55 protein-coding genes and 1 pseudogene (2 of these 56 running past the window's edge) are annotated in these 57671 nt (G+C 59.2%); 15 read left to right on the top strand and 41 right to left on the bottom strand.

The features are described 5' to 3' along the window. From guaA to ACIOTN_RS01875, 5 genes are all read right to left on the bottom strand, one after another. Positions 1 to 279, bottom strand: the beginning of a protein-coding gene (gene guaA / locus ACIOTN_RS01895; protein ID WP_105657599.1) for a glutamine-hydrolyzing GMP synthase. It extends 1308 nt beyond the left edge of the window; the window shows 279 of its 1587 coding nt (coding positions 1-279); the start codon lies at positions 277 to 279; its stop codon lies beyond the left edge, outside the window. 146 nt (positions 280 to 425) lie between these two features. Continuing rightward, entirely contained in the window at positions 426 to 890 is a 465-nt protein-coding gene (locus tag ACIOTN_RS01890; protein ID WP_105657600.1) for a DUF3817 domain-containing protein, read from the bottom strand. Positions 891 to 940: 50 nt separating this feature from the next. After that, positions 941 to 1750 (bottom strand): SURF1 family cytochrome oxidase biogenesis protein, encoded by an 810-nt coding sequence (locus ACIOTN_RS01885; protein WP_332594892.1) that lies wholly within the window; start codon positions 1748 to 1750, stop codon positions 941 to 943. Between the two features lie 174 nt (positions 1751 to 1924). Further along, positions 1925 to 3076 (bottom strand): GuaB3 family IMP dehydrogenase-related protein, encoded by a 1152-nt coding sequence (locus ACIOTN_RS01880; RefSeq protein WP_133833652.1) that lies wholly within the window; start codon positions 3074 to 3076, stop codon positions 1925 to 1927. A 174-nt stretch (positions 3077 to 3250) separates the two neighbouring features. Then, the gene (locus ACIOTN_RS01875) at positions 3251 to 4525 is read right to left on the bottom strand and encodes a BtrH N-terminal domain-containing protein (protein ID WP_402734732.1); all 1275 of its coding nucleotides are present in this window, start codon (positions 4523 to 4525) and stop codon (positions 3251 to 3253) included. 291 nt (positions 4526 to 4816) lie between these two features. On the opposite strand from ACIOTN_RS01875, the gene ACIOTN_RS01870 reads away from it, so the two are divergent. Beyond that, positions 4817 to 5371, top strand: a complete 555-nt coding sequence (locus tag ACIOTN_RS01870) for a hypothetical protein (RefSeq protein WP_402734731.1) — start codon at positions 4817 to 4819, stop codon at positions 5369 to 5371. A 134-nt stretch (positions 5372 to 5505) separates the two neighbouring features. Here the strand turns inward: ACIOTN_RS01870 and guaB are convergent, their stop codons facing one another. Together guaB and ACIOTN_RS01860 are read right to left on the bottom strand one after the other, a co-directional pair. Next, entirely contained in the window at positions 5506 to 7011 is a 1506-nt protein-coding gene (gene guaB / locus ACIOTN_RS01865; protein WP_105657608.1) for an IMP dehydrogenase, read from the bottom strand. Between the two features lie 121 nt (positions 7012 to 7132). Next, the gene (locus ACIOTN_RS01860) at positions 7133 to 9286 is read right to left on the bottom strand and encodes an acyltransferase family protein (protein ID WP_402734730.1); all 2154 of its coding nucleotides are present in this window, start codon (positions 9284 to 9286) and stop codon (positions 7133 to 7135) included. Positions 9287 to 9584: 298 nt separating this feature from the next. On the opposite strand from ACIOTN_RS01860, the gene ACIOTN_RS01855 reads away from it, so the two are divergent. Continuing rightward, on the top strand, positions 9585 to 10187 hold the full coding sequence (locus ACIOTN_RS01855; protein WP_286172141.1) for a TetR/AcrR family transcriptional regulator: 603 nt from the start codon (positions 9585 to 9587) through the stop codon (positions 10185 to 10187). A 40-nt stretch (positions 10188 to 10227) separates the two neighbouring features. Here the strand turns inward: ACIOTN_RS01855 and ACIOTN_RS01850 are convergent, their stop codons facing one another. The 4 genes from ACIOTN_RS01850 to ACIOTN_RS01835 form a co-directional block, all read right to left on the bottom strand. Then, the gene (locus ACIOTN_RS01850) at positions 10228 to 11229 is read right to left on the bottom strand and encodes an NADP-dependent oxidoreductase (protein WP_402734729.1); all 1002 of its coding nucleotides are present in this window, start codon (positions 11227 to 11229) and stop codon (positions 10228 to 10230) included. 207 nt (positions 11230 to 11436) lie between these two features. Further along, entirely contained in the window at positions 11437 to 13038 is a 1602-nt protein-coding gene (gene groL, locus ACIOTN_RS01845) for a chaperonin GroEL (protein ID WP_105657612.1), read from the bottom strand. Positions 13039 to 13071: 33 nt separating this feature from the next. After that, positions 13072 to 13368 carry a co-chaperone GroES gene (groES, locus tag ACIOTN_RS01840; RefSeq protein ID WP_133833647.1) on the bottom strand — a complete coding sequence of 99 codons (297 nt, stop codon included), beginning with the start codon at positions 13366 to 13368 and terminating at the stop codon, positions 13072 to 13074. Between the two features lie 204 nt (positions 13369 to 13572). Then, on the bottom strand, positions 13573 to 15114 hold the full coding sequence (locus ACIOTN_RS01835; RefSeq protein ID WP_402734980.1) for an amino acid permease: 1542 nt from the start codon (positions 15112 to 15114) through the stop codon (positions 13573 to 13575). Positions 15115 to 15569: 455 nt separating this feature from the next. Here ACIOTN_RS01835 and ACIOTN_RS01830 point away from each other — a divergent pair, with 455 nt between their 5' ends. Then, positions 15570 to 16811: a THUMP-like domain-containing protein gene (locus tag ACIOTN_RS01830; RefSeq protein ID WP_133833646.1), complete on the top strand. Its 1242-nt coding sequence runs from the start codon at positions 15570 to 15572 to the stop codon at positions 16809 to 16811. Positions 16812 to 16966: 155 nt separating this feature from the next. After that, positions 16967 to 18109, top strand: a complete 1143-nt coding sequence (locus ACIOTN_RS01825; RefSeq protein WP_105657616.1) for a glutamate--cysteine ligase — start codon at positions 16967 to 16969, stop codon at positions 18107 to 18109. A gap of 27 nt (positions 18110 to 18136) precedes the next feature. Here ACIOTN_RS01825 and ACIOTN_RS01820 read toward each other — a convergent pair whose 3' ends face one another. The 10 genes from ACIOTN_RS01820 to ACIOTN_RS01775 form a co-directional block, all read right to left on the bottom strand. Next, the gene (locus ACIOTN_RS01820) at positions 18137 to 18811 is read right to left on the bottom strand and encodes a FadR/GntR family transcriptional regulator (RefSeq protein ID WP_402734728.1); all 675 of its coding nucleotides are present in this window, start codon (positions 18809 to 18811) and stop codon (positions 18137 to 18139) included. Beyond that, positions 18808 to 20079, bottom strand: a complete 1272-nt coding sequence (locus tag ACIOTN_RS01815) for a CynX/NimT family MFS transporter (RefSeq protein ID WP_402734727.1) — start codon at positions 20077 to 20079, stop codon at positions 18808 to 18810. The genes ACIOTN_RS01820 and ACIOTN_RS01815 overlap by 4 nt, the downstream gene beginning before the upstream one ends. Positions 20080 to 20293: 214 nt before the next feature. Further along, positions 20294 to 21874, bottom strand: coding sequence for a glycoside hydrolase family 32 protein (locus ACIOTN_RS01810; protein ID WP_402734726.1), 1581 nt, complete (start codon positions 21872 to 21874; stop codon positions 20294 to 20296). A gap of 8 nt (positions 21875 to 21882) precedes the next feature. Then, the gene (locus ACIOTN_RS01805; protein WP_332487209.1) at positions 21883 to 22830 is read right to left on the bottom strand and encodes an ATP-binding cassette domain-containing protein; all 948 of its coding nucleotides are present in this window, start codon (positions 22828 to 22830) and stop codon (positions 21883 to 21885) included. Then, positions 22827 to 23744, bottom strand: coding sequence for an ABC transporter ATP-binding protein (locus tag ACIOTN_RS01800; protein WP_105657620.1), 918 nt, complete (start codon positions 23742 to 23744; stop codon positions 22827 to 22829). Before ACIOTN_RS01800 ends, ACIOTN_RS01805 begins: the two co-directional genes overlap by 4 nt. After that, positions 23741 to 24715: an ABC transporter permease gene (locus ACIOTN_RS01795; RefSeq protein ID WP_105657621.1), complete on the bottom strand. Its 975-nt coding sequence runs from the start codon at positions 24713 to 24715 to the stop codon at positions 23741 to 23743. Before ACIOTN_RS01795 ends, ACIOTN_RS01800 begins: the two co-directional genes overlap by 4 nt. Before the next feature lie 5 nt (positions 24716 to 24720). Then, complete coding sequence (locus tag ACIOTN_RS01790; RefSeq protein WP_402734725.1) at positions 24721 to 25698, bottom strand: ABC transporter permease; 978 nt, start codon at positions 25696 to 25698, stop codon at positions 24721 to 24723. Between the two features lie 73 nt (positions 25699 to 25771). Further along, complete coding sequence (locus ACIOTN_RS01785) at positions 25772 to 27448, bottom strand: ABC transporter substrate-binding protein (protein WP_105657623.1); 1677 nt, start codon at positions 27446 to 27448, stop codon at positions 25772 to 25774. Between the two features lie 44 nt (positions 27449 to 27492). Further along, on the bottom strand, positions 27493 to 28518 hold the full coding sequence (locus ACIOTN_RS01780) for a LacI family DNA-binding transcriptional regulator (protein ID WP_105657624.1): 1026 nt from the start codon (positions 28516 to 28518) through the stop codon (positions 27493 to 27495). Positions 28519 to 28888: 370 nt separating this feature from the next. Next, positions 28889 to 29917, bottom strand: a complete 1029-nt coding sequence (locus ACIOTN_RS01775; RefSeq protein WP_286134199.1) for a LacI family DNA-binding transcriptional regulator — start codon at positions 29915 to 29917, stop codon at positions 28889 to 28891. Positions 29918 to 30039: 122 nt separating this feature from the next. Here ACIOTN_RS01775 and ACIOTN_RS01770 point away from each other — a divergent pair, with 122 nt between their 5' ends. The 6 genes from ACIOTN_RS01770 to ACIOTN_RS01745 all read left to right on the top strand — a co-directional run bounded on the left by ACIOTN_RS01770 (position 30040) and on the right by ACIOTN_RS01745 (position 35988). Further along, entirely contained in the window at positions 30040 to 31512 is a 1473-nt protein-coding gene (locus ACIOTN_RS01770) for a glycoside hydrolase family 32 protein (RefSeq protein WP_286134200.1), read from the top strand. Beyond that, the gene (locus ACIOTN_RS01765; RefSeq protein ID WP_105657627.1) at positions 31509 to 32414 is read left to right on the top strand and encodes a carbohydrate kinase; all 906 of its coding nucleotides are present in this window, start codon (positions 31509 to 31511) and stop codon (positions 32412 to 32414) included. The genes ACIOTN_RS01770 and ACIOTN_RS01765 overlap by 4 nt, the downstream gene beginning before the upstream one ends. Positions 32415 to 32453: 39 nt before the next feature. After that, positions 32454 to 33752 (top strand): MFS transporter, encoded by a 1299-nt coding sequence (locus tag ACIOTN_RS01760; protein ID WP_133833644.1) that lies wholly within the window; start codon positions 32454 to 32456, stop codon positions 33750 to 33752. A gap of 234 nt (positions 33753 to 33986) precedes the next feature. Further along, positions 33987 to 35159 carry a metallophosphoesterase family protein gene (locus tag ACIOTN_RS01755; protein WP_105657629.1) on the top strand — a complete coding sequence of 391 codons (1173 nt, stop codon included), beginning with the start codon at positions 33987 to 33989 and terminating at the stop codon, positions 35157 to 35159. A 201-nt stretch (positions 35160 to 35360) separates the two neighbouring features. Further along, positions 35361 to 35765 (top strand): hypothetical protein, encoded by a 405-nt coding sequence (locus ACIOTN_RS01750; protein ID WP_105657630.1) that lies wholly within the window; start codon positions 35361 to 35363, stop codon positions 35763 to 35765. Positions 35766 to 35793: 28 nt separating this feature from the next. Beyond that, a complete protein-coding gene (locus tag ACIOTN_RS01745; RefSeq protein ID WP_105657631.1) occupies positions 35794 to 35988 on the top strand; it encodes a hypothetical protein in 195 nt (64 codons plus the stop codon). A gap of 397 nt (positions 35989 to 36385) precedes the next feature. Here ACIOTN_RS01745 and tsaD read toward each other — a convergent pair whose 3' ends face one another. From tsaD to coaA, 7 genes are all read right to left on the bottom strand, one after another. Then, positions 36386 to 37465 (bottom strand): tRNA (adenosine(37)-N6)-threonylcarbamoyltransferase complex transferase subunit TsaD, encoded by a 1080-nt coding sequence (tsaD, locus tag ACIOTN_RS01740; protein WP_105661537.1) that lies wholly within the window; start codon positions 37463 to 37465, stop codon positions 36386 to 36388. Next, complete coding sequence (rimI, locus tag ACIOTN_RS01735; protein WP_105657632.1) at positions 37462 to 37953, bottom strand: ribosomal protein S18-alanine N-acetyltransferase; 492 nt, start codon at positions 37951 to 37953, stop codon at positions 37462 to 37464. Before rimI ends, tsaD begins: the two co-directional genes overlap by 4 nt. Beyond that, complete coding sequence (gene tsaB / locus ACIOTN_RS01730) at positions 37953 to 38627, bottom strand: tRNA (adenosine(37)-N6)-threonylcarbamoyltransferase complex dimerization subunit type 1 TsaB (RefSeq protein ID WP_402734724.1); 675 nt, start codon at positions 38625 to 38627, stop codon at positions 37953 to 37955. Before tsaB ends, rimI begins: the two co-directional genes overlap by 1 nt. Next, entirely contained in the window at positions 38620 to 39198 is a 579-nt protein-coding gene (gene tsaE / locus ACIOTN_RS01725) for a tRNA (adenosine(37)-N6)-threonylcarbamoyltransferase complex ATPase subunit type 1 TsaE (RefSeq protein WP_105657687.1), read from the bottom strand. Before tsaE ends, tsaB begins: the two co-directional genes overlap by 8 nt. Continuing rightward, positions 39191 to 40390 carry an alanine racemase gene (alr, locus tag ACIOTN_RS01720; RefSeq protein WP_105657634.1) on the bottom strand — a complete coding sequence of 400 codons (1200 nt, stop codon included), beginning with the start codon at positions 40388 to 40390 and terminating at the stop codon, positions 39191 to 39193. Before alr ends, tsaE begins: the two co-directional genes overlap by 8 nt. Positions 40391 to 40534: 144 nt before the next feature. Next, the gene (gene mscL / locus ACIOTN_RS01715; RefSeq protein ID WP_105657635.1) at positions 40535 to 40933 is read right to left on the bottom strand and encodes a large conductance mechanosensitive channel protein MscL; all 399 of its coding nucleotides are present in this window, start codon (positions 40931 to 40933) and stop codon (positions 40535 to 40537) included. A gap of 110 nt (positions 40934 to 41043) precedes the next feature. Then, positions 41044 to 42003, bottom strand: a complete 960-nt coding sequence (gene coaA, locus ACIOTN_RS01710) for a type I pantothenate kinase (RefSeq protein ID WP_105657688.1) — start codon at positions 42001 to 42003, stop codon at positions 41044 to 41046. Between the two features lie 167 nt (positions 42004 to 42170). Here coaA and glmS point away from each other — a divergent pair, with 167 nt between their 5' ends. The 3 genes from glmS to ACIOTN_RS01695 all read left to right on the top strand — a co-directional run bounded on the left by glmS (position 42171) and on the right by ACIOTN_RS01695 (position 46090). Continuing rightward, on the top strand, positions 42171 to 44042 hold the full coding sequence (glmS, locus tag ACIOTN_RS01705; RefSeq protein ID WP_105657636.1) for a glutamine--fructose-6-phosphate transaminase (isomerizing): 1872 nt from the start codon (positions 42171 to 42173) through the stop codon (positions 44040 to 44042). Between the two features lie 87 nt (positions 44043 to 44129). Then, positions 44130 to 44480: a holo-ACP synthase gene (locus ACIOTN_RS01700; protein WP_105657637.1), complete on the top strand. Its 351-nt coding sequence runs from the start codon at positions 44130 to 44132 to the stop codon at positions 44478 to 44480. 161 nt (positions 44481 to 44641) lie between these two features. Beyond that, the gene (locus tag ACIOTN_RS01695) at positions 44642 to 46090 is read left to right on the top strand and encodes an NAD(P)H-hydrate dehydratase (protein ID WP_402734723.1); all 1449 of its coding nucleotides are present in this window, start codon (positions 44642 to 44644) and stop codon (positions 46088 to 46090) included. A gap of 13 nt (positions 46091 to 46103) precedes the next feature. Here the strand turns inward: ACIOTN_RS01695 and ACIOTN_RS01690 are convergent, their stop codons facing one another. The 6 genes from ACIOTN_RS01690 to truA all read right to left on the bottom strand — a co-directional run bounded on the left by ACIOTN_RS01690 (position 46104) and on the right by truA (position 52151). Then, complete coding sequence (locus ACIOTN_RS01690; RefSeq protein WP_219844124.1) at positions 46104 to 46811, bottom strand: SDR family NAD(P)-dependent oxidoreductase; 708 nt, start codon at positions 46809 to 46811, stop codon at positions 46104 to 46106. Positions 46812 to 46869: 58 nt separating this feature from the next. After that, positions 46870 to 48243, bottom strand: a complete 1374-nt coding sequence (locus ACIOTN_RS01685; RefSeq protein WP_105657640.1) for a UDP-glucose/GDP-mannose dehydrogenase family protein — start codon at positions 48241 to 48243, stop codon at positions 46870 to 46872. Between the two features lie 148 nt (positions 48244 to 48391). Then, positions 48392 to 49738, bottom strand: a complete 1347-nt coding sequence (gene glmM / locus ACIOTN_RS01680) for a phosphoglucosamine mutase (protein WP_402734722.1) — start codon at positions 49736 to 49738, stop codon at positions 48392 to 48394. 169 nt (positions 49739 to 49907) lie between these two features. Further along, complete coding sequence (gene rpsI, locus ACIOTN_RS01675; RefSeq protein ID WP_060702200.1) at positions 49908 to 50408, bottom strand: 30S ribosomal protein S9; 501 nt, start codon at positions 50406 to 50408, stop codon at positions 49908 to 49910. A 38-nt stretch (positions 50409 to 50446) separates the two neighbouring features. Next, positions 50447 to 50890, bottom strand: a complete 444-nt coding sequence (rplM, locus tag ACIOTN_RS01670; protein ID WP_105657642.1) for a 50S ribosomal protein L13 — start codon at positions 50888 to 50890, stop codon at positions 50447 to 50449. Between the two features lie 325 nt (positions 50891 to 51215). Then, positions 51216 to 52151: a tRNA pseudouridine(38-40) synthase TruA gene (truA, locus tag ACIOTN_RS01665; RefSeq protein WP_286134203.1), complete on the bottom strand. Its 936-nt coding sequence runs from the start codon at positions 52149 to 52151 to the stop codon at positions 51216 to 51218. 168 nt (positions 52152 to 52319) lie between these two features. Here truA and ACIOTN_RS01660 point away from each other — a divergent pair, with 168 nt between their 5' ends. Then, complete coding sequence (locus tag ACIOTN_RS01660) at positions 52320 to 52772, top strand: hypothetical protein (protein ID WP_146112909.1); 453 nt, start codon at positions 52320 to 52322, stop codon at positions 52770 to 52772. Positions 52773 to 52899: 127 nt separating this feature from the next. Next, complete coding sequence (locus ACIOTN_RS01655; protein WP_105657645.1) at positions 52900 to 53340, top strand: hypothetical protein; 441 nt, start codon at positions 52900 to 52902, stop codon at positions 53338 to 53340. A 164-nt stretch (positions 53341 to 53504) separates the two neighbouring features. On the opposite strand, the pseudogene rplQ reads toward ACIOTN_RS01655, so the two are convergent. The 7 genes and pseudogenes from rplQ to map form a co-directional block, all read right to left on the bottom strand. After that, positions 53505 to 53945, bottom strand: a pseudogene (gene rplQ / locus ACIOTN_RS01650) (50S ribosomal protein L17); the annotation flags it as partial. A gap of 82 nt (positions 53946 to 54027) precedes the next feature. Then, entirely contained in the window at positions 54028 to 55029 is a 1002-nt protein-coding gene (locus tag ACIOTN_RS01645) for a DNA-directed RNA polymerase subunit alpha (protein WP_105657647.1), read from the bottom strand. Between the two features lie 170 nt (positions 55030 to 55199). After that, positions 55200 to 55601: a 30S ribosomal protein S11 gene (rpsK, locus tag ACIOTN_RS01640; RefSeq protein WP_038992179.1), complete on the bottom strand. Its 402-nt coding sequence runs from the start codon at positions 55599 to 55601 to the stop codon at positions 55200 to 55202. Positions 55602 to 55644: 43 nt separating this feature from the next. Next, complete coding sequence (rpsM, locus tag ACIOTN_RS01635; protein ID WP_105657648.1) at positions 55645 to 56019, bottom strand: 30S ribosomal protein S13; 375 nt, start codon at positions 56017 to 56019, stop codon at positions 55645 to 55647. Positions 56020 to 56167: 148 nt separating this feature from the next. After that, a complete protein-coding gene (gene rpmJ, locus ACIOTN_RS01630) occupies positions 56168 to 56281 on the bottom strand; it encodes a 50S ribosomal protein L36 (protein ID WP_013349661.1) in 114 nt (37 codons plus the stop codon). Between the two features lie 125 nt (positions 56282 to 56406). After that, positions 56407 to 56628: a translation initiation factor IF-1 gene (infA, locus tag ACIOTN_RS01625; protein ID WP_013349662.1), complete on the bottom strand. Its 222-nt coding sequence runs from the start codon at positions 56626 to 56628 to the stop codon at positions 56407 to 56409. 230 nt (positions 56629 to 56858) lie between these two features. Beyond that, positions 56859 to 57671 carry the 3' portion of a type I methionyl aminopeptidase gene (map, locus tag ACIOTN_RS01620; protein ID WP_105657649.1) on the bottom strand. 21 nt of this gene lie beyond the right edge of the window, so the window shows 813 of its 834 coding nt (coding positions 22-834); the start codon falls outside the window, past its right edge — the gene reads right to left on this strand; its stop codon occupies positions 56859 to 56861.

Genomic DNA, 57671 nt, shown 5'->3' with positions numbered 1-57671 from the left:
CTGGAAGCCGTAGCAGATGCCCAAGACCGGCACGCCGGCTTCAAACAGGTCAGCCCCGACGGAAGGGGCGCCATCGGCGTAAACGCTGGAAGGACCACCGGAGAGGATGATCGCTGCAGGGTTCTTGGCCAGGATGGCTTCGGTGGACAGGGTGTGCGGAACGATCTCCGAGTACACACGGGCCTCACGTACGCGGCGAGCGATAAGCTGCGCGTATTGGGCCCCGTAGTCGACGACCAGAACCGGCTTATGTTCTGGATTGAGGGGAGCAGTAGTCACCGTTACAGTCTACGCGGTTCACTGCGCGCGAAACAGCCAAGGTGATGTCATCAGCGTCACCTAGTGGATTTTTGGCAAAGGCAAAGGGCAGATCTGTTCATTTTCGATGAACGGATCTGCCCTTTGGCAATGAATGCGGCCACGTGTCAGTAGCGCTTGGCGGCCTTTGGATGCGCGGCCAGCTCGCGGTCTACTTCTGCGTGCACCTTGGCTTCGGTCCAGAAGGAAAGGAACGGAACGACGCCGCCGAGCGCGATCGTAATGAAGCGCATGAATGGCCAGCGCATCAAGGTCCACAGGCGGAAGTCGGCAAAGAGGTACACCACGTATAGCCAGCCGTGGGCGATCAGGATGCCCAGCGAGAGGTTCAGTCCCCCGGCCACCTCGGCGCGGTTGTACATGCCGACGGCGTTGGAGGTGCCATCTACCAAAGTGCCACCCACGAAGAGTTCCAGGGACCAGAAGTACTTGAAAATCATTTCCAGCACGAGCAGCAGCAGCATCACGCCGGTGATGTAGGCGAAGACCTTGTAGAAGGTTGCGGCTGCACGGATCTGCTTAGGGGTGCCGCCGAATTTCCGGGGCTTCGGTGCCGGGGTGGTGCTGGACATCGTTAGTGATTCCTTCCGATTTCGGTAAGAAGTGCGGTGTGCGTGAAATGCTATTCGTTGCTGTTTCCAGCTTGGGTGGCGTTGCCGCCCTTGATATGTGTTTCGGCAGCGAGCTCAGCAATCTCGTCAAGATCCCGCTGGTAATCATCGCGCACCATGCGGTACCAGAGGAAGATGGCGAACCCTGCGAAGAGGACCCATTCCAGGCCGTAGAAAACGTTCAGCCAGTTGATCTGCGCTTCCTGGGGCTGCGGACCGACGTCGACGATATCCAGGCCCGGCTGCGCTACGGTTTCGCCCTTGGCCGTGGTGATTTCGTGGGCCGTGACGAATCCTTCAAAGAGGACCGAATCCCAGATGTTCGCCAGCTGTGCCGAGGCGAGAGTTGGCAGCGTTGAGCTGCGCAGGTCCTCGCGGAATTCCGGGCCTTCGCTAGGCAGCAGGCGCCCGGTGATCTCCAGTTCACCTTCAGGTGCCGGAGCTGGCTTGGTTGCTTCAGGCTGCCAGCCGCGTACCACCGCAATACCGGCGTCCTGGGTCGCACCCTCGACCTTGAATTGGGTGATGACCCAGACACCGCGCTGATCGCCATTCAGCCGAGGCGCAATCAGCTGATCGGTGCCGGGGACGAATTCGCCCTCCATGGTGACGATCTGGTCTGCCTTGATGCCCAGCAGTTCCTTGCCGACTTCCTGATGCTCGATCAGCGCGACCGGCTTCTCGGTCTTGTCGATCTTGACCGGCGGCTCGGTTTCGGAGGCGCCGAACTGCCATCCGGACAAGAGAACGAATCCGGTGGCGAGAGCTAGCGCGGCAAAGAGGGCGCCGATCCATTTGGGCTTCAGAGCGGTTTTAAGCACACTCTAACGGTACTTCTATTTGGCGTAGAACTCGAAATGCGATGGCGTGAGATTAGCCCTGTTGCCTTATTTTCCGCTGGTGGAACCAACTTGCTCATTCATTCGTTGAGACCAAGCGGTTAAACGACACTGGCCCCACCCTTCGAAAGAAGAGCAGGGCCAGATCAGGATCAGCTAGAAGCGATCGGATTCGTACGGGGACAGCACGACGTCGACGCGCTGGAATTCCTTGAGGGTCGAGTAGCCGGTGGTGGCCATCGAGCGGCGCAGTGCGCCAACCAGGTTCGAGGTGCCGTTGGTCTCGTGCGATGGGCCGTGCAGGACCTTCTCCAGCGAGCCGACGGTGCCGACCTTGGCGCGGTCGCCACGTGGGCTGGCCTCGTGAACTGCTTCCATGCCCCAGTGGTAGCCGGCGCCTGGTGCTTCATCGGCGCGGGCCAGTGCGGTACCGAGCATCACTGCGTCGGCGCCCATGGCGATGGCCTTGACGATGTCGCCGGAGTTCCCCATGCCGCCATCGGCGATGACGTGGACATAGCGTCCGCCGGACTCTTCGATGTAGTCGCGGCGTGCGGCTGCAACGTCGGCAATGGCGGTAGCCATCGGCGCGTGGATACCCAGAGTGCGGCGGGTGGTGGAGGATGCGCCGCCACCGAAGCCAACGAGCACGCCGGCTGCACCGGTGCGCATCAGGTGCATGGCCGGGGTGTATCCGGCTGCGCCGCCCACGATCACTGGGACATCGAGTTCGTAGATGAACTGCTTGAGGTTCAGCGGTTCGGTGGTCTTCGAGACGTGCTCGGCCGAAACAGTGGTGCCGCGGATGACGAAGATGTCCACGCCGGCAGCGACAACGGTCTTGTAGTGCTCCTGGGTGCGCTGCGGGGTCAGCGAGCCGGCAACGACAACTCCGGAGTCGCGGATCTCGGAGATGCGCGAGGTGATCAGCTCAGGCTGGATGGGAGCCGAGTACAGTTCCTGCAGCTTTGCGGTGGTCTTCGGGTCGTTGCGGGTTGCCGCCTCGGACTTCAGGCCGGCAATTTCGGCCAGCACTGCTTCCGGGTCCTCGTAGCGGGTCCACAGGCCCTCGAGGTTCAGCACGCCTAGGCCGCCGAGCTTGCCCAAGGCGATTGCGGTAGACGGGGAGGTCACCGAATCCATTGGTGCGCCCAGGATAGGGGTGTCGAACTGGAAGGCGTCGATCTGCCAGGACACCGATACGTCCTTCGGATCACGGGTACGGCGATTCGGTACGATCGCTACGTCGTCCAGGGAATATGCCTTAGTTGCCCGCTTGCCGCGGCCGATCTCAATCTCGTTACTCACCTAACTAGGTTATCAAGATTCCCGGATAATCCCGCTTTTGATAGCGCATTGGCTTTAGGCGATGTTTCTGCGCTGGCTCTGGTGCATGGGGCCGCAAGTGGCACACCGGGACAACAATGCCCTGCCGGCCGGTGAGTAAGATCACCGGATGGCAGGGCCTATGTTGAGCCAGGTTTACCTGGCTGCCTTGGATGCAAGCTTCTTGGCGGTCACGGCCAAGGAGGTGGCGGCTTGCTCTTCAGAATCGGCAATGCGCTCAATCGCGTCAGCCAATACGGCGAAGTGCTCAGCACGCTTGGCGAACTCGGTCTCTGGATCAATCAGGTCCGCGAACGCATCCCACTGCGTGGAGAGCTGCCGGTAAGCATCTACGTGAGCTGCCAGCGGCGCCAGGCCTGGAAGTTCCGCCGCTTCCGAAAGGAACTCCGCGTACAGGCCGCGCAACGCGCCCTCGCCGCTGAAACGCGTGTCGGAGAAGAAACCTGCGAGCTGGTCCAAGCCGTTGGCCAGCGCTTGCTGGCTTGCGAAGATCTGGGACCAACCGGTCTTGGACTCGTTATCGCGCAGTCGCGTGGCCAAGGTGCGCATGCCGGTAATGCCGAAGTTCTTGGCAAAGTGCACTGGAACCCCGGAAAGCTCGCTGGTGCCCAGCAGGCGAGCGGTGGTTTCCCCAATCGCCTCGACGGCATTGGCGGCCAAAGTCTCGGCATTCGGCGAGCGCGAGGACGGGATCCATGCCTGCCAGTGCTTTTCCTTCTTGCGCATCGCACGGGCGATGGCCAGTTCCTTGGGGCTGATGAGGTTCAACGCACCTGAACCGTCATCTACCATCAGGTCCTTCTTGTGCTCGCCAACGACGACGAGATCCAGGGTCTCGGCCTCATCAACCGTGTTGCCGTCAATCCATGGCAGCGCGCTGATTGCCACGCGAACCACCACAGTGCGGCCTGCGTCCAGGGCTGCGTCCATGTATTCGACGGCGCGTTCGGCTGAGCCGGTGGTACGTTCGGTCACCGTAGCACCGCAACGGGCCAGCAGGTTCTGGGTATAGGGTTCCGGGTTGTGGCGGGTCACCAGCGTTACTGCAGTCTCTTCGCCTCCTTCATGGGTGAAAGCCATGAAGCCGATACCGCCGGCAAGGCCAGCGAGCAATGCCTGGCTCAGCGGTTCGCCGGTGTGCTTGTTGGTGACGCCAGCTTGGACTAGGACTCGGTGCCAGAGCGCAGCATCGTACTGGATGACATCTTTTGGCGCTGGGTACTCAGGCAGTTCGTCAGCTGGCGAAGCAGTCGGAGCGTTCTTGCCTTTCTGCTCCTGCGCCTTGGCCTTTTCGCGTGCTTCCTTGGCGTAGTCGCGTGCGGCGGCAGCGCGAGCGGCCCGAGGGCTTTCAGGCTTGCCGGCCAAGATGTTCTTGCGCGCGGTGGTGTAGCTCTCCCCCGTGCGTTCCATACGCTGTCGGGTTTGCTTCTTCAGGTTGGCTGGCTGGCCCAAATTGATGCCCTTCGTTGACGGTCACTCACTAGCGGGTGGTTCCCGCGCACCGAGAGGTATTGCCTAGTTTTCATTCTACGTGGGGCCGTGTGTGCAGGTAGCCTTGCGCACTGTGCTTCTGGACAAGTCCCCAGTAAAGATCCGGTGAATAACGAAAAGGCGTCAACGCTCGTCTTTGCCGAGTATTCGTCGCTGCGCTCCCATAGACTCGGGTGCATCACCATGCCGCCCTTCTCGAGAAAGCCACCCGTGCGCAAACTTCTAACTTGCTTGCCCCTGATTGCCATCGCAGTAGTGCCACTGGCAGCTTGCACTTCATCCGGATCGGAGGAGCCCCTGCCTTCTGAGCCTGCAGCCGCTTTCGCTCCTGAAAAGCCGGAACCAGCAGAACTGCCAGCACCGGCAGAAAAGCCGGCCCCGAAAGCAAGCAAGGATTACTCGGATGAAGAACTGCAAGAGTGGGCCAACGAAAAGATGCAGCAATGGATGGACGACATCAACAAGGGCTGGGAGGACGTTGTCATGGACATCGACGAGCCCAAGGACTTCCTGAAGTGGTACCCAACTGATCCGCACGGGCACATGCTTCCCTTCGAAGCCCCGGAATACGGTGAATTGCTCATTACTCTTGAACCATATGCTTGGGAAGTCGACGCCCACTCCGATTTGGCATATGTAGGCATCAATACGATGCTTCGAATCGGCGAACGGGACAAGGACCTGCGCTCGGTCACGGTGGTAACCCAGGACGGTGAATTCGAGTACGTGGCAACTCGTGAAGAATGGGCATCCGCCGAGGGCTGATAACGCCCCCTGCGCCACAGCCCCGCATGGATGCATTGGCTGCGGCTTTGTTCCCCTTTGGCTCCCGGCATGCAAAAGATCCTGGCGGAATCCGCTCTGGAGCGTGGATTCCGCCAGGATCTTTTCAATGAGCCTTAGCGCGAACGGTAGTTCGGTGCCTCAACGGTCATCATGATGTCGTGCGGGTGCGATTCCTTCAGGCCTGCTGCGGTGATGCGGACGAACTTGCCGCGTGCCTTCAGCTCGGGAACGGTGCGTCCGCCAACGTAGAACATGGTCTGGCGCAGGCCGCCCACGAGCTGGTGGGTGACAGCCGACAGCGGGCCGCGGTAAGGGACCTGGCCTTCGATGCCTTCAGGGATCAGCTTCTCGTTCGATGGCGCGTCAGCCTGGAAGTAGCGGTCCTTGGAGTACGAGGTGTTCTTGCCACGGGTTTCCATTGCGCCCAGCGAGCCCATGCCGCGGTAGGCCTTGAACTGCTTGCCGCCCATGAAGACCAGATCGCCTGGGGACTCAGCGGTACCTGCCAGCAGGGAGCCGAGCATGACCGAGTCGGCGCCGGCCACCAGGGCCTTGCCGATATCGCCCGAGTGCTGCAGGCCGCCGTCAGCGATCAATGGAACGCCAGCTGGAATAGCTGCCTTGGCTGCTTCGTAGATAGCGGTAACCTGGGGAACGCCCACGCCGGCAACGATGCGGGTGGTGCAGATGGAGCCCGGGCCAACGCCGACCTTGATGGCGTCAGCGCCAGCATCGATCAGTGCCTTGGCACCGTCATAGGTGGCTGCCTGGCCGCCGATGATGTCCACGTGCGCGGCCGCTGGATCCTTCTTCAGGCGTGCAATCATCTCCAGCACGCCCTGCGAGTGGCCATTGGCGGTGTCGACAACCAGTGCGTCAACTCCGGCGTCGATCAGGGTCATGGCACGCTCGTAGCCTTCGCCGAAGAATCCAACAGCAGCTGCAACACGCAGACGGCCTTCGTCGTCCTTGGTCGCCAGAGGGTACTGCTCGGCCTTGTCGAAGTCCTTGACGGTGATCAAGCCGGTGAGCTTGCCGTCGTTATCGATGAGTGGAAGCTTCTCGATGCGGTTCTTGGACAGGAGCTCGATTACCTTCTCTGGAGCTACACCGTCATGAGCGGTCACCAGCGGCATGCCGGTCATCACTTCGTAGACCTTGGTGGTCATGTAGCGTTCGCGAGGAACAAAGCGGGTGTCGCGGTTGGTGATGATGCCCAACAGCTTGCGGTTCTCATCTACCACTGGCAGACCGGAGACGCGGTACTGAGCGCACAGCTCATCCCATTCAGCCAAGGTGGCACCCGGGTGCACAGTGACTGGGTCGGTGATCATGCCCGACTCGCTGCGCTTAACCTGGTCAACCTGCTTGGCCTGGGACTCAATGGAAAGGTTGCGGTGGATCACGCCGATACCGCCCTGGCGTGCCAGCGCGATTGCCATGGGTGCTTCGGTCACCGTGTCCATTGCAGCGGAGCTGATGGGCACCTGGATGTTGATGCGCTTGGTGAAGCGGGTGGTGGTGTCCGCCTCCGAAGGAATCACATCCGTCGGGCCAGGCAACAGCAGAACGTCGTCGTAGGTGAGTCCTTCAAAGGCAAAGGGGTTGAACTCAGTCACGGGGGAACCTTTCGGGGCGACAGCGGAGGTTGATTAAATGGTAGAGCTCTTTTGGCGTTCCGGTTATTCCTTCTTGGCGCACTGTGTTCAACCTCATGCCCCATCCCGCATCAGGGGTGACTTATTCCCAGTTTGTTGCTTCCTTGAAAGAAGAAGCGAACTGGCGCTTGGCACTGAGCACGAAGGTCTTGGACAGGTGCGAATCATCCAGGTACGTCAAGACGTTGCCTATGACAGCTTTGCAGACCCCCTCGGGGCAGAGCAACCCCGTCATGTCCAGGGAAACAACCTGGTCGCCATAATCATTGGAATCCAGGAATTGCTCCACTGGATTCACGCTGTTCAAGGCGTAGCCGGCCGAACCATCGCAGTTGGCAGGAAGTCCCTTGTTCGAATCCACGCATTCCGGAATGGAGTAGGTATAGCGCGGGGTATCGCGCATCGCGATGACCCGGCTTCCGGCATCGAGCAGCGGCTGGATCATCTCGGCGTAGTTGTCCACCAGGATCTCCTGCTCCCCCGGGCTGCGAAGCATGTCATCAGGGTCCGCTACGGTCTTGCTGGCCGTGGTCAGCACCATCTGCGGAGCCAGATCCGCTACGTATTCCTGCGCCGCGTCCTGGAAACCGGAGCAGGCTTCTTCCACGCGGTCAGCATCGGAGCCGTAGCGGCAACCCGGTTCGTACACCAAGATCCAGCTGCCGCCAGCTTCCTCGATCATTGCCGAAGCCGCCGCAGACCAGTGCTGCATGTGCGAATCTCCCAGCATTACCAGGTCCGGCGCTCCCCCGTCGAAAGTGCCGCCCTGCTCGCAGAAGTGGATGCGCTCGTCATCTGGAGCGTTCGCCCCTTCGCAGACATCGCCGGGAGTCTGCCATTCGCTATCCAGTTCGGTCGCCAGCGGCAGGGTCAAAGCCGCAGGTGACGGATCCCAGTCATCTTCGGCGTTGGCCCCGGGGTTGTCGGTGGCGGTCTGCGCCGCGGCCATGGCCCTGCGGTGTTCGACGTTGTTCTCCCAGGCCATCACCGGAAGGCTGGCTACGCCAAGCCCCACGGCGACCACGGCAAACTGGGCAATGAGCTTGAACCCGGTTTGCGGAATCAGGCGCGAGAAGCTGGCACTGGCTTGCCAGGCGATGGCCGGTTTCTCGACGAACTTGGTGGTGGCCCACGAAGCGAGGATCGAGGCAAGAATCAAGACGCTGCCGGCAGCGAAGGAAGCCTTCTCGTTCCCGGAGACCTCAAGGTAGAAGACCAGCAACGGCCAGTGCCACAGGTACATGCCGTAGGACAGGTCGCCCAGCTTTACCAGCGGGGGCAAGGAAAGCAGGCCCGACGGGTTGGCCCAGCTGCGCGGTGCCGGAGCCGAGATCACCAAGGCGGCGGCGACCGTGGGCACCAAAGCCATGAAGCCCGGGAACTGCCCCTGCACATCCAGTACGGCGCCACTGCCTATGACGGTGGCCAGGCCGGCCCAACCTCCGATGCGGCGGATCTTCTCGGGCAGGCTGGAGAGCCACGGCAATGCCAAGGCGAGCAGCGAACCGAGGGCGAATTCCCATAGGCGCGCGCCCGTGTGGAAGTAGGCCACCTGCTGGTTGGTGGCGGTGATGTGAATGGAATACGCGAGCGCGCCGAGGAAGATGGCTCCGAAGGCGCCGCCTGCTACGGCGGCGAAGCTGTGCCGGGAGAAGAACTTCTTCCAGAGCAGTGCGCTGCCGGCAAGAACCAGCGGCCAGATGATGAAGATCTGTCCCTGGACAGACAGGGACCAGAAGTGCTGCAGCGGCGAGGCGGCGGCTGTGTTGAAGGCGTAGTAGTCCACCTGGTGATCCGAGAGGTACCAGTTCTGCCAGTAGAACAGCGCGGCATTGGACTGGTCGATCAGCTCCAGCCAGCGCGTACTAGGCAGGATGATCCACGCAGCGATGACCACGCCAATGATGACTACCGCCGCTTGCGGTATCAGGCGCGAGAATCGATGCAGCCAGCCGTCGAGCAGAGGCGGGCGCTGCCCGCGCGCGATGCGCCGTGCGGTGGAAGAAGTGAGGAAGAAGGCGGAGAGCATCAAGAAGATGTCCACACCGCCGGAGACCCGGGAGAACCAGATGTGATAGCACATCACCAGCAGGACTGCGAGGGCGCGAAGTCCCTGCAAATCAACTCGGAAACCGGCACGCTGGGTGCTTGTCCGAGACTGATCCAAGGTATGGCTCACTGGCTGCGCTTTCTTCGGGGGCAGGTAATTGTCCTCGGCGTTTTCTACTTGATTCACGTCAGACAACCAACCATCTTATCAATTCGCCATGGCCACACCGTGCGAGTTGACGCTGCTGCCGCTGTAAAGCAGCGTATATAGATTGAACGTATTGGCCTGACCTGCTCAGGATTAGCTGTCGAAATTCGAGAACTGGCGCAAAGTTCCACGGCGGTTTGCCGCCCAGCCATCGTCGGCACGGCGGCAAATTGTTGCTTGGCCAGGTGAGCGAAGTCAATCCGCGCATTCTGAAACAACAGCTTTCTTGATTAGACTCATGAATAACTCTGATCAGTTCTAGCCGAGGGGCTCCCGGGTGACGTCTTCAACTCCTATGCCAGGACGACGCGAACGCAACAAGCAGGCGAAGCTTGAACGGATCATCTCCGCGGCCAGCGAACTCTTCGCGGCACACGGTGTCGATGAGGTCACCACGCAGCAGATCGCCGACGCGGCGGATATCGGAACCGGAACCCTTTTCCTCTACGCCAAGTCCAAATCCGAGCTGCTGCTCATGGTGCAGAACCACCGCTACGAACGCTCCTTGGAGCAAGGCATCGAGGCCTCTAAATCAGCAAAGACCGCGCTGGAGGCAACCATGGCCCTTTTGGTACCGATCATCGACTGCAATCGGAAGCATGTCGACAACGGGCGCTTTTATCTGCGCGAAATGGTTTTTGGCGATTCGGCGGAACCGCATCATGCCGAAGCCCTGCGCATAGCGGCGTTGACCGAACAGGCGATTGCCGAGCTCCTGGGCACGCATAGGAATCTGGAGGCGCCGGAGGCAGCCACGATTGCGCGGGCCATCACTTCCATCCAGTTCCTGGCGATGGCTACTGCTGCGGACCCGGCACTGGCCACAGCTGAAGTCGCCCGGGGCATCCGCGCTCAGATTGCTGCATTCCTCCCCCACTGACGAGCAAAGCGCGCCCACCGCCCAGGCGAACGCGCTCGCTTTACTTCTGCTGCATGGAGATGACGGTCTTGCCGCGCCGGCCACCAGCCTCCATCGATTCAAGGGCCTCTGCAGTTTGCGCAAAACCGAAGACCTGGCCCACCACGGGCGTCAGGACCCCGGAGTCCACCAGTTCGGCAATGCCTCGCAGCTGCTGGCCGCTGGGCTTCATGAAGAGGAACTCGTACCCGACACCCAGCTTCTTGGCCTTCTTGAGAACTGACCGGCTCAGCGCGCGGACCGCCAAGCCCATCACCGGATTCAGCCCTGCTTCCTTGGCGAATGCCGGAGTCGGCGGACCCGAGATGCCGATGACCTTCCCTCCAGGGCGCAGAACTCCCAGCGACTTGGCAAGCGTTTCGCCGCCCAGGCTGTCAAGCACCAGGTCATAGCCCGAGATACTTACCTGGAAATCCTCGGTCTTGTAGTCGATGACTTCATCGGCTCCGAGATCCTGCAAGAATTCGGCGTTCGTCGCCGACGCTGTTGTCGCGACGTAAGCGCCCAGGTGCTTGGCCAGCTGGATGGCGATGGTTCCGACGCCGCCAGCGCCAGCGTGGATGAGTACTCGCTGCCCCGGCTGCAGATTTCCCCGCTCAACTAGTGCCTGCCACGCAGTCAGTGCAACCAGGGGCAGCGAGGCCGCTTGCACCAGGTCGATGGAGACAGGTGCCTTCGCAATATCCATTTCATTCACGGCCATGCGCTGGGCGAAAGCTCCGATCCGATGATCTCGAGGGCGGGCAAAAATCTGGTCCCCTACCGTAAAGCCGCGGACTCCTGAGCCGAGCCCGATCACGGTCCCTGCGACGTCGTGGCCGAGAACCAGCGGCATCTTGTAGGGCAGGATTGCCTTGAATTCGCCTGCGCGGATCTTCTCGTCAAGCTGGTTGACGCCAGCGGCCGCAATCTCGATGAGTACCTCCCGCTCCCCCAACTCAGGTTCAGCGACCTCGGCCTGCACCAGGGCACCCTTGTAGTTTTCGAGAACGAACGCGTGCATGGAAGATCTCCTGTACGGATATGAAATGGGCATCAATCTTTGACTGAGTTCAATTATGAGCGCACTCATTTATCGTGTCAATGAGCTGGGTCACCCCGGGTGGATCGATTTCGCAGAACAAAAAGCCGCCGCTGGATCCAGGAGATAAATCCTGGATCCAACGGCGGCTTTCGCTCACGAAGCAATGCTTCGGTGACGGGCTAAACCCTAGTGGCCGTGCGCCTCTTCAGCTTCTTCAGCCTTCTCTGCCACCAAGGTCTCGGTGGTCAGAACCAAGGCAGCGATCGATGCTGCGTTGCGCAGTGCCGAGCGGGTTACCTTGACTGGGTCGATGACGCCTGCGTGCAGCAGGTTCTCGTAGACACCGGTCTTGGCGTTGAAGCCTTCGTTGGCTGGGGACTCCGCCACCTTGGAAGCAACTACCGCACCGTCGAAGCCGGCGTTGGTAGCGATCCAGAAGAGCGGCTGCACCAGCGCGCGGCGGACAATCGCAACGCCTGCTGCTACGTCGCCTTCGGTGGCTGCGATGCGGGCATCGGTATCCAGCGAAGCCAGCGCGTCGACCAGGGCGGTACCGCCGCCGGCAACGATGCCCTCTTCCAGGGCAGCACGGGTGGAGGACACAGCATCCTCGATGCGGTGCTTGCGTTCCTTCAGCTCGACCTCCGTGGAAGCGCCCACCTTGATCACGCCGATGCCGCCGGACAGCTTGGCCAGGCGCTCGGACAGCTTCTCGCGGTCCCACTCCGAATCGGTGCGGTTCAGCTCAGCCTTCAGCTGGGCTACGCGCTCTGCGACATCTTCCTCGGTGCCAGCGCCATCAACGATGGTGGTGGAATCCTTGGTGATGGTCACGCGGCGTGCCGAGCCGAGTACCTCGGTGCCAACCTGGTCCAGGGACAGGCCCAGTTCCGGGGAGACAACCTGGGCACCGGTGAGGATAGCCAGATCCTGCATCATTGCCTTGCGGCGGTCGCCGAAGCCTGGAGCCTTGACGGCTACCACGTTCAGCAGGCCGCGCAGCTTGTTGACCACCAGGGTGGAAAGGGCTTCGCCCTCGACATCCTCGGCGATGATCAGCAGCGGCTTCTTCGCTTCCAGGACCTTTTCCAGCAGTGGCAGGAATTCTGCCACGGTGGAGATCTTGGCTGGGTTGATCAGGATCAGTGCGTCTTCCAGGACAACTTCCTGGCGCTCCTGGTCGGTGATGAACTGTGGCGAGAGGTAGCCCTTGTCGAACTGCATGCCTTCGGTCAGGACCAGCTCGGTAGCGGTAGTCGAGGACTCCTCGATGGTGATCACGCCATCGGTGCCCACGGTCTTGAAGGCCTTGGCCAGCAATTCGCCGATTTCATCCGACTGCGCGGAGATCGCGGCTACGTTAGCAACCTTGTCCTCTACGGCAACGGCGTTAGCGGCCAATGCGTCCGAAACGATCTCCACAGCCAGTTCAATGCCCTTGCGGACATCGCCCGGAGCGGCGCCTGCGGCGACGTTCTTCAGGCCTTCCTTGACCAGGGCCTGAGCGAGCACGGTGGCGGTGGTGGTGCCGTCGCCTGCTACGTCATTGGTCTTGGTGGCTACTTCCTTGGCCAGCTGCGCGCCAAGGTTCTCGTATGGATCTTCCAGATCGATCTCACGCGCAATGGTGACACCGTCATTGGTGATGGTCGGGGCGCCCCAGGTCTTGGCAAGCACCACATTGCGGCCGAGTGGGCCGAGGGTGACCTTCACCGTGTTTGCAAGCTTATCAATGCCCGCTTCGAGGGCGCGTCGCGCTTCCTCGTTGAATGCTAGCTGCTTAGCCATGCATTTTCTCCTGAAACTTTAGAGAGGTTGGCGTTACTTTACGACGACTGCCAGTACGTCGCGAGCCGAGAGCACCAGGTACTCTTCGTTGCCGACCTTGACCTCGGTTCCGCCGTACTTCGAGTACAGGACTACGTCGCCTTCTGCAACGTCCAGGGGAATGCGGTTGCCGTTGTCATCGATGCGGCCTGGGCCTACGGCGACTACGGCGCCTTCCTGTGGTTTTTCCTTAGCGGAGTCTGGGATGACCAGGCCCGAAGCGGTGGTGGTTACGGCTTCGACCTGCTTGATGACAATGCGGTCTTCGAGCGGCTTAATGGAGACAGACATGGTCTCTCCTTTTCGTGTATGAACCAATGGTTGTAGGGGTGCGCCCTATGGCATTGGACCAACCGTCGTCGCGGTGCCAGTTGGTGGTATCCAGTCAGGCGGTGTGTAACGCTGCAAGCTGCAGATGCGACTTCCATCGTGACACCCACACATGACTTTAGGACGAGCTTTAGCACTCGGTCAAGGCGAGTGCTAATCATTGCCCTACTTCTTCACACCGGTTCGCGCAGAGCGCACAGCCGCGGACTCTTCGATATCCTCCGGAGCGTCCAGATCCATCTCGGTGAGCTTGACCATCTTGGACTTGGTCACCATGCGGTGCACCAGCCACAGTCCGAGGAACAGCGGCAGCCCGATATAGGCCGAGAGCACTTCCAGTCCGTGGCCGGCCAGCACCGCTTGGTAGTTCTGACCGACGATCACGGCACTCAGCATCAGGAAGGCCACGATGGGTCCTAGCGGGAAGAGCGGGGCCAAGTAGGGCAGGTCCTTCACGCTGTAGCCCTGGGCGAGATAACCGCGGCGGAAGCGGTAGTGGGATACGGCAATACCCACCCAGACGATGAACCCGCACAGCCCCGAGACATTCAGCAGCCAGGTATAGGCCGCACCCTGGCCCACCAGGGCGGTGAGGAACCCGAAGAGGCCTACCGCAGCGGTGGCCAGCAGAGCCATGATCGGCACGCCGCTGGAGTTGGTGCGCCCGAAGATCTTCGGAGCCTTGCCATCGTGGGCCATGGAGTAGAGCATGCGGGTTGAGGCGTAGAGCCCCGAGTTGCCAGCCGAGAGGATGGCGGTGAGAATGACCGCGTTCATGGCAGCAGCGGCAAAAGCGATGCCGGCCCGCTCGAAGACCAGGGTGAAGGGCGAGGAAGCCACGTCGGCTTCGCCGCTGGCCAGCAGGCTCGGGTCGGTGAACGGAATCAGGCAGCCGATGATGAAGATGGCACCGATGTAGAAGAGCATGATGCGCCAGAACACCCGGCGGATGGCCTTGGGCACTTCGCGGCGCGGATCCTTGGCTTCGCCTGCGGCGACACCCACCAGCTCGGTGCCCTGGAAGGAGAATCCGGCAATCATGAAGACCGAGACGATGGACAGCCAGCCGCCATGGAAGACATCCTTGCCTTCGCGCCAGTTGGCCAGCGGATCGGTGTGCGCGCCGAGCACCCCGAAGATCATCAGCACGCCGGCGGCCAGGAAGGCGATGACGGTGACCACCTTGATCATGGCCAGCCAGAACTCGCCTTCGCCGAAGGCCTTGGCGGACAAAGCATTCAAGGCGGTCAAGGCCACCAGGAAAGAGCCGGCCCAGACCCAACCGGGGACATCAGGCAACCAGAAGCTCATCACGATGCCAGCGGCCACCAGTTCCGCTGCAACAGTGATGGCCCAGTTGAACCAGTAGTTCCAGCCGATGGCGAAGCCGAAGGAGGGGGAAACGAAGCGGGTAGCGAAGGTCTGGAAGGATCCGGCCACCGGGATCTTCGCGGTCATCTCGCCCAGGGACTGCATGAGCAGGTACACCATGAGACCCACCGCGGCGTAGGCCAGCAGCGCGCCGCCGGGACCCGCCTGGGCAATAGTGCCGCCGGAGGCCACGAACAGCCCGGTGCCGATGGAACCGCCAATGGCGATCATCTGCAGGTGGCGGCTGCTCATGCCGCGCTTGAGCTGGTTCTGCACCAGGGGTGCGGGATCCACGGCCTTTGGACCGGTTGTCGACGTCACTGTCGTTCGCTGCATAGGTTTCATCACAGGTGCCATACAACACCAGTTCCACAGGGGAATGCGACGTGGATCACTTCAGGTCTTGCGGAGGACATGCAGCCGCTCGCAGCAAGCGGGGCGACTTGGTCCAGCGAACCGCTTCCTAGTGGCGGAGAACTGTAAAACAGCGATAGGGCTACTCGTTAGCCAGATGATCCAATTAGCAACAAGCATTACTCTCTCTAACGAAATCAATGCCTATGAGATAGCGATACTTAGTCTTTTCGTTTCAGGGCTTCACATCTCCCGGCTTCGAACTGCTCTTGGCGCAACTGCTGGGCGGCCGGATCCCGGAGCTTGGCGAAGCCCGCTTGGCGATTCTGTGAATTCTGAATGTGACGCGTTTTTGTCACATAGATCACTGGCCCTGCGGGCTGGGCACACCGAGAGGGCCAGTCTGTTCCAAGACGCATCAACGATAGTCTTGGATCATGGCCCAGGCTTCAAATGACTCTACGCTCAATGAACAATTCGCCGCCCTGCTTTCGGAAGACGGCTGGAAGCTGCTTTCCACCATCGACCCGTCCATGGTGGCCACCAAGGATGCTGCTTGGTCGCTGAATGAGAAGCTGCGCAAGGAAGGCCACGACGCCCAGGTGGTTCGCGCCGTCATGGCGCAGGCCGAGCTGCGTTTCCGGGCGAGGGTGAAATTCGGCCCCTTTGCAGACTCGTTGATCTTGACCCCGGCCGGACTGGAGCAGGCCACGCGCCTGACCATCGCCGGGCTGCATGCCCGCCGCTACACCAATGCCGGTTCCACCCACGTCGCAGACCTCGGATGCGGCATCGGCACCGACTCCATTGCGCTGGCCAGCGCTGGCCTGCAGGTCACCGCAGTAGAGCTGGATGAAACCACCGCGGCAGCCACAACCTTGAACCTGATGCCCTTCGACAATGCCACCGTGATCCACGGCAGCGCCGAGGACACCGATCTGACCGGGATTGACGGCGTCTGGCTGGATCCAGCCCGGCGTACCGACGTGAAGGGAAGCACCCGCCGACTCTTCGACCCCGAGGCGTTTTCCCCGCCCCTGTCTTTCGTGGAGAAGCTGGTGGACTCCGGGCTGGACGTCGGAGTGAAACTCGGTCCGGGCCTGCCCCATGAAGCGATTCCGGCGAACGCCGAGGCTGTCTGGATTTCGGACCACGGCTCGGTCATCGAGGCCTGCCTCTGGTTCGGCAAGCTCAAGCGCAAGGACATCGCCCGTGCCGCGCTGGTCATCGACAAGGACGGCGCCCACGAGTTGGCCAGTGCAGCTGCCGCGGCAAATGATCAGCCAGCCCCGGTAGGCGAATTGGAAGCGCACATCTACGAACCCGATGGCGCAGTGATCCGTTCCCACCTGATCTCGACCTTGCTGGAGCGCACTGGCGGCCACCTGCTCGATGAGCACATCGCCTACTTCACCCATAACCAGCAGATTTCCACGCCGTTTGCCCGCGGATACAAAGTCATGGCAGTGCATGACTACAACGTGAAGAAGCTGCGCAGCTGGGTGAAATCCAACGGCATCGGCACATTGGATATCAAGAAGCGCGGAGTCGACGTCACGCCCGAAGAATTGCGCCGCATTTTGCTGGCAGGCTCCCCCAAGAGCGCCAAGAACAAGGCAACGCTGATCCTGGCTCGCCTCGGCGACAAACGCGTAGCTTTCGAGGTCATCCCGCACTAGTCTGGGGTGACGCAGGTCCCACCGGAGCATTGTCCCGGCAGGAGCGGCGCAATACATACAATGAGTATGGAGAAACATCGAGGAATCGGTGGACGCTCCATCCACTTTGTTCGGCTCCGGAGCATTCCGTCCGAGACGTCATCAATAGGAGCGCCGTGCAGAAAATCGAGTTCGCCCACTCTTCCCAATCCACTATCGGTGTCGAATGGGAAATCGCCTTGGTCAATCGCGAAAGTGCGGACTTGTGCTCGGTTGCCGAGAGTATCCTTGACCAGCTCAAGGATGAGGCCGGTCTTGACCGCGAAGATGAGCATCCGACAGTGAAGCCGGAATTGTTGATGAATACCGTGGAGGTGGTCACCGGTGTCCATACCAACGTGGCAGACGCGGCTGAGGAACTGCGCACCAACGTGCGCATGCTCAACGAGGTCGCCGGAAACCACGGCGTGGACCTGTATTCCGCGGGCTCCCATCCTTTTGCCGCGCCGACCTTGCAGCCGGTGACGGACAAGGACCGCTATGCCAAGCTGATTGACCGCACCCAGTGGTGGGGCCGCCAGATGGTGATCTACGGCGTGCACGTGCACGTGGGCTTGGACGATCGCGAAAAAGCGCTTCCAATCACTGACGGTTTGATCAACTACCAGCCGCATTTCCAAGCACTCAGCGCCTCCTCCCCGTACTGGGGCGGGGAAGACACCGGCTACGCTTCGCAGCGTTCGCTGATGTTCCAGCAGCTGCCAGCTGCCGGGATCCCCTTCCACTTCGATTCATGGTCCGAATACGAATCCCACGTTGCAGACATGCTGCATACCGGGGTTATTGATGATGTCTCCGAGATCCGCTGGGATGTGCGTCCGGTACCTCGTTTGGGCACCGTGGAAATGCGCATCTGCGATGGCGTGAGCTCTCTGGATGACATTGCCGCTTTTACCGCACTGACCCAGTGCCTGGTGCACGACATGTCGCTATCCATCGAAGCCGGCTACAAGATTCCTGTTATGCCGGCCTGGTTCCGAGTGGAGAACAAGTGGCGCGCCGCCCGCTACGGGCTGGATGCCATCATCATCCTCAACGCCCAAGGCGACGAGATGCTGGTGACCGACCACCTGCGCTCAGAGGTCAAGCGCCTGGCACCGATTGCCGAGCAGCTGGGATGCGCCGAGGAACTGCAGGGCATAATCCGTTTGATCGAACGCGGGGCGGAATACCAGTTGCAGCGCAATACCTTTGCGGCTTCGGGCGGGGACTTCAAGGCAGTGGTGCAGGAAAACGTCCGGCGCATGAAGGCTGTTTAGTCCGGGCAGCGCCCTCGAAGTCAGGAATTAAGGCATCCAGCTCATGCAGTAATCAAGATTCTTGATAACAGTTCGAGCTGCTGCTTCGGGATCGCCTGCTTCGATTGCGTCTACCAGTGATTCGTGGCCCTCGTGCAGGCAGCCATCGAATCCGTCGGAAAGCCTCTGGACCATCTTGGTTCCGTGGAAAACATCCCCGAAGCTCTCATAGATCTCATGCATCAGCGGAACACGGGAAGCCCGCGCCACTTCCAGATGGAATTTCCAGTCGGCTTTCGCCCACGCAGGATAATCCCGGTTTCCCCATGCTTCGCTTCGCTGGCCCAGCAACGCGCGCAACTGTTCGACTACTTTTGCATCAGCGGCTTTGGCAGCGAGCCGGGCCGACTGGGTATCCAGGGCGAATCGCACCTGGAGCACGTCCTGGTCGGAGTGGTCTCGGTACACCCGTTGGGCGGTGCCGCTGATCTCGCTGGTCGCGCGCACGTAGGTGCCATCTCCACGGCGGACCTCGAAGATCCCCGTGCTGGCCAGCGCCTTGATGGCTTCGCGCAAGGTCCCGCGGGAGACGCCCATTTCCGCCATCAGCTCGGGTTCAGCCGGAATGCGGTCCCCCACCTTCCAGCGGCCCTGCGCTACGGCGCTCTGCAGCTTCGCCACGACCTCTTCGGACAAGGGCGGACGCAATGGGGCCTTGTTCATGGCCGCCCTGCTTCAGCCGAGCCGTCCACTTCGATCAACGGATGCGAATCGGCTTCGGTACGCAGGCCGCCCAGCTTGTAGCAGAACAGAAGCTGCACCACAGCGAAGGCGAGGATGATCACCAAGCCAACCGTCCAAGATCCCAATGCGCCCTGCATGAGCCCCAGGGCGAAGGGTCCAATGGCTGCAATCAGGTAGCCGACAGATTGGGCCACCGTGGACATTGCTGTCGTTTCTTCTGCGCTGCCGCCACTGCGGCTGAGCATGAGCATCACCAGCGGGAACACCCCGAAGCCCAGGCCAATGAAGACCGAGCTGATCAAGGACAGTTCTACCGGCAAGAGCAGCAGAGCGATAAAACCGAGTACCGAGCAGCTGGTAGTCAGCACGAAGGCACTGCGCAGCAGGGCCGGCTTCGAAGCCATCCAGAGCATGATCATGACTGCCGGGATGCTGACTCCCTGCACGATGCCCAGCATCAAGCCGGCATCAACTGGCTCCAGCCCGCGCGAAATGAGGATATGCGGCAACCAGCTGACCACGGTATAGACCAGCAGCGACTGGATGCCGAAAACAGTGGTGAACAGCAAGCCCTTGCGCGTGGCCAGTAGCGGCCATGGAGAAACATGCGTGCCCTTCTGAACAGCGGAGCGCTTCCCGGAGATGGACAGCGGCACAAAGACCAGCAAAGCCAGGCCGGCGGGAATCGCCCACAAAGCCAATGCCGTCGTCGGCGAACCCGCCTTCACCGCCAGCGGGACGCTGATTGCGGAGGCCAGCGTCGCGCCGATGGACATGGTGGTCGTGTAGGCCGCGGTCATCGACGCGGCGCGGTTCCCGTGGTGCTCTCGAATAAATGAGGGCATGGCCACATTGCAGATGGCCAAGCCGCACATGCCTACCACGGTGCCGGCCAGCAAAGCCCAAGTTGAATCGACAATGCGCAAGGCCAGCCCAGCGGTGAGCAGCAGCAAGGACAGGGCGATGCCCAGTTCCAGTCCGGTCCTGCGGATCACCAAGCTCGTTGCCGCGCCAGCCACGGCAAAGCACAAAACTGGGATCGTCGGCAGCAGCGAAGCGATGAACGTGCCGTACCCCATCATCTCCTGCAGGTCATGGAAGAGCGGAGATGCCGAGGCAATACCCATGCGCAGGTTCAGCCCGACGAGGATCACCGCCGCAACTGCCAGTGCGCTTGCCCGCCAGGGATGCTTGGCGGCTTTGCTGGCAGGAGGCGGGGCCGCGGATTCTGATGCGTTGTCGATCACGTTTAAACATTAGACGTTTGATGTTTCACGCGGCGAATCCTGTGATCCAGCGCACCAGAACCTCGCGGCGTGCCCGCTTCTGTCCGCCAAGTACTGCTGCTCGGGGCCGAACTCCGGCTACGTCGTGCACTTGGCAAGCACCGCAGGATGGCCCGCGACCCGATTTACCCCAAGCCACCCTCGGGCTTCCTGGATCCTGGCAGCAGCCAGCCTCCTATGCGAAGCCCAGCTCGCGCGCCGTGAGATTCTTGTATGACGCTTTCCCGCCGGAGACAAAGAGCTTGATCCCGGCATCAGTGGACAGCGGGAACACGCGATGAGAGTGGACGAGCCGCCCGTCGCCGAAGAACACCTCGACGCTAGAGCGATCCACCAGGATGCGCACGTCGAGTTTCCCGCTCGGTACCTCCAATGGGCTCTTGGATTCGCCCTTATCCCCCGGATGGAAGCCCGGCTTGCGATTCACATAGGCGAACCCGCCGGCCAAATAGAGCCCGGTTGCCACATGGCGCGTTCCGGATACGGCCCGGCACAGCTCGAAACCGATGTTTTCCGGCGGGTTGGCCGGGTCCCACTGCAATTCGCACTGCAGCACATAAGCACTGCTGGAGAACGGGAGAATCTTCTCCCCCGAAACCACAGGGCTGCCGAACTTGGTGGTTGCACGGGCTAGCCTGTCCAGCTGCGCCACCGGAACAGAAGCGAGGTAATTGCCATTCGGTCCGGCAACCATCCGCACCTCGCGCACAATCATGTCGTCTCCGTTGTAGCCATCGGTGGCCATGCTCGGAGCATTATGCGGATAATCCCAGAAGTTGTTCCAGCCAATGGCGCGGCGCATTCCGGGATTTTCGCTGCCATCGGCGTGGCGGTCCGGATAGGTCACCGCGCCGTAGAAGTCGAAGCCCCAATCCAGCCATTGCGGCTCGGCCTGAGAAGCAGTGAAGGCCTTTCCGTCGAAGTCGCCAATCCAGTAGGCGTAGGTAGCGGGCAAATCGCGGGGCTTGCCGTTAGCGCTGGTTCCCAGCACCCAATGCCTGGAACCATCCGAAGCCTGGATCTGGAAGAGATCTGGGCATTCAAGAATGCCCAGAGTGGTGCGCACGAATTCGCTGGTTCTCGTCCACTGCTTCAGATCCGCCGAAGCATAGATTCCGATGCGGTCTCCCTCGGCATTGAGCAGGACCCACTGAGAGCTCTGCTCATGCCAGATCACCTTCGGGTCTCGGAAGGCATCGGTGCCCGGGTTGGCCAGAACCGGTTCGGTCCCTCCAGGTTTGAAGCTGCGTCCCTTGTCGGTGGAGTACCAGAGGTACTGGGCCTGCACGCCATTGGGGGCTTGGGTGACCAAAGCAATCAGCGTGCCCTTCCCGTATCCTGCGGTGTTTTGCTGGTCGATGACAATTGATCCGGACCAGCAGTCCCCGTTGGGGCTCTCATGCTTGCTGATAGCTACGCCGCGGTCAGTGAAATTGACGTGGTCAGTGGTGCTCGCCATGCGCCAGCTGGTCCCATTGCCGCCGAGAATGTAGTCCTCGTTGTAGAGGTAGTAGTACAGGTATTCGCCATCAAGATACACCGGACGCTGCGGGTCGTTCTTCCAATTGTCGGGGACGCTGAAGTGGTAGGTGGGACGGTAGCTCATGGCCGGGGAAACGCCCCTCTTGGTCTTGGAGCTGCCTGCGGGAGCGGCATTGGCTGCATCTGGGCCAACCCCGGCCAGCCCCAAAGCGGTGGCTGCAGCCAGGGTTTTGACAACATTTCTCCGGGAGGCGCTGCCGTAGGCGGCATTCATATCCAGATTCAATTCATTTCGCTTTCGCCGGCCAGCACCCAGTGCTGGCGTGATTCATCGATCATGTGCTTTTTCAGGGTGGTGCTGGCCGACCAGCGGTGGATCTGTTCACGCAGGGCCGCGCGCTTCGACGCATCCTGGCTGCTGTCGCGGTCCGGGTCGGGTACCGCGCCCACCAGCAGCCGGGTGTATGGATGCCGGGGATTGTCCAGCAGCTGCACGGACTCGCCCGACTCGACTATTCGCCCCTCGTTAAGTACCGCGATCCGGTCCGAGAGATAGCGGGCGGATGCCAAGTCGTGGGTGACATAGAGGATGCAGATCCCATGCTCATCGCGCAGCTTGTGCAGCAGATTCAGCACGCCGATCCGCACCGAGACATCCAGCATGGAGGTCGGCTCATCGGCCAGGATGACTTTCGGCTTGGCTGCCAGCACGCGGGCGATTGCAATGCGCTGGCGCTGTCCGCCGGAGAGCTCGTGCGGGAATGAGGACAACACATCCGGGCTCAGCCCGACGGTGGACACCAGCTTGGCCATTTCTGCGCGCTTGGACTTGATGCTTGGCTGGTGCAGCGCCAAGGCGCGTTCCAGGATGTGCTCCACTCGGAAGGCCGGGTTCAACGAACCGAAAGGGTCTTGGAACACCATTTGCACTTCGCTGCGGTAGTTCCGGGCCGCTGATCCCTTGAGCCCGGATATGTCCTTTCCATTGACCAGCATTTCCCCGGAATCCGGTACCTCAAGCAATGCCAAGCAGCGGGCCAACGTCGATTTACCGGAACCTGATTCGCCCACCAGCGCCACGATTTCACCGCGGTGCAGCTCCAGGTCGATACCCCTCAGGGCCGGAACCTTCGTGCGACGGAACAGTGCGGTGCTGGTGAAAGATTTGCTCAGCGAACGGATACGCACCACTGGCACCATAGAGGCGTGCTTGGCAGCTGTCGAGGTCATGGCAGTTCTCCTTGAGTGAGGACCGGGGCTTGGGTCGGGGCGACCCAATGGCCTTCGCCTACCTGCCTAAGGTCCTTGATGTTGGTGAATCTGGTGCCTTCGGCCAAGCCGGTGAGCTTGACTTTCGGTCCGTGCAGGGGCGGGAACGCTCCGAGCAGCGCCTGCGTATAGGGGTGCTTCGAACCATGGCGCAACGACGGCGCCGGTGCCAGCTCCACGATGCGCCCGCCGTACATGATGCCAATGCGATCGGAGAGCTCAAGCATCAGCGACATGTCATGGGTGATGAACAGGATGGCGAATCCGAGTTCGCTTTGCAGTTCCCTGATCTGCTCCAGGATTTCTTGCTGAACCACTACGTCCAGCGCCGTGGTGGGCTCATCCAGGATCAGCAACCGCGGGTTCAGCGCACAGGCCATGGCAATGACAATGCGCTGGCGCTGTCCGCCTGAAAGCTGGTGCGGATAGGCCCGCAATCGCGCCGGATCGATGCGCACCATGGTGAGCAGCTCTTCGGCGCGCTGCACCGCGGCAGCACGGGTGCCGCCACGGTGCGTGCGGATCACGTCGACAAACTGCTCGCCAATTCGAGTGACCGGGTTCAATGAGTTCATCGCCGACTGGAATACCATGGCGACGTTGTTCCAGCGCCAGGCGCGCAGTTCCGCTTCGTCCATGCCCAGCACATCTTGGCCTTCAAAGAGGATCTTGCCGTGGGTGATCCGCGCAGGATCTTTCAGCAAGCGCATGATCGAGTTGGCAATGGTGGACTTGCCGCAGCCGGACTCCCCCGCCAAACCGAAGATTTCACCGGAGTGGATGGCGAAGCTGACCCGGTCAGCGCCGCGCACAGCTCTCTCGTCGCTGACGTACTCGACGGTCAGGTCCTGGACTTCCAATACCGGGACGCTCATTTTTCTTCCTTTCGCACCACGGTAGTCGCCGCGGTGCTTTTCGTTGCATGCTTCGGGCGGCGCAGGCGCGGATTGGTGATTTCATCCACCGCATAGTTGCACAGGGCCAAGGCGAAGGCGACCAAGGCGATGGCCAGGCCCGATGGCACGAAAATCCACCATTGGCCCAGCATCAGCGATCCGTCGCTGGTCGCCCAGAACAGGTTGGTACCCCAGGAGATGGTGTTCACGTCGCCCAAGCCCAGGAATTCAAGCCCAGCCTGTGCGCCGATGGAGCCGATGATGCAGCCAAGCAGCGTGGTCATGACGACCGAGGCCATATTGGGGAGCATTTCGCGGACCATGATGCGCAGCGGGCGCTCGCCCGATACCAAAGCCGCGGCAACATAGTCTTTTCCGCGGATGGACATGGCCTGGGAACGCATGACGCGTGCGCTGCCTGCCCATCCGGTAATCATCAGCACCACGATCACCGTGCCAAGACCAGGCGGCATGAATGCCGCCAGGATCACCAGCAACGGCAGGCCGGGCACCAGCAGGAAGACGTTGGTAACCAGGGAGAGCACCTCGTCCAGGCCGCGGCCGAAGTAGGCCCCGCTCAACCCGACCAGCACGCCGACAATGGTGGAGAGGATGCCGGCGGCGAAGCCGACGAAGAGCGACGAGCGGGCACCCCACAGGGTCAGCCCCAAAACGTCTTGGCCCTTGCTGGTGGTACCCAGCCAATGCTCCATGCTTGGTGCGCTGGCACCGGCCGAGGTAATCCGCGACGGATCCCCGGGGAAGAGCGCCGGGGCAAGCAAGGCCAGGATGATAAAGGCAAGCAGGATGCTGAGCCCAGCCACGGCCTTGCCGTTGCGGAGCAAAGTCCGCAGCAACCGGGTAGCACTGACTCTGGCACGCGCGGAGCCGCTTTCCTCCGCTGGTTGCGAGGCAGCCAGAGTCTGTGGATCTGTAGCATTCTGGGTCATGGCGATCAGCCTTTCCGCACGCGAGGGTCGAGTCGGACGTAGACAAGGTCTACGAGGAAGTTGGCTATCAGCACCGCGGCAGTAATGGTCAGGAACATGCCCTGCATCAGCGGGTAGTCAAGGCCTTGGACAGCGCCGAGCAGCTGGTAGCCGACGCCTGGGTAGGCGAATACCACTTCGGTCAGCAGTGCGCCGCCGACGATGAAGCCGATGCTCATGCCCATGCTGGTGACCGATGGCAGCATCCCGTTGCGTGCCGCGTAGTTCAGCATGATGCGGTGCGGTCGCAGCCCCTTGGCCTCGGCCATCAAAATATAGTCTTCGGAGTTGGTGGCAATCATGGTGTTGCGCATGCCCAGCATCCAGCCGCCCAGGGAAACCAGCACGATGGTCAGCGCGGGCAGGACCAGGTGCGCTGCAACGTCCAGGATGAATTCGAGATTGAATCCGGGAACCAGGCCTACGGAGAAGGCATGGCGCATCGGGGCGACGCCCATGTTGATGCCGAAGATGTACAAGGCCCCCATGGCTAGCCAGAAATACGGGAAAGAACCGATGAACACCAGCAGCGGTGGAGCAACCGAGTCCAAGAAGCCGCCACGGCGCCAGGCGGCAAGGATGCCCAGGAGGTTTCCGAGGATCACGGCGAAAATCAATGAAGTCAGTCCCAGCAGCAAGGTCCACGGCAGCTGCGAGGCGATGACCTCGGAGACTGGAGTGGGGAAACGGGAAATCGACATCCCAAAGTCGCCGGTCAAGACACGGCTAAGATAGCCAAAGTATTCGGGGATGATGGGGCCGCCGTCCACTCCCATCAGGGTTCGAAGTGCTTCGACTTGTTGTGGCTCAAGCCGTTGCTGCGAGCGGGACAGCATGCGGGTGACGGGATCGCCTGGCATCAGCCGCGGTAGAAGGAAATTCAGGGTGATTGACGCCCAGAAGGCTAGGAGATAAAAGCCCAAGCGCCGTAGGAGGAAACTCATGTTGTGTGTCCTTGGCTAAGGATCGCAACGCAGCGGGCGGACGGTATCCGCCCGCTGCGAAGGGAAAATGTTGCTAGTTCGCTGGTTCCAGGCTGGTGAGCACCAGAACGGTGGTCGGGGCCCGGTTGCTCAACGTGGCATACGGGTTATCTTCGGTTGGCCAACCCACGAAGTTCTCAGTGGTGTAGGCACCCCATTCCGGGCCGGCGAATAGCGGTACTACCGGTGCCAGTTCGCTGTAGCGAGCCTGCAGGTCGTTAACGATCTGCTTCTGTTCTCCCTCATCGCCGGCAGCCACGAACTTGTTCAACAGCTCATCTGCTTTTTTATCGCTGAACCGGTGGTAGTTGTCAAAGGTCTGCTTGCCCACGGGCTTGACGTTCTGGCTGCCCATGAGGTTGAGGTAGTACTGGTAAGGAGTCGGAGCGTTAGCGGTCCAAACGATTCCGGTGTCGAATTCACCGGTTTCGTAGCTTGCGGTCACCGCGGCCCAATCCGGCGAATCAACAGTGGCCTTGATGCCCACGTCCTGGAGGTTTTGGGCGATGATATTCGCTACCGAAAGCCAATCCGAGGAGGTTGAACCCACGGAGATATCGAAGGTGAATGGCTTGCCAGCGGCGGTGGTGCGCTGCCCCTGTGCATTCTCCTTGAAGCCTGCTTCATCAAGAAGCTTCTTTGCGCCTTCCACATCCCGCGTGGTCCAGTCGCACTGTTCGACGACCGCAGTGTCGCGCCACTTGTCATAGTTGCCGGACAGTCCGGTGCAGTCCGCTGGTTTGGCGTAGTCGGACATGCCGACCTTGACAACCTGTTCGCGGTCTACGGCCATGCTCAACGCCTTGCGTACGCGAACATCCGAGAATTCTTTCTTGGTAGTGTTCAGCTGCCAGTTGATTTCGGCGCCAGTGGTCGGGAACCAGAAATGACGGTGCTCCGGATCCTTGTCCACGTAGGTCGATTGGATATCCGGCATGTAGGTTTGCGTCCAGTCAACATCGCCGGAGATGGCGGCGAGGTTGGCTCCGTCGTTGCCGGCGAAAGCGAGCATGCGGATGCCGCCGATATTCTGCTTCTCGGGTTGCCAATAGTATGGGTTCTTGCCCAATTCGAAGGACTGCGCCTGGAAATTGGCTACTTCGGTGTATGGTCCGGTGCCTACCGGTTTCGGGTTCTCTTCATTTCCGGGCTTGTCGAACTTGGACCAGATGTGGGCCGGGACAATCACCTGCTGGCCCAGTTCGTAGAGGGCCGGGGTGAATGCCTGCTTGAAGTGGAACTCGATGGTCGAGTCATCGAGAGTCTTGATGGACTTCAGGTAGTCATAGCCGCCGAGCAGTTCCTTTTGCAGTTCAACTGAGAGCTTGACGTCCTTGGACGTCAGCGGGGTGCCATCGGAGAATCTAACGCCCGGACGCAGATTGAAGGCCAGCGACTTTCCGTCTTTGCCTGCACTCCACTCCGTGGCCAGCCAAGGCACGGTGTCGCCGCCTGCCGGGTTGTAGACCAGCATGGATTCGTAAATGGACTGCCCGGTCATTGGCGCAGCATTGGGCGAGAAGGGGTTGAAGTTTTTTGAGAAGGTTCCCATGTCCTCGCGCGGAATGGTCAGGAACGCGGCGTTGGCTGATCCGTCGCCCCCTTCAGTTCCGCCTGGATTCGATGCGACGCATCCGCTCAAGGCGAGGGTGCCGGCCACAGCGGTCGCGGCCACGGCAAGGTGCGCGCGACGTAAGTATTTGATTATCATTGAAGTTCCTCATCCATTCATGTGATGTGTAGCGGAGGGGAAGTTCATCTGCGGCCGTGCATGGCCACAGACGAACGAATGCGTGGGGGGCAGCCGATGGTAATTTGGCGATTCTCGATCGGCGAGCCCTCTACCATTTGATTCAATAGGGACACCCCCGCCATGCCCAGTTCTTCGAAGGGCAAGGCAATGGTTGTCAGCTTTGGCCGCATATGCGGTGCCAGAATTTCCTGATCATCGAATCCGACGATTGAAATGTCTTTTCCCACCTGCAATCCGCGTTCCTTGATTGCGTCATAGGCGCCCATGGCGATCCGGTCATTTCCGCAAAAAATTGCGGTAGGCGGATCCAGTTGGCTTAGCAGCGTTTGCGTACCGTGGTACCCGCTGTCGGCAGTTCCATCACCAGGCACGATCCGGGAATCATCGAATTCAATTCCGTGATCGCGCAGGGCCTGCTTCATACCGGCTTGGCGTCCGATTTGCGCAGGAATTCCTGTTTTGAGAGTGATGTGCCCGATGCTGGTGTGCCCGGCCTTGGCCAGGATTTCAGCGGCAGCGTATCCGCCGCCGAATTCATCCGGAACAATTGATGGCAATTGGCCTCCGGCGTCGAAGCAGTTGACCAGTACGCAGGGAACTGATTTTGCATTTTCCGGCACCGTGATTTGGCGGTGCCAGGAAGTCGCGATGATCAATCCGCCAACCTGCTGTTCAAGCAGCTTCTCAACGGCGAGGTTGTCCATGCCTGGATCATCGTCGCTGGGTGCGATAAGGAGGAAGTTGCCGTCTTTCCATGCTGCCTGCTGCGCTCCCTTGATCACGTCAGTGGCAAAGGGCGAGGTGGCAATTTCGGTCACCAGCCCGAACCAGGAGCTGCGTTTGCTGGCCAAGGTTCGTGCGGCTGCGTTGGGGCGGTAGCCCAGTTCGCGCGCCGTTTGGTTGATTCGTTCTCTTGTGGTTTCGGGGATGCTTGATTCCATCCGGCCGTTGAGTACGAATGAGACGGTTGTTCGGCTCACCCCGGCTGCTTTGGCAACGTCGGCCATGGTCACTGACTGCTGAGACATGCCCCTCCTCCCCTTCGAGATCAGTGCGTTTCGCGTCGTGCCAACGGTTTGCTAACACGATTCAGTAACGCGCGTTACTACGCTGTGAAATAAGGTAACCTACATCACTTACGGCTGTCAAGGAAGAAGTTTTGCGGCAGTGAAAATCATTGACAGGATCGATTCCTGACCGTCAAGGCCATGGATCCAAGACATGGGAATCCCTTGCTTCATTCAGCTGAGTAGGGCAAATGGGGCACGATGCCACAGGGCAGAGGCGTAATCAGCACCCCGAAGCATGGCAGCCATTCCCCGAAATGGCACTGGTAGACACAAAGGAAATCGTGGAAATCAGGTTGGCGGAACCGGCCGGCTCGGTTGCGCCCGCGAGTCAGCGGGATTTCATGGACTCGCGCTCGATGAGCGGCATGTCGATCTGATGCTCCCCGGGCTCCAGCTTTCCATCGAGCAGAAGCTCAACGGCCAGAGCACCCATCCCCTCATATGGAAGTCGAATAGAGGTCAATTGCGGGCGAAGGTAGCTGGCAATGATCTCGTCATCGAAAGACAGCACGGACAGGTCCGTTCCTGGCTTCAGGCCATTTTCGGCGAGCGCTTGGAAGACACCCATGGCCACGCGGTCATTGGCGCAAATGATGGCGTCAGGGTTGTACCCGTCGGCTAGCATCCGGATTGTTGCTTCATATCCGTCGGTGGGGTTCCAGTCGTCGAGCACCCAGTGGCCCAGTACTTCGAGGTTTGATTCCGCCAAGGCTCTGCGCAGGGAGCCGAAGCGGCGAGAGATACTTGGATAGGTTCGCGGATCCTTTTCGGCGTTTTCAAGTTCACCGATGACCGCAACACTCTTCGCCCCGGATTCGATAACCCTCTGCACGGCTTTAGCCCCCGAATCCATCTCATTGGGAAGCACTGCGACGCAAGGGCTGTCGTCAATGCCGTTGACCAGCACGGTGGGCAATCCAGTTTTCGGGATCTTCAAATCACGTTGGCGAGAATCCATGAACCCAAGAATCAGCCCGTCAACGTCCCGGTGGGTCATCTGCGTTATTGCTTCAGCCATTTGTTCTGGCTTGCCGAAGGTCTCAGCAATGAGCACCGTATGGTCTCGCTCTTCCGCTGCGCGCAGGATGCCGGTGATCATTTCGGAAGCAAAACGAGTCACGGTAACTTGATCAGAGATGAACCCCAGGGTGCGCGTCTTCCCGCTTCGCAAGGATTGGGCTGCCGCATTTGGCCGGTAACCCAGTTTCTTGGCGGCCGCGCGCACTCGTTCCGTGGCTTCGGCGGACAGTCGCGTGCCCGGCTTATTGTTCAGGATCATGCTGACGGCAGCCTTGGACATCCCCGAAGCTTCTGAAACGTCAGCAATTGTTATCCGCTTGGCTTTAGGCGATTCCACATTTCCCTCTTGAGACAGTTCGAATGCAATTATTCGACCCTAGCCTATTGCAGTGATTCGGCCACGCTGTTAGAGTCTTGTGCTAAATCCATTTAGCCAACTCATATCGAAGGATGGCAGCGTTGCCCGAAACTCAACAGGTCGCGGTGAAGCGACCACAGCTACATTTCACTGCGAAGAAAAACTGGATCAATGACCCCAATGGATTGTTCTTTGACGGAAAGCAATACCACCTGTACTTCCAGCACAATCCTCACGGCGTAGGCCACGGATTCATGTCTTGGGGCCACGCGGTCAGCACCGATCTGGTGAACTGGGAAGAACTTCCTATCGCGATTCTGCACGGCGACATGGCTGATATCTTCTCCGGCTCCATCGTGGTGGACCACGAAAATACCAGCGGCTTCGGCGACGGCACGGTTGCGCCGGTCGTTGCCATCTACACCGCGGCAGCCAAGGATGAGACCAACCAGTCCCAAGCCATCGCCTACTCGCTGGATGGTGGAATCACTTTCACCAAATACGGGCAGAATCCAGTTCTGGATCGAGGGTCCAAGGACTTCCGCGACCCAAAGGTCATCCGATACGAATCCGAGCAGGGTTCCTTCTGGGTCATGGTTGCTGTTGAAGCCATTGATCGCCGAGTGATGATCTACCGTTCTGAGAACCTCAAGGACTGGACCGAGCTCTCCAGCTTCGGACCCCAGGCTGCTGTTGCCGGAATCTGGGAATGCCCAGATCTATTCCAGCTACCAGTTGCCGGCACAGACCAGCTGAAGTGGGTTCTAATTGTTTCGCTGAACCCAGGCGGCGTGGCCGGCGGCTCAGGTACCCAGTACTTCATTGGTGAATTCAACGGCACCACCTTCACTCCTGATGAGACTCAGGAAACTTGGGATAGCTTCGGATACGAATCCTTGAAGCAGGGCGACTGGCTGGACTGGGGACGCGACTTCTATGCAGGTGTCAGCTTCCACGGCTTGCCACTAGACGAGCAAACTCTCATTGCCTGGATGAGCAACTGGGACTACGCCCGCGAGCTCCCCCACGACGGATGGCGCGGATCCATGAGCGCCGCACGCCGGCTGGATTTGGTGAAAGACTCCAACGGCAAGTTGGACATTCGCCAGCGCATTCTCGGATTGCCAAAAGCCGACGTTGCATCAAGCAAGGCCAACGCTGGCGAAAATCGTATTGAGCTGGGCTCCCCCGCTCTGGTTGAACTGACGTTTGCTACCAGCCCAACCGAACCAGCAGTCCTTTCCTTATTCCGCGCCGATGACACTCTTATCAGCGAACTCACCGTTGAATCCGCATTGATTCAGCACCGCCGCGAAGCAGGCAAGGTAGACCACGAGCTCTACGCCTCCAACCAGCGCATGCCTCTGCCCGCTGGTTCGGATGAACTAGATGTGAAAGTTCTCGTGGATCACGGATCTATCGAAATCCTAGCTGCTGGTGGTCGACGTTCCCTTACGGATCAGCTCACCGGTGAGGCAGCGCTGGCCTACGCGACCTTGCGCGTCGCAACTGGTGCGAATGCGTCTTTCAAAGTTCAAGAACTCTCTGATAACGCACTGGAGCCCAAGGCATGAGCCGCATTAGCGTAATGGGCGAATCCCTCGTCGACGTTGTTGAAGAAACTGCGCATCCTGGCGGATCACCGCTGAATGTCGCCGTCGGGCTTGCCCGGCTGGGACATGATGTTCAGTTCTATACGGAATTCGGTCAGGATTCCTACGGCATTCAAATTGCGGAGCACCTGGATCAGGCGGGAGTGCATGTTGCCGCCGGCTCAGTAACTGGGCATCCCACGTCCGTAGCCCAGGTAGTGATGGATGAGCACTTCAATGCTCGTTACACCTTCGACATCCACCAGCAGATTCCTGCTGTCCCCGCTGATGATTCCAGCGAATTGCTGCACACCGGTTCCATCGCTGCTTGGATTGAACCCTCGGGTCAAATCATTGTCGATGCTTTCAAGAATGCATCAGACGATTCACTTCGAAGCTATGACCCTAACCTCCGTCCGGATCTTGTCGAGGACAGGGACTCGGCTTTGCAACGCATTGAGCTGCTGATGGGCCTGAGCCACATCGTGAAGCTCAGCGACGTTGATGGTCAGTGGCTATACCCAGGCCTAGAGCCATGGGAGGTTCTGAAGCACGTAGCCAGCCTCGGCCCAGCCTTGGCGGTGATGACTCAGGGCGGCGATGGTTGCGTGGCGCTTTCCTCGGGACGGCAATTTGATGTCGCTGCCTCTCCCACCAATCTTGTGGACACCATAGGTGCCGGGGACGCCTTCATGTCCGGGCTGCTCTTTGGAGTGCTGGCTAATCCAGAATTCGCTCAAGCTCTTCGTCACGGCGCAACGGCTAAGTCTCAAGATGTTGAAGAGGCACTTCGTCAGGCCTTAACCTCAGCTGCACTGACAGTGGCACAAGCCGGAGCCAATCCCCCGTGGATTAAAGACTTCTCCCTCGCAATCGCTCAGTAACTACGCTTCGCAGCGTTCACGAAAGAATCCAGGACAAAGATGGCTGGCATTACGACTACTTACAAGAATCCTATTTACCTCCAGAGTTCCTTCTCGATGCTCCTGTTCTTCGCATCGTGGGGCATCTGGTGGTCCTTCTTCCAGATCTGGCTCACCAGCGAATCAGCAGGTCTAGGGCTCACCGGGGCACAGGTCGGCACGCTCTACTCGGTAAACTCGCTGGCAACGCTGATCCTGATGTTTGCCTACGGGGCCATTCAGGATCGGCTTGGCGACAGAAAGCATCTGGCCACCATTCTTGCCTCGGTGACCGCCCTGATCGGGCCATTCTGCACGTGGGTCTACCAGCCACTATTGCAGTCCCAGTTCATGGCCGGCGTGCTCATTGGCGCCATTGTCTTGTCAACTGGTTTCCTAGCCGGAGTTGGGCTATTTGAAGCCTTGACCGAACGCTACAGTCGCCGTTTCAACTTTGAATACGGGCAGGCCCGCATGTGGGGGTCCTTTGGCTACGCTCTGGTCGCATTGGCGGCCGGCTTCCTGTTCACTATCAACCCCATGCTGAACTTCTGGATCGGGTCCGTTCTGGGCCTGGCCCATCTCCTGCTGCTGGTGCTGGGCCGTACCAATAGACAGCCAGTGATCGCCGCCGGTTCCGGCAGGAAAATTCTTTCCCCCGCAACTACACCGACAATTCGTGAAATGTTCAGGCTATTCCGGCTGCCGAGTCTCTGGCTGATCATCTTGTTCGTCATGCTATCTTGGACGTTCTACACCGTCTTCGACCAGCAGATGTTCCCCGAGTTCTACACCGGCCTATTTGAATCACCCGAGACCGGACAGCGGGTATACGGAATCTTGAACTCAGTTCAGGTGTTCGTTGAAGCGGCCATGCTTGGCATCATCCCCCTGGTCATGCGCCGGATAGGCATTCGTTCAGCATTGCTACTGGGAGTGGCCATCATGTTTGTCCGCATCATCGGCTGCGCTCTGGTTGACGATCCGGTGCTGGTCTCGGCAATCAAGATGTTGCATGCCATTGAGACACCGCTATTCATCTTGCCGATCTTCCGTTACTTCACGCTGCACTTCAATCCGGCACTGTCGGCAACCCTATACATGGTTGGGTTCCAAGTATCGGCACAGATTGGCAACGTCATTCTGTCCACTCCCCTCGGTGCGCTCCATGACCGTATGGGCTACCAGCAGACCTTCATCGTGATTTCTCTAGTTGTGCTATTAGCTGGGATCTACGGATTCTTCGCTCTCAAAAAAGATGATCAGCAGGTAGATGGTGACCCGTTCATGCGTCATTCAAAAGCTGCCATGAACTCATAGCTGACTATTAGGCGAAGCGGGGTGGGATGTTGTCGAATTCGACGACATCCCACCCCGCTCTCGTTTGAGTAAGGAATGTCAAAAATGCGCAACTTCTGCATTGGGTTTATTTATGTTGCACACCTATTGTCGATGACTTAATTTCATCATTTCGTCACTCTGGATTCCTACGATCTAAACATTGTCGCCACGATAATTACACGGCGAATCACAGAATCATTTTGAAAGGTCTCCATGAAAACATCGTCTTCTGTTCCACGTCGCGGGATATTGGTTGCCGGCACCGCAGCCGCTATCACCGGACTCTTCGCCGCCAACAGCGCCACTGCATCCCCAGCACCGGCTGAGAATCCGGGAACGGCTCCCAGGCCAAAACTGAAATTCGCGGCAGATGGCAAGTTCAAGATCGTTCAGTTCAATGACACCCAGGATGGACCGCGCACCGATCGTCGCACCATTGAGCTGATGGAGAAGGTTCTGGATGCCGAGAAGCCCGGCTTCGCCCTGATCAACGGCGATGTAATCAATGGCTCCTCTCAAACAGTTACCGAAGTCAAGCAGGCTATCAACAACGTCGTGCAGCCGATGGAGTCCCGCGGTATCCCTTGGGCACTTACCTTCGGCAATCACGATGAAGATTCAATGCCCAATGGCACAGGCATGGACGAGGCAAAGATCCTGAACTTCATTCGAGGCTATGAGTTCAATGCCAACTCGAAGAATGACAAGATTGTTGGCGAATCGAATTCCCAGTTGCTGATCGCTTCCTCGAAGACCGCCAAACCTGTCTTTGGCATCTGGCTGCTTGATTCGAACCGCTACGCTCCAAAGACTGTTGGCGGCCAGGACTTCGAGGGCCTCATGTCCTACGACTGGATCCGTCCCGAGCAGATCGCTTGGTATCGCGAGGCTTCCATAGCCACCGAAAACCGCTACGGCAAGGTTCAGTCGCTAATGTTCTTCCACATACCACTGTGGGAGCACAACCACATGTGGTACGGCGCCCAGTTCACCTCGAACGACGCTGACCACGAGAAGGCCATCAAGAAGCACTCTATCGTCGGAGTGAAGAACGAGGGCGTCTACACCGGCGCATTCAATTCCGGCATGTTCGCCGCGCTGCAGGAACGCGGAGATGTCCGGGGCGTGTACTGCGGCCACGACCACATCAACACCTACATGGGTGACTACTACGGCATCGAGCTCGGCTACGGTCCAGGTACCGGTTTCGGCACCTACGGCCTCGGTGGGACCGAGAACCATCACCTACGCGGCGCCCGGGTCTTCGAACTCGACGAGAACAAGAACAGCGTTTACGCCGGAACCCGCACCGTGTTCGCCAAGGATCTGGGTATCGACATGGGTACTCAGGGACAACCGATCGAAGGGCCACTGCCGCTTCCATAGCCAAGACAAGTTCTGAGCAAGACGAAACCGACCGACGAATGAGCGATTTCGTCTTGCCCAGACTTTTTTTACCGCAGCGAAACTGGTAACGGCAAATTATCGAACAGCTGGAAACCATGGCCGGCGTATTTGTAAAGCGTTCCAGACCTTCTACGAAGACGCCTCCATCCACGAGGAATCCAACCCGGCATCATCTTCGACATGATCATGAAACCGGACTCGATGGGGAGCTACAGCGACAAGGACGTGGACCAGGTCGCCACGAAGTGGGTAGCCCAACACAACCACAAGGGCTCGGACTCACACCTGCAACCTCCCATCGACGTATTCCACGACCGCCGCAGGAATGCCACGCAGGATAACAACACTCTGGAACCGGAACAACCAGTCGAATTCCGCAAAACCGCGGGCGCCTTCAACAAGTCCTACGACTTCTTCTCGCAGGTCATCGACTACGGCAGCACCCGAATCGAGAAATTCGCGATCTACCTGAAGCTACTGGCCAAGGCACTGCAGACCACAGCCGCCGGCAACAGCTTGGACCTTTCCGATGCGGCGCTCACCCACTATGCCCTGAGGTGCAAGAAGCATAGGACCTGGAGCTAGTGGGTGGGCAAGGCAAGGGAATCGAGAGGTGACTGCAGCCGATTCGGGCGTTGTGCGGGAGACGACCCTACGCACTTTCGACGGACAGATTAAGCAGATCAACGAGCTATTCGAAGACACCGGAATCAGCGACGACGACCAAATCAATGCCGTCGAATCGATCATGCGCACGCCGAACCACACGAGCAGTTACAACGTGAAGCGATTGCAAATGGACCGATAGATTTCAGTTCATCGCCAAGTCTTCCCGAGACTATTGACAAGATCACCTACACCTCGGGAGAAGGACGCAAAAGGCAATCAATGCCTAGCTAGAGGTGGATGCCCCGGACGAGATAGTTCATTTTCTTCTTGCGACTGGTTTGCAAGATCGGGCTAGGAAGCCTTCGCAACGTGATGCTATGACGAATCATTACCCTGAGACACATAGACGTACATAGGTGCAAGAGGTCTTGCTGTTCGCTTTTCCACTCAGTGGCTCATGACCCCGTTAGGAGTTTTGTTTAGTCTTGGACCGACAGATCTTGACTACGAATGCCGATTAGGATGGACAACCCTAGAAATTAGTTTGGGGTCCACCGCCTGTACGTGGTGGCCCCAAACTGAGGTTGCTCAGGTGTCTAGCTTCGAGAATTCAAAACGATGTTCGTTACCGGCTGCGAAGAGTCGGTTGCGAATTCCAGCCCAGACGGAGAAACGCCATCAGCAACCAGCTGCGCGCCGAGAGCTGCAACCATTCCGCCGTTGTCCGTGCACAAGCTAAACGGAGGAACCACCAAGGCTATGCCCGCAGAAGCACATCGGGCCGCCAGAAGTTCACGCAGTCGAGTATTCGCCGCCACTCCCCCGCCCAGAAGCAGAGTCTTCAGTCCCTGTTCCTGCATCGCCCGGACTGCCTTCGACGTGATCACGTCTACGACAGCTTCCTGGAATGAAGCGGCAATGTCAGCAACTGGGATCTCTCCGCCGTTGGCCTCGAAGTGCTCGACGCAACGGGCTACAGCAGTCTTCAGTCCTGAGAACGAGAAGTTGTTGCGGTGCTTGCCAGGATTCTCGGCACTGCCCACGAACTTCGGCAGCGACAAGCCGCGAGGGAATCGGAATGCCTTTCGGTCTCCATCCTTAGCCGCCTTGTCGATAGCCGGACCACCTGGATACCCGAGACCCAGCAAACGAGCAGTCTTGTCATAGGCTTCACCGGCTGCATCATCAATCGTGGAGCCCAACAGCTGCACGTCGTTAGTCAGCGAAGTGACCTTCAAGATTTCGGTGTGCCCCCCTGAGACCAGCAGTGCCCCGAAAGTTGGCGGCAATACGGTTCCTTCGAGAACGCCAACACCTACGTGAGCAACCAAGTGGTTGATCCCGTACAACGGCTTCCCTGTAGCCAACGCCAGAGCCTTGGCTGCCGAAACTCCAACCATCAGAGCACCGGCCAGGCCTGGACCGCTGGTCACGGCAATGGCGTCAATGTCATCAAGAGTCAGTTCCGCGGTGTCCAGAGCTGACTGCAGGGTGGGCACAAAGGCTTCCAAATGAGCTCGCGCAGCGATCTCGGGAATCACTCCTCCAAAGCGTACGTGCTCATCCATGGAACTGGAGACAGCGTTAGCAAGCAGCCTATTGCCGCGCACGATGCCCACGCCGGTTTCATCGCAGGAAGACTCGATGCCCAGTACTACGGGTTCTGTGTTGCTCATGCGTTGCGTTCTTCCTCTTGTCCTTGCTGGACATCCAGCGGCAGTCTCATAATAAGCGCGTCTACCCCGCCCTTGTAGTAGCCCTTGCGACGGTGAATGGTAGTGAATCCCATGGATTCATACAGACCAATGGCACCGGGGTTATCAAAGCGAACTTCGAGCATCACATCCAATGCATTCTTCTCGCCTGCGGTCTGGATGAGCAATGCCAAAAGCTTGCGTCCCAAGCCTCGCCCTTGGTAGTCCGGGTGCATGGCAATAGTTTGCACATCGGCAATCGGCAAGACCACGCACAGGCCGGCATAGCCGATAACTCGACCAGAGTCTTCATAGACCCAGTAGGTGCGGGTGTCGCGCTGCGCTAGCTCGGATTCGAAACCAGCCAGTGGCCATGCATCCTCGGGAAACAGCTGCTGTTCCAGCTCGTGGACGGCCAGCAGATCCTCGGCAACCATGGGACGCAGGATGACCTGGTTCGCCTCGTTCATCACTTAGCCTGCTTCATGAACGCCGGAACCTGTGCATCGGATTCACGCAGGTACTGCGGCGAAGTGTCAGACAGATCCTTGCCCGCAGCCAGATCGCTTATGCCTCGGCGGACGAGGTAGCCAGCGTTTGCAATCCATTCAAAGGACTCAGGCATGGGCTTGGCCCCGGCTTCTTCCAATTGCTCGGCATAGATTCCGGCGCCAATGCCGTAGACCGGGAATGCAGGAAGGGCTGAAGCAGCTGAAACATGCGGGCCATCAACCATGGCTCCGTCCTGGTCGTAGCGAGCCCAGTACACTTCTTTGCGGCGCGCATCGGAAGCCACAATGAACTGTGCCGGAGCCTCGCCTGCATCCAGCACCTGTTCGGCGAGCGCATGCAAGGACATCACACCATGCACGGGTACCTGCCATACGAAGCCGAAGGTACGCGCGGCAACCAAGCCAACGCGCAGGCCGGTGAACGGGCCCGGCCCTACGCCAACGATAATGCCAGCAAGGTCTTGGCCTTTCTGTCCATGAGCGTCCAAGAGTTCCTTGACGTATGCCGACAGGGTTTCGGTCTGGTCGTTCCCCTTGGATGAAACCCGCTGGTCGACAACTAAACCGGTGGCTTTGTCAACCAGTGCCACCGATGCGTTGGCGGAGGTGTCGATAGCTAAGTAGTTAGGCATGCTTCTCTTCCGTGTGCTGCGCAGTTACTGCAGACAGCAAAGTGTCTTTCAACTGGGCAAAGGTGTCCTCGTCCCAGCGCGGGCCGATCCCCTTCAGGCTAAACAACCGCGGCTCGTCCAGCTCTTCCTCCGATTCTTCCCACGGGTTGGCACTCGGTGCGGCCAGGGCTTCGCGGTCCAGCTGGATTTCCAGACGCGAGTCCGTGAGATGTTCCACCTTGCCCAGCCCCCACTCCACAACGGTGACTGAATCAGCCAGCGTTGATTCGAGATCCAGGGTGTCCACGTCGTCGTGGCCCTTCAAGCGGTAGGCATCCACGTGGATCAGTCCGGGGCCATCGCCTAGCGCCGGGTGCTGGCGGGCCAAAACGAATGTAGGCGAGATGATTCCCTCGCGTACATTCAGTCCCACGCCCAGTGACTGAGTCAGGGTCGTCTTACCAGCGCCCAAGGCCCCGGTAAGAATCACCAAGTCTCCGGCTTTGAGCTGGGCACCAAGAGCTTCCCCCAGCGCTTCGGTAACAGTGAGGTCATCTAGTTGGCAGGAGAATTCCCGCACCGGGTTACTCACCGGCTTCACCCCAGCTGCCTTCGATGTAGTAGCGGGGCACGCGCGGAGAAATGCGGGTTACCACTTCGTAGTTGATGGTGTTCGCCGCATAGGCCCAAGTGTTCACCGACTGCCCGCCTTTACCGAAGATAATCGCCTCGGCGCCGAGGAAGTCCTCAGGCTTGATGTCCGCGCCCAGATCAATGACGCACTGGTCCATGGCGATGCGTCCGCGTACCGGGTAGGTGCGTCCGTTAACTGTTACCGGCGCACCTGTTGCGATGCGCGGCAAACCGTCTGCATAGCCCATGGGGATCAGCCCGAGGTAGGTCTCCGCTTCAGTCTTGTAATTCAGGCCGTAGGACACGCCCTGCCCCGGATGGACCTTCTTGACGTTAGCCACGCGGGTCTTCACTGTCATGGCTGGACGCAGGCCGAAACTTTCTGGCGAGTCGGTTTCAAAGGGGCTCAGGCCATACAAGCCCAACCCCAAGCGCACCATGTCGTGGTGCGAATCAGGTCGCGAAAGGATACCCGGCGTATTGGCGATATGGCGCACTTCAAGATCGAAGCCGGCTGCTTCTACCAGTTCTATGGCCTTGTTGAAGATTTCCAGCTGCTCGTCCGTTTCGGGCCGCTCTGGCTCATCTGCGACCGCGAGGTGGGAGAAGATGCCAACTACGCGCAGCAGTCCTTCTTCTTGGAAGTCGCTGGCGCGGTTCAACAGATCAGGCAGGGCATCCATAGTTGAGCCATTGCGGCCAAGTCCTGTGTCCACCTTGATGTGGATACGTGCCGGTGTCTGCACGGCACGTGCTGCGGCGGCAACGTATTCCAGCTCCCAGCCTGAGACTCCCAGATCAAGACCGGCATCAATGGCGGCCTCGAATGGGGTGTCCTCGGTGTGCAGCCAGGCCATCATGGGAGCATCGATGCCCGCTTCACGCAGGGCGAGAGCTTCCGTGGCATGGGCACACCCGATCCAGCGGGCGCCGCCCTCCAAGGCGGCCTTGGCTACGGGGATAGCTCCATGGCCGTAGGCGTCTGCTTTGACGACGGCCATAACTGCAGCTGGGGCTACAACATCAGAAATCTGCTTGACGTTGTTGCGGATGGCCGACAAGTCAATGACTGCACGACGTTCAAATCCGATAGCCTGTGCACCGCTGGTGCTCTTTGTCAGGTTGCTTTCTTCAAGCGCTTCAGAGTTCACCTATTCATCTTCGCACTTTTCGGTTCCGCTTGCCTTGTTCACCCGTGCGCAGTTCGGCACATAGTGCGAGTTAAAGTCGGAAGGGGCGGACCCAAGCAACTGTGTTGCTGGGTCCGCCCCTTTGAGACGGATGTTTGTCAGGGCTTAGCGCAGAGTCTTCAGCTCGTCGCGGATCTGGGCGAGCAGCTCCAGCTGTGGATCTACTTCTTCCTCTGGCTCTTCTGCACCGGCAGCACGGCGTGCAGCCAGTCGCTCGTTGAGCTTGGTCATTGGCAGAACCAGCGCGAAGTAGACAGCTGCAGCAATCAGCAGGAAGTTGACCAGTGCAGTCAGGAAGACACCGAACTTGATGTCAACGCCGTCAATGGTTAGCAACAAGAAGCTGTCGAAGTTTGGAGATCCAACCAGGGCGGCGATCAATGGCATCAGCACATTATCGACCAAGGCGGTGACTACAGCGCCGAAGGCAGCGCCGATAACAACAGCAACGGCCAGATCGACAACGTTGCCCTTCATAATAAAATCGCGGAAACCTTTTAGCATGGTTAGAGCATACACAGGAAAATCACAGCACGACTACGAATTTGGGCTCCGATCTGTAATAGTTCGGCAAACTCACAGAAATCGTTTGCTTAAATATCAGCTGAAGAAGCCTAGATTTTCCTCAATAGCATCCTGCGCACCGAGTGATCCGCCGCCTTGCGCAGTACTAATTGCGCCCGCCCACGCGTAGGCAAGACGTTTTCCCTGAGGTTCGGCTCGTTAATGCGCTTCCAGATACCGTGAGCAGTTTCCCGTGCCTCGACATCAGTGAGCTGGGCATAGCGGTGGAAGTAGCTGGCAGGGTCGGAGAAGGCACCGGAGCGCAGACGCATGAACCGCTTGATGTACCACTCTTCGATATCCGCGGTACGCGCATCCACGTAGACGGAGAAGTCGAAGAAGTCGCTCAGGGCCAGGCCCACGGTCCCATCGGAACGGGTTCGAGCAGGCTGCAATACGTTCAGTCCCTCGACAATCAATACCTGCGGTGAGCGGATTACGTTGCGCTCCCCCGGGATGATGTCGTAGGTCAGGTGCGAGTAGACCGGAGCGCTTACTTCTGGGGCACCGGACTTTACCGCCGAGACAAAGCGCAGCAGCGCCCGCCGGTCATAGGATTCGGGGAACCCCTTGCGGTGCATGATCCCGCGGCGCTCGAGCTCGGCATTCGGGTACAAGAAGCCATCAGTGGTTATGAGCTGGACATCAGGCGTATGCGGCCAGCGGCGCAGCATTTCCTGCAGTACACGGGCAGTTGTGGACTTCCCCACGGCAACCGAGCCGGCGACGCCGATGACAAAAGGCGTGCGGCTGGTCTGCTCGCCCAAGAAGGTAGTGGTTGCCTGATGCGTCGCGCCGGCACCCTCGACATAAAGCGACAGCAGGCGGCTCAGTGGCAGGTAGACGTCCCGGACCTCTTGCAAGTCCAGCTGGTCGCCGAGGCCGCGTAGCCGCTCAATGTCCGAGTAGTTCAGCGGCTGTTCCATTTGATTGGACAGGCGCGCCCATGTCTCGCGCTCCAGTTCAACGAAAGGCGAGATAGGCGTTTCAAGTGTTCCGTGTGGTTCCACGAGGGTAAATTCTGCCAAGAATATGCTCCACATCCCAATTAACAACATCAACAAGGCAATTGGATTAGTCAAAAAACGGCCGACTGGTGATCTAAGACATAGGTAATTTTGAGTGCTCCGACACGATTATTCCCATCGATGGGCATTGAACCGGTAGGATTTTTCCCATGTGCGGAATTGTTGGATATGCAGGAACCTCGAGCCAGGTCGCCGATCATGGCGCCCTCGACGTTCTAATTGAAGGTTTGCGTCGGTTGGAATACCGCGGCTACGACTCGGCTGGTGTCGCTGTTGTTGCCGATGGCGCCATTCATTCTCGTAAGAAGGCCGGCAAGCTGGTCAATCTGGAAAATGAAATTGCCGAGTCCCCATTGCCTAAGTCGATGACCGGCATTGGGCATACCCGTTGGGCAACCCACGGTGGTCCGAGCGATCAGAACGCTCACCCACACCTGGCCGATGGTGGCAAGCTTGCCATGATCCACAACGGAATTATTGAAAACTTCGCCGGCATCAAGGCCGGCTTGGCAGCCGAGAGCGTTGAATTCCTCTCGGATACCGATACCGAGGTTGCCGCAGCTCTGCTGGGCAAGCTCTACAGCTCCGAGGCCGAAGGCGATTTGACCCGCGCCATGCAGCTTGCTGTTCAGCAGCTCGAAGGTGCTTTCACCCTCTTGGCAGTTCACCAGGACCACCCAGGTGTTGTCGTTGCGGCTCGCCGCAACTCCCCTCTGGTTCTCGGTCTGGGCGATGGCGAAAACTTCCTGGGTTCGGATGTCTCCGGCTTCATCGACTTCACCCGTCGTGCCGTAGAACTGGGCCAGGACCAGATCGTAACCATCACCCCGGATAACCATTCCATCACCGACTTCGACGGCAACCCGGCCGAAGGCAAGGAATTCACCGTTGACTGGGATGCAGCCAGCGCTGAAAAGGGCGGCTTCCCATCCTTCATGGAGAAGGAAATCTTCGACCAGCCTGCAGCTGTTGCCGACACCCTGCTGGGCCGCTCGGACGCTGATGGCCGACTGACCCTGGACGAACTGCGTATCGCTCCAGAGGAACTGGCCGAAATCTCCAAGATTGTTGTTCTTGCTTGCGGCACCTCGGCATATGCCGGCTCCGTGGCCAAGTACGCTATCGAGTCCTGGTGCCGTATCCCGGTAGAAGTTGAGCTCTCCCACGAGTTCCGCTACCGCGAGCCAATCGTGGACGAAAAGACCCTGATCGTTTCGATCTCCCAGTCCGGCGAAACCATGGACACCTTGATGGCTGTGCGTTACGCCAAGGAGCAGGGCGCCAAGACCATGTCGATCTGCAACACCAACGGATCGACCATCCCACGCGAATCGGATGCGGTGCTGTACACCCACGCTGGTCCGGAAATTGCTGTGGCTTCCACCAAGGCATTCCTGGCACAGATCACCGCAACCTACCTGCTGGGCCTGTATCTGGCGCAGCTGCGCGGCAACCTGTTCCAGGGCCAGATCAAGGACATCCTTGCCGACCTGGGCAAGATCCCTTCCAAGATCCAGGACGTCTTGGACCGCGCGGAAGAGATCAAGGATCTGGCACGCAACATGTCAGATGCCAACTCCGTGCTGTTCCTGGGCCGCCACGTAGGCTACCCGGTAGCAATGGAAGGCGCCTTGAAGCTCAAGGAAATCGCCTACATCCATGCTGAAGGCTTCGCCGCTGGCGAGCTGAAGCACGGCCCTATCGCCCTGATCGACGATGGCCAGCCAGTGTTCGTCGTAGTTCCTTCCCCTCGTGGTCGCGACTCGCTGCACTCCAAGGTTGTCTCCAATATCCAGGAAGTGCGCGCCCGTGGCGCTAAGACCCTGGTTATTGCCGAAGATGGCGATGCTGCGGTCAAGGACTTCTCCGAGTGGGTCTTCTACGTGCCAGAAACCCCAACCCTGCTGATGCCTCTGCTGGCCACCGTGCCACTGCAGATCTTCGCTTGCGAACTGGCATCCGCCAAGGGCTTCGATGTCGACCAGCCACGCAACTTGGCCAAGTCGGTGACCGTGGAGTAATCCACCGAGCACCAGAATTGCGGGCATTCCCTTTCCGGGAATGCCCGCAATTTTTATGCCCTGCAAGCACTGGATAAACTGATAGGCATGATTGCAGGAATTGGAGTGGACATCGTTGATGTGCCGCGTTTTGGCCGCCAGCTCGAGAAGACTCCACGCTTGCGTGAACGGCTCTTCACCGAAGAAGAGCGGGGCCTGCCCCTGCGATCCCTGGCGGCCCGCTTCGCGGCCAAGGAAGCCATCGCCAAGGCGCTGGGAGCTCCTGCGGGCATGAACTGGCAGGACTGCACTATCCGCAAAGATGAAGCCGGTGATCCCCAGGTTCACAACACTGGTTCAGTGGCCGCTGCCAGCGAGCTGCGTGGCATCAAATCATGGCATCTGACCATGTCCCACGATGGAGATATGGCTATCGCAATGGTGGTTGCAGAACGCTAGGCACCAACGCCACGACGAAAGAATAACGACACGCATCTCATTAAATAGGGCATCGCACAGGTGCCTTGAGTATTGTTTGTCTTATGATTCCTGTCTACAGTGTTGCGCAAATTCGTGCGGTTGAAGCCCAGGAGAACTCCAAGCGGGGCGAGACCAGCTTAATGAAGCAAGCAGCCGCCCATTTGGCTTCAACGGCAGTCGCCATGCTGACCGAGAATTCCAGCGCCGATCCGGCTTCCGTGGTGGCGCTTATCGGCCCGGGCAACAACGGTGGAGATGGCTTGTATGCACTGGCAGAGCTCCAACTGCAGAAGATTTCCACTCTGGCTCTGCAGTGCCACGAACAGATCCATGCCGAAGGTGCTGCAGCATATCAAGCTGCCGGCGGTACCGTGCTGGACCTCTCCGACGGTCAAGGCGAATTAGCTAATGCCTCGCTCATTATTGACGCCATCTACGGCCTTGGATACCGTGCCGGCTCTGATTTGCCGAAGCTTCCTGCTGGCGCACGGGTGCTGGCCTGCGATATTCCTTCAGGCCTGGATCCTGAAACGGGCGTTGCGCAGGACTCTGTTCTTCGCGCAGAACGCACGGTAACTTTCGGTGCCATGAAATCCGGTCTTCTGTCTGTAGACGGACCGCTGGTTACCGGTGACATTACCGTGGCAGATCTCGAATTCGACTTTTCTTCCGTCCAAGCTGGAACGCAGCTTGTGGACGAGGTGGCCACTCGCGAGCTGCTGGACCAGCACCGCTCTTGGCGGGATGCCGGACGGCACAAGTACCAGCGTGGAGTTCTGGGACTCATCGCCGGTTCCGGCCTTTATCCCGGAGCTGCTCAGCTGACCGCCAAGGCCGCTGTAGCCTGCGGCGTCGGATTGCTTCGCACCCACGTGCCAGAATCCATTCAGCCGCTCATGGCCGTCGCCGTGCCGGAGTCCGTGCCACTGGATGATGAGCAGATCAAGGAAGCGCTGTCTTCCTCCCGCCGTCAGATTCACGGCAAGGGCGCCAAGATCAAGGCTTGGGCCATTGGCCCGGGCTTGGATGGACGCACTCCCCCGACTGGCGCCATCGCTGATGTCTTTGCCAGCCCGCAGCCGGCCGTCATTGACGCGTCCGGATTGGAAGTCGTTCCTGCCGGCCCAAGCGAGCAGCCTCGCGTGCTGACGCCTCATGCCAAGGAACTGCGCATGCTGCTCAGCCGCGCTGGAGTGAAGATCACTCCCGATGAGATTTCCCAGGACCCGATTCGCTGGACCCGGTGGGCCGCCCTGGCATACAACGCCGTGGTCCTGCTCAAGGGACCAACCAGCTACATTGTGGCCCCCAATGGCGACAGCCTGATGGTGAGCCACTCGGCACCAGAATTGGCCACTGCAGGCAGCGGCGATGTCCTGACCGGCATCCTGGGCTACATGCTCTCCGACAGCTCGCTCACGGGCACCGAAGGCCTGCGAACCGTGCCTAACCGCCGCATGATGGAACTGACCGCGTGTGCCGCTTACATTCATGGCCACCTGGGCCGGGTGACCGCTTCAGAGGGAACTGTCAATGCTTCGCGCCTGATCGAGAACCTGCCTAAGGTCATGAAGCAGTTCGGCTTCTAGGCTCTGGGTCCCTCTAGAGGCCGCCAGAAACTTTGAGAACGCTGCCGGTGGTGTAGGCGGCTTCGCTAGACAATAGCCAAGCCACCGCACCGGCTACTTCTGTCGGCTTGCCTGCGCGTCCCATCGGGATCGTCTCGGCGATTTGCGCAGGGCGCTGTGGATCCTTATGGAATTCAGTCCAAAGCGTTCCCGGGCTAACCGCATTCACTCGGATGCCGTCCTTAGCCAGTTCCTTGGACAGTCCCACTGTCAAGGCTTCTACTCCGGCCTTGGCTGCAGCGTAATGCACGTACGTGAAGGGGCTTCCGGATTCAGCCGCCACCGATGAAATGTTCACGATTGCACCACCGCCATGTGACCGGAGCAGGGGCAGCGCATATTTAATGCAGGTAATTGGGCCCAGAAGGTTCACGTTCAGATCCGCGGCGATATCGGTCAACTCGTTGTCTGCCAGATTTCCGATGGCCGTCGCTGATCCCGCGTTGTTTACCAGTCCTTCAAGTTCCCCAATGTCCTTCACTCGGGCGAAGAACCTTGCCACTGATTCTTCATTGGCGCAGTCGATCTGCAGGACATGGCAAATCGCGCCGAGCTCACGGACTTTATCTGCCACTGCCTGCGCCGATTTCTCATCCTGCCTGTAGCCGATGATCAAGTTGCGGTCGGTGGCTAGACGCAGCGCAATCGCGGCTCCTAACCCACGACCACCGCCGGTGACCACAGTGTATGCCATGCGGCTCCCCCTCTCTTGCAGTTGCGGTCGCGTACCGCAGCTAGCTTCAGGAAGCCTGTACCGGAATCGAGGTAGTTGCCGGAGCCATGTTGCCCAGCTCGAAGTATTCACCCGGACCGGTAACAGTCCAGCCCTGATTCCGCCATTCAGGGCGGTCCAGGACGTTGCGCCCGTCAATCAGCTGCTTGTTGGCCACTAGATCCGCCAGATCCGACGGATTCAGTTCGCGGAATTCATTCCATTCGGTCAGCACCAAGGTCAGGTCCGCATCCTTCGCCGCTTCCTTGAAGGAATCAACGTAGTTCAAGCGCGGGAAACGGCCGGCAGCGTTGGCGTTGCCTTCTGGGTCGTAGACCGAGACTTCAGCGCCCTCGTTGTACAGGCGGACGGCGATATCCAGTGCTGGCGAGTCCCGCACATCATCGCTGTTCGGCTTGAAAGTCACGCCGAGTACGCAGACATGCTTGCCTGCCAGCTCATTGCCCAGCATGTGCGAGGCCAGCGAGACCACGCGGTCACGGCGTCGCAAATTGATCTGGTCGACTTCAGCCAAGAAGCCCATGGTCTGGCTCAGGCCAAGTTCGCTGACGCGTGCTTGGAGGGCTCGAATGTCCTTGGGCAGGCAACCGCCACCGAAGCCCACTCCAGCGTTCAGGAAACGGCGTCCAATGCGCTTATCGTGGCCAATGGCGTCGGCAAGGACCTTAATGTCGCCGCCTACGGTTTCAGTCACCTCCGCAAAGGCGTTGATGAAAGAAATCTTGGTAGCCAGGAAGGCGTTGGCTGCAACCTTGACCAGTTCTGCAGTCTCCAGGTCCGTGGCGATCTCCGGAGTATCCAAGGCAAGGATCGGTGCATAGACTTTGCGCAGCAGTTCCAGTCCGTGTTCATGCTCCAGGCCGTAGACCAGGCGATCGGGGCGCAGGGTATCCTGGACGGCGAAGCCTTCTCGAAGGAACTCCGGATTCCATGCCAGCGCGATGCTGCTTCCGTTCTTGGCGTCTTGGGCAATTTTCTCGCTCAGCCGGCGTGCGGTGCCTACCGGCACGGTGGACTTCCCGACAATCAGCGCTTCGCCGGTGATGTGCTCCAGCAGCGAATCCACAGCACCGTCTACGTAGGACATGTCTGCGGATTGCGAGTCGGCGCGCTGCGGGGTGCCCACGGTGATGAAGTGGATATCCGCGCCGGCAGCGACTTCTGCGTAGCTGTCGGTGAAGCGCAGGCGTCCGGAGGCCACATGCTTGCGCAGCAGTTCTGGCAGGCCTGGCTCGTGGAAGGGCAGAACGCCAGCGGCCAGTGCTTCCAGCTTGGCTTTGTCTACGTCCAGTCCAATGACTTCATAGCCCAGTTCAGCCATGCAGGCGGCATGGGTTGCACCGAGGTAGCCGGTGCCGATCACGCTGATGCGTAAAGTCACGAAAGTCCTTCTCTCCGAGAACGCGAACCGATATCAGTTTCTATTAGTTAGCATGCCACACCCCCGCAGCGTGTTCCGGCGTGGAACGCGCTGCGGGGGTGTGAGTTTTCTTGATATTTACGTGTTGGTTGCTGGGAAGCTACTGGGCCTAGAGGGCCAGATGCTCCTTGACCGATCCTGCCAGAGCTTCGGCTTCGGCCTGGGCCTGCTCGTGGGTAGCTGCCTCGACCATGACGCGAACTACTGGCTCGGTCCCCGATGGACGCAGCAGCACACGGCCGGTGGTGCCCAAGCGTGCCTCAGCAGCGGCAATTGCCCGCTGCAGCGGTTCGCATTCTGGAACGCTGGCCTTGTCTACGCCGCGTACGTTGATCAGCACCTGTGGCAGGACGGTCAGCACGGCAGCAAGTTCCTTCAGGGTCTTGCCGGTAGCCTTCACGCGGGCCGCGATCATCAGGCCGGTCAGCACGCCGTCGCCGGTGGTGGCGTGCTTGGAGAAGATCACGTGGCCGGATTGCTCGCCACCCAGGGAGTAATCGCCTTCGCGCATGCCTTCGAGCACGTAGCGGTCACCCACGCCGGTCTGCTTAACAGTGATGCCTGCTGCTTCCATGGCCAGGGTCAGGCCGAGGTTGCTCATCACGGTGGCAACCAGGGTGTTGTCCTTGAGTTCGCCGCGGTCCTTCATGTCCAGTGCCATGACGGCCATGATCTGGTCACCGTCGACGACGGTGCCTTCATGGTCTACTGCGAGACAGCGGTCAGCGTCGCCGTCGTGCGCGATGCCCAGGTCCGCGCCGTGCTCCAGCACAGCGGCCTGCAGCTTCTCCAGGTGGGTGGAGCCGTAGCCGTCATTGATGTTGATGCCGTCTGGATCTGCGCCAATCACGACGATCTCTGCGCCGGCAGCCTTGAACACCTCTGGGGAGCAGCCCGAAGCAGCGCCGTGGGCGCAGTCCAGAACTACCTTCATGCCATCCAGCCGGTTGGGCAGGGCATGCAGCAGGTGCATGATGTAGCGGTCCTCAGCGTCGGCGAAACGCGAGACTCGACCTACCTCACCGCCGGTTGGACGTGGCTTTGGCATCTTCAAGCAGGCTTCGATGGCATCTTCCAGCGCATCGTCCAGCTTTTTGCCGCCACGGGCCAAGAACTTAATACCGTTATCCGGAGCCGCGTTGTGCGAAGCGGAGATCATGACACCGAAATCGGCGTTCAGGTCCCCTACCAGGAATGCCGCCGCAGGAGTCGGCAGCGTGCCGGCATCCATGACGTCTACGCCGGAGGCGGCCAGGCCGGCCTCAATTGCGGCAGACAGGAAGTCACCACTGATGCGCGGGTCCTTGGCAACCACAGCGACCGGCTTGTAGCCGTCCTCTGGCTGGCTCAAGCCCAGCACCACCGATGCCGCCTGCGCCAGTTCCAGCGCGAGCTCGGGAGTTAACAGTTCGTTTGCTTTTCCTCGGACCCCATCGGTCCCAAATAACCTTGCCATCGCCTTCAATCATATGCCCTCTGCATTGATTTATACGGCTTAAAGTCCCGCATTGGCAGTGAGATGAGAAAAGATTAATGGGATCTTGCAGTCTTCGGCGTTAAAAGGCCAAAGGCCCCGGCGTCCTTTGCAGGATGCCAGGGCCTTTGGAAAGACCTTGGAGCAAGGTTTAGCGCTTCGAGAACTGCGAAGCCTTACGTGCCTTCTTCAGACCAGCCTTCTTGCGCTCGATGACGCGTGCGTCACGAGTCAAGTAGCCAGCCTTCTTCAGGGTAGCGCGGTTTGCATCGCGATCGATCTCGTTCAGCGAGCGAGCGATACCCAAACGCAGTGCACCGGCCTGGCCGGAAATGCCGCCACCGTTGATACGAGCGATAACGTCGTAAGCACCCTCAAGACCAAGGATCTTGAAAGGCTCGTTGACGTCCTGCTGGTGCAGCTTGTTAGGGAAGAAGTTCTCCAGGGTGCGACCGTTAACGGTCCACTTGCCGGTGCCTGGTACCAGGCGAACGCGGGCGATAGCCTGCTTGCGACGGCCAACTGCTGCACCTGGAACGGTCAGCGGAGCGCGCTCGGTTTCGGCAACTACAGCCGAAGCAGAGGTCTCGGTGGTGTAAGTCGAAGGGGTCTCGCCTTCGAATTCAGTGGTTTCTTCAGCGTTCTGAGCCACGATAATCTCCTATTAAGTATTTCTTCTCGGGGCCAGGACTACTGAGCGACCTGGGTGATTTCCAGTGCCTTTGGCGACTGAGCAGCGTGTGGGTGCTCGGCGCCGCGGTAGACCTTCAGCTTCGACAGCTGGGCATCGGAAAGCTTGTTCTTAGGCAGCATGCCCTTGATGGCCTTCTCAACAGCCAGTACTGGGTTCTTTTCCAGCAAGTCTGCGTAGTTGATGCTCTTCAGGCCACCTGGGAAACCGGAGTGGCGGTAAGCGCGCTTGTTCAGCAGCTTCTTACCGGTCAGTGCAACCTTGTCTGCATTGATGATGATGACATGGTCGCCCATGTCCATGTGTGCAGCATAGGTTGGCTTGTGCTTGCCGCGCAGCAGGGTTGCGGCCTGGACGGCGAGACGGCCGAGTACTACGTCGGTGGCGTCAATGACAAACCACTGACGAGTCTGGTCAGCCGGCTTTGGGGTGTACGTACGCACAGTAATTGCCTTACGTTGATTCGTTTCTGGTCAAACAGTCGCTTGGCTGAAGGCGGTGAGATCCCCCAGTGACAGGCACTGTCGTGTTGTTCTTGTGTTTAGACCAGTACGCCAGGTGAGGACTGATGATAACCGGCCGTCCATATATTGTTCGCACACCCAGCAGACCAGCGACTATGCAACTAAGCCGTCACGCTTGGGCGTGTAGTGTCGAACGTGGACATACACAACTCATAAAAGTTTAGCGGATTAAAGTGTTTCCGGCCAAAAAAGCATGTACGTCGTGAGCAACAACACCCTTAAGATCCCGGGGATTATCGGTTAATCAGCTTTCCATGCAGGCTTCGTCAACTTCGGCTTCGGTTCGCCGTGCGCGGGTCAGAAGTGCTCGTTCTGCCAGTTCTTCAGCCTCTGGGTAGTAGACCTCTTCGAGGACCAGAGCCCGCGGGTGCGAAAGCTTGGTCTTGGAGTCGCGGACCATCTGTTCCAGCCGCTGGGCCAGGAACCCCGGTTGCTCACGCCCATCCCCCACCATCATCGCGGCACCGATTAGCGCACGGACCATGTTGTGGCAGAAGGCATCGGCCTTCAAATGGGCCAGCACCAAGCCGTCGGCTCCGCGGGTGAAGGTGAATTCCTGCAGGGTACGAATGGTCGTGGCATGCGGACGGGGCTTGCAGTAGGTCAAGAAGTCGTGGCGGCCCAGCACGCTTTGCGCCTCGCGATTCATCGCCTCGACATCCAGCTCTTCACGGTGCCACGTGGTCAGGTGGCGGGTCAGTGGATCCCAGCGCTGCTGCCCATCGGCAATCCGGTAGGAGTAGCGGCGGGCCAGCGCAGAGAAGCGGGCATCGAAGCCTTCTGGTGCGCGTTCGGCTTCATGCACCCAAACGGCACCATCTTGACGGCCAAGGATGCCGTTGATGCGGCGTACGAGCGCAGGACCGGGAGCCAAGGGCGCCTTGCGTGGCAGTCCCGCGTATTCTTCCTCGGTCAAATCGAAGTGCACCACCTGGTGGCGGGCATGCACACCTGCATCGGTGCGTCCGGCAACAACCACGCGCACGCGGCGCCGGATCATCATTTCCAGGGCCTCTTCAACCAGCTGCTGCACGCCCAAGACATTGGGCTGGCGAGCCCAACCGCTATAGGCGGCACCGTCGTATCCGAGCACCATGCGCATGCGGATCCATGCTGGTGCTGCAGTGGCCCCCAATGCGGTGGTGCCCATTGGATCGATGCTTTCTGGCTGAGTACTCATGTATTCAATTATGCGTAAGCAGACGCGCAACCGTCGAATCAAGTGCCCGCCTTCACGCCGTTATCCACAGGCGCCAAAACGAGAGCTGCTGCCGGGAGTAGCCTATGTGCATTCCACGGACCTGCCGCGCATGCGGCTGGTTCACTAGCAACGTTCTAAGGACTCGCCATGTTCAGGAATGCAGTTAGCTTTATCGCGATATCAGTTGCTGTCCCGCTCTGCTTAAGCGGCTGCAGTTCGGGACAGCTGAGCACAAAGCAATCATGCGCCCTCATTAATGAACTGGCCGTAGAACATTCCATCGAGGAAAAGTGGGCCCTGGCATATATGGGAATTCTTGCGCAGAATTCACAACCTGCGATTGAGGCTATGGAAACAGCCATCGGCATCCACCGGGAAGTCTCCGAGCAAACTGGCAATAGGCACTTGCGCACTGCATTGCGGTCCGAAATCGAAAACTACCAAGACTTCATTGACCTCATTGCCAATCGCTACTTTGACGATCCAACGCTCGCGTCAGACGTTGAGGCAACCGAGGGCGGACTGCAAGATCAATACACCGACTATGTGCGTGAAACGTGCCCAGCTTCCGCTTCTGAACCTGATCCGTCCGCTTCTTAGGAACCCGCTGCTTGCCGATCCGCTCATGTCATACACTGCCTGCAATAACTCCTGATTATAGAATAAACAGGTACTTATCGGTGCCTCACGTGCTGGGCCATCGGATCATCATCGTCTAAGGATCTCCATGTTGAAAAAGTTCGCGGCATCTTCCGCTGCGCTCACCCTTGCATCTGTCATGCTCACTGGTTGCAGTGCAGGCAAAATGTCCACCGAGGAAACCTGCGTTTACATCAACGACCAGGTGGCTGAACGCGAACTGCAGAAGAAGGCGGAGGACTCCAGCGCTGAGCTCTTGGCTGGCGATACATCGGCTTATGCCGAGATCATGAACGAGTTTGATTCCATCCTGGGCGAAGCCGCTGAGAACACGAAGGACAACAAGCTTGCCACGTCCTTGAATGCGGCATCGGAGCAGACCAAGAAAATGGCTGGCCTGATGGCTGAGGGCAACAGCAGCAACATGATGGAAATTTCGCAGAAGATCGCCGAACTGGATACGACTGAAGCTTCCGAGGCTACCGAATACCTGAATACGGCTTGCCCGGACATGGATTCGTTCAGCTAGGCAATTCCAAGATGCGGATGCCCCTGCCCTCCAACTGACGGGCAAAATCACCCGCGTCTTCACGCAAACAGGCATAAAAAAGATTCCCGTTGGTTCCTTGCGGATCCAACGGGAATCTTTTTCGGCTTTGCAGGCAGAGAGCATTAGCTCGAAGGGGCTTAGGCCTCTTCGGTCTCAGCAGCCTTCTCGGCAGCCTTGGTGGCTTCCTTGACGACAGCCTGCTTTGGCGAAACTGGCTCCATCACGAGCTCGATAACAGCCATAGGAGCGTTGTCGCCCTTGCGGTTACCGATCTTGGTGATGCGGGTGTAGCCACCCTCGCGGTTTGCCATTGCTGGTGCGATGTTCTCGAACAGTTCGTGAACGATCGACTTGTTGGTGCGCGAACGCGAAGCGATGACGGCCTGGACGCGGCGACGCGAAGCCAGGTCTCCGCGCTTAGCGAAGGTGATCAGGCGCTCTGCGTGTGGACGCAGACGCTTGGCACGGGTCAGGGTGGTGGTGATCTTCTTGTTCTCGAAGAGCTGTGCCGACATGTTAGCGAAAATCAATCGCTCATGTGCTGCACTGCCGCCGAGACGCGGACCCTTGGTAGGGGTAGGCATTGTGGTTCTCCTAGATGAATAACCCGTACTGGACGAATATTTCGTTCAGTCGGATGAAGTAGTGTGTCGCTAGACGCGGGTCTTACAGACCTTCGTCGTATTCGTCGCCATCGTCGATGGCGCTACGAGCGGCCAGATCGAAGCCTGGAGGGGAATCCTTCAGGGCCAGACCCAGTTCAACCAGCTTGGCCTTGACTTCGTCAATGGACTTCGCACCGAAGTTGCGGATGTCCATCAAGTCGGCCTCGGAGCGGGTTACGAGTTCACCCACAGAGTGGATGCCCTCACGCTTCAAGCAGTTGTACGAACGAACGGTGAGTTCCAGATCCTCGATCGGCAGCGCCATGTCAGCAGCCATAGCTGCATCGGTTGGCGATGGACCGATTTCGATACCTTCAGCCTGAGTGTTCAGTTCGCGGAACAAACCGAACAGCTCAACCAGGGTGGTACCTGCGGATGCAACTGCATCGCGCGGGGTGATCGATTCCTTGGTCTCCACGTCAACGATCAAACGATCGAAGTCGGTGCGCTGCTCGACACGGGTTGCTTCCACGCGGAAGGTCACCTTCAACACTGGGGAGTAGATCGAATCAACTGGGATTCGACCGATCTCGCCATCAATGTTCTTGTTCTGAGCGGCAGACACATAGCCACGGCCGCGCTCAATGGTCAGTTCCATGTCGAACTTGCCATTGGCGTTGAGGGTGGCGATGTGCAGATCAGGGTTGTGGAACTCCACACCTGCTGGAGGGGTGATGTCCGCTGCAGTAACGATGCCCGGGCCCTGCTTGCGCAGGTAGGCAACGACTGGCTCGTCGTGCTCGGAAGATACCGACAGGTTCTTGATGTTCAAGACCAGTTCGGTGACATCTTCCTTGACACCGGCTACGGTGGTGAACTCGTGCAGTACACCGTCAATTCGAACACTGGTGACAGAAGCACCAGGAATCGAAGAGAGCAGAGTACGGCGGAGCGAGTTACCAAGGGTGTAGCCAAAGCCTGGCTCCAGTGGTTCGATAACGAACCGGGAGCGGTTTTCGGCAACTACTTCTTCGGTCAGGGTTGGGCGCTGCGTAATGAGCACTTACATTTCCTTTCAGCGAGCGTCCGCTATATGACGCCTCACGGGGGTGGAAACGACGGTAGCCTGAGGTGGCCGTTCGTCTTTTTGCAGGCTAATAAGTCCAAGATAGTCACCGGAGCACCCACGAGTGAATGCTTCGGTGACTTCTTAGGCTAAGCCTAGCGAATCAATTAGACGCGGCGACGCTTCGATGGGCGGCAACCGTTGTGAGCGCTTGGGGAAACATCCTGGATGGATCCAACCTCAAGGCCAGCAGCCTGCAGCGAACGGATCGCGGTTTCGCGTCCCGAGCCTGGGCCCTTGACGAAAACGTCAACCTTGCGCATGCCGTGCTCTTGAGCGCGCTTTGCAGCGGACTCAGCAGCCATCTGGGCAGCGTATGGGGTCGACTTGCGCGAACCCTTCATGCCTACCTCGCCGGCCGAAGCCCACGAGATAACAGCGCCAGTCGGATCGGTGATCGATACGATGGTGTTGTTGAAGGTGCTCTTGATATGCGCCTGTCCCTGCGCAATATTCTTTTTGTCCTTGCGACGCGGCTTACGTACCGCTCCACGAGTCTTTGGGGGCATTTCTTCTCCTACGAAAAAAGTATTTGAACTAGATCGCTAAGATTTAGCGAGTCTTCTTCTTACCTGCGACGGTACGCTTCGGGCCCTTACGGGTACGTGCGTTGGTCTTGGTGCGCTGACCGCGGACCGGCAGGCCCTTACGGTGACGAATACCTTCGTAGGATCCGATCTCAACCTTGCGGCGAATGTCAGCCTGAACCTCACGGCGCAGGTCACCTTCAACCTTGTAGGTGCCTTCGACGAAGTCGCGCAGCTGCACGAGCTGGTCATCGGTGAGATCCTTGACGCGAGTGTCCGGGCTGATGCCGGTCGCTGCGATGGTCTCTTCTGCACGGGTCTTGCCCACGCCGTAGATGTAAGTCAGCGCGATAATTACGCGCTTCTCGCGTGGAATGTCCACGCCTGCTAAACGAGCCAAGTGGCTACCTTTCAACGAACGGAGGTCTGGAGCAGTACCTTCCGTGATTGCTCACGGCCCCGGCCTCCGAATCCGGGGGTACACCAGGACTTTCGTCCTAGCTGATACTGCCTAATTGACTACGCGTGGGAATCCCGTAAAAACGGAATTAGCCCTGACGCTGCTTGTGGCGTGGGTTCTCGCAGATCACCATGACCACGCCGTTACGACGGATCACCTTGCACTTGTCGCAGATCGGCTTCACGCTAGGGTTAACCTTCAAGGCTTTGTCCTTTTGCGGTTGCAGTTAAATGTGGAGCAGTAAAAAGCTTTGTCCAAGAACATCCTTCAGCGGCCGTAGCACAAGATTGCGCTTCGCACGCTGGGAAAGTCTTGGATTCTGCAGATTTACTTGTAGCGGTAAACGATGCGACCTCGGTTGAGGTCGTATGGGCTCATTTCAACCTGCACTCGGTCCTCTGGGAGGATTCGAATGTAGTGCTGACGCATCTTACCCGAGATAGTGGCGAGCACTACGTGTCCATTCGGCAGCTCCACGCGGAACATCGCGTTCGGCAGTGCTTCCGAGACGGTGCCCTCTACCTGGATGACGCCTTCCTTCTTGCCCATTTTCCCCGCTAACTTTTTTTGTTGGCAATTTCCACCAACAAGTAATTGGTTCTGGTCCTTGATCCCTGTACCGAAAACCCGAGGGTTTTAGGCGCAATTAAATCAGGAACCAACAAACAACGATACGGCATTAGTCCACACAGTGCCAATCGTTCATTGACATTTAAAATGTTAGATCCAGCACGCCACAGCCATGTGGCGTACTGGATCCGATGATTTCCAGGCTGGTGCTAGCCCTGGATCGGCGATGGGGTGACGCCGAATGGGGCCAGCCCGGCCGCTCCCCCATCGTGCGCGGTCAATACCCAGATGCCGCCCATGTGGAATGCCACGGTGTGCTCCCACTGCGAGGCGTTGGACTTGTCGTTGGTGACAACAGTCCAGTCGTCTTCCAGCACGGAGGTTTCGATACCACCGCGAACCAGCATTGGCTCGATGGCCAAGCACATGCCCGGCTTGATGCGCGGGCCTCGGTGCCCGGAGTTGTAGTTCAGCACATCCGGTGCCATGTGCATCTGCGAACCGATGCCATGGCCGCAGTAATCCTCGAGGATGCCCAGCTCGTCGCCTGGCTGGCTGGTGACGAAGTCATCGATGGCCTGGCCGATCTGGCCGATGAAGCGTGCGTTGGCCGCCGCGGCGATGCCGGCCCACATGGCCTGCTCTGTGATGTCGCTCAGGCGCTGGTCAGCTGGGTCGATGTTCTCGCCCACCAGCACGGTGCGTGCCGAGTCGGAGTGCCAGCCGTCGATGATGGCGCCGCCATCGATCTTCAGCACGTCGCCGTCCTTCAGCTCGTAGTCCGATGGGAAGCCGTGGACTACCTCGTGATTGACCGAAGCGCAGATATTCGCTGGGAAGCCATGGTAGCCAAGGAAGTTGCTGGTCGCGTTATGGCGTTCGAGCACCTTGCCAAAGGCCTGGTTGATCTCTTCGGTCCGCACCCCGGGCCGAGCCATCGCAACGGCTTCGTCCAGCGCTTCAGCCAGCACCAATCCGGCCTGGCGCATCTTCAGGATCTCGGAGTTGGATTTGTACTCGAT

Source organism: Glutamicibacter sp. NPDC087661 (assembly GCF_044743275.1).
GTDB lineage: Bacteria > Actinomycetota > Actinomycetes > Actinomycetales > Micrococcaceae > Glutamicibacter.
Note: the sequence above shows the minus strand (reverse complement) of the source record. Positions and strands in the feature narration are given on the sequence as shown.

What these genes read in the sequence shown, in the direction of transcription:
- ACIOTN_RS01810 (WP_402734726.1), bottom strand. Translation starts at nt 21,874, where the DNA reads ATGAATGCCGCCTACGGCAGCGCCTCCCGGAGAAATGTTGTCAAAACC.
- groL (WP_105657612.1), bottom strand. Translation starts at nt 13,038, where the DNA reads ATGGCTAAGCAGCTAGCATTCAACGAGGAAGCGCGACGCGCCCTCGAA.
- ACIOTN_RS01805 (WP_332487209.1), bottom strand. Translation starts at nt 22,830, where the DNA reads ATGACCTCGACAGCTGCCAAGCACGCCTCTATGGTGCCAGTGGTGCGT.
- ACIOTN_RS01660 (WP_146112909.1), top strand. Translation starts at nt 52,320, where the DNA reads ATGTTCAGGAATGCAGTTAGCTTTATCGCGATATCAGTTGCTGTCCCG.
- ACIOTN_RS01700 (WP_105657637.1), top strand. Translation starts at nt 44,130, where the DNA reads ATGATTGCAGGAATTGGAGTGGACATCGTTGATGTGCCGCGTTTTGGC.
- ACIOTN_RS01785 (WP_105657623.1), bottom strand. Translation starts at nt 27,448, where the DNA reads ATGATAATCAAATACTTACGTCGCGCGCACCTTGCCGTGGCCGCGACC.
- ACIOTN_RS01830 (WP_133833646.1), top strand. Translation starts at nt 15,570, where the DNA reads ATGGCCCAGGCTTCAAATGACTCTACGCTCAATGAACAATTCGCCGCC.
- ACIOTN_RS01765 (WP_105657627.1), top strand. Translation starts at nt 31,509, where the DNA reads ATGAGCCGCATTAGCGTAATGGGCGAATCCCTCGTCGACGTTGTTGAA.
- ACIOTN_RS01800 (WP_105657620.1), bottom strand. Translation starts at nt 23,744, where the DNA reads ATGAGCGTCCCGGTATTGGAAGTCCAGGACCTGACCGTCGAGTACGTC.
- tsaD (WP_105661537.1), bottom strand. Translation starts at nt 37,465, where the DNA reads ATGAGCAACACAGAACCCGTAGTACTGGGCATCGAGTCTTCCTGCGAT.
- ACIOTN_RS01760 (WP_133833644.1), top strand. Translation starts at nt 32,454, where the DNA reads ATGGCTGGCATTACGACTACTTACAAGAATCCTATTTACCTCCAGAGT.
- mscL (WP_105657635.1), bottom strand. Translation starts at nt 40,933, where the DNA reads ATGCTAAAAGGTTTCCGCGATTTTATTATGAAGGGCAACGTTGTCGAT.
- tsaB (WP_402734724.1), bottom strand. Translation starts at nt 38,627, where the DNA reads ATGCCTAACTACTTAGCTATCGACACCTCCGCCAACGCATCGGTGGCA.
- ACIOTN_RS01750 (WP_105657630.1), top strand. Translation starts at nt 35,361, where the DNA reads ATGATCATGAAACCGGACTCGATGGGGAGCTACAGCGACAAGGACGTG.
- ACIOTN_RS01875 (WP_402734732.1), bottom strand. Translation starts at nt 4,525, where the DNA reads ATGGAACGCACGGGGGAGAGCTACACCACCGCGCGCAAGAACATCTTG.
- rimI (WP_105657632.1), bottom strand. Translation starts at nt 37,953, where the DNA reads ATGAACGAGGCGAACCAGGTCATCCTGCGTCCCATGGTTGCCGAGGAT.
- infA (WP_013349662.1), bottom strand. Translation starts at nt 56,628, where the DNA reads ATGGGCAAGAAGGAAGGCGTCATCCAGGTAGAGGGCACCGTCTCGGAA.
- ACIOTN_RS01795 (WP_105657621.1), bottom strand. Translation starts at nt 24,715, where the DNA reads ATGACCCAGAATGCTACAGATCCACAGACTCTGGCTGCCTCGCAACCA.
- ACIOTN_RS01890 (WP_105657600.1), bottom strand. Translation starts at nt 890, where the DNA reads ATGTCCAGCACCACCCCGGCACCGAAGCCCCGGAAATTCGGCGGCACC.
- ACIOTN_RS01820 (WP_402734728.1), bottom strand. Translation starts at nt 18,811, where the DNA reads ATGAACAAGGCCCCATTGCGTCCGCCCTTGTCCGAAGAGGTCGTGGCG.
- groES (WP_133833647.1), bottom strand. Translation starts at nt 13,368, where the DNA reads ATGTCTGTCTCCATTAAGCCGCTCGAAGACCGCATTGTCATCAAGCAG.
- ACIOTN_RS01850 (WP_402734729.1), bottom strand. Translation starts at nt 11,229, where the DNA reads ATGCACGCGTTCGTTCTCGAAAACTACAAGGGTGCCCTGGTGCAGGCC.
- glmS (WP_105657636.1), top strand. Translation starts at nt 42,171, where the DNA reads ATGTGCGGAATTGTTGGATATGCAGGAACCTCGAGCCAGGTCGCCGAT.
- ACIOTN_RS01780 (WP_105657624.1), bottom strand. Translation starts at nt 28,518, where the DNA reads ATGTCTCAGCAGTCAGTGACCATGGCCGACGTTGCCAAAGCAGCCGGG.
- rpsK (WP_038992179.1), bottom strand. Translation starts at nt 55,601, where the DNA reads ATGCCCCCAAAGACTCGTGGAGCGGTACGTAAGCCGCGTCGCAAGGAC.
- ACIOTN_RS01790 (WP_402734725.1), bottom strand. Translation starts at nt 25,698, where the DNA reads ATGAGTTTCCTCCTACGGCGCTTGGGCTTTTATCTCCTAGCCTTCTGG.
- ACIOTN_RS01655 (WP_105657645.1), top strand. Translation starts at nt 52,900, where the DNA reads ATGTTGAAAAAGTTCGCGGCATCTTCCGCTGCGCTCACCCTTGCATCT.
- truA (WP_286134203.1), bottom strand. Translation starts at nt 52,151, where the DNA reads ATGAGTACTCAGCCAGAAAGCATCGATCCAATGGGCACCACCGCATTG.
- ACIOTN_RS01755 (WP_105657629.1), top strand. Translation starts at nt 33,987, where the DNA reads ATGAAAACATCGTCTTCTGTTCCACGTCGCGGGATATTGGTTGCCGGC.
- ACIOTN_RS01835 (WP_402734980.1), bottom strand. Translation starts at nt 15,114, where the DNA reads ATGCAGCGAACGACAGTGACGTCGACAACCGGTCCAAAGGCCGTGGAT.
- glmM (WP_402734722.1), bottom strand. Translation starts at nt 49,738, where the DNA reads ATGGCAAGGTTATTTGGGACCGATGGGGTCCGAGGAAAAGCAAACGAA.
- ACIOTN_RS01695 (WP_402734723.1), top strand. Translation starts at nt 44,642, where the DNA reads ATGAAGCAAGCAGCCGCCCATTTGGCTTCAACGGCAGTCGCCATGCTG.